Origin of the sequence: Streptomyces sp. NPDC059785 (assembly GCF_042732375.1) — a bacterium.
Taxonomy (GTDB): domain Bacteria; phylum Actinomycetota; class Actinomycetes; order Streptomycetales; family Streptomycetaceae; genus Streptomyces.
On sequence record NZ_JBHWHV010000053.1, the window covers coordinates 1 to 55,947 of the forward strand.

48 protein-coding genes and 3 pseudogenes (1 of these 51 only partly in view) are annotated in these 55,947 nt (G+C 72.7%); 18 read left to right on the forward strand and 33 right to left on the reverse strand.

The annotated features are described in order from the left end of the window. Positions 1–33: 33 nt before the first annotated feature. From ACFV6E_RS31960 to ACFV6E_RS31995, 8 genes are all read right to left on the reverse strand, one after another. On the reverse strand, positions 34–885 hold the full coding sequence (locus tag ACFV6E_RS31960; RefSeq protein ID WP_385466359.1) for a carbohydrate ABC transporter permease: 852 nt from the start codon (positions 883–885) through the stop codon (positions 34–36). Further along, positions 878–1,822 (reverse strand): carbohydrate ABC transporter permease, encoded by a 945-nt coding sequence (locus tag ACFV6E_RS31965; RefSeq protein ID WP_385466362.1) that lies wholly within the window; start codon positions 1,820–1,822, stop codon positions 878–880. Before ACFV6E_RS31965 ends, ACFV6E_RS31960 begins: the two co-directional genes overlap by 8 nt. Beyond that, positions 1,819–3,069, reverse strand: coding sequence for an ABC transporter substrate-binding protein (locus tag ACFV6E_RS31970; protein WP_385175312.1), 1,251 nt, complete (start codon positions 3,067–3,069; stop codon positions 1,819–1,821). Before ACFV6E_RS31970 ends, ACFV6E_RS31965 begins: the two co-directional genes overlap by 4 nt. 147 nt (positions 3,070–3,216) lie before the next feature. Beyond that, positions 3,217–4,788 (reverse strand): alpha-L-arabinofuranosidase B, encoded by a 1,572-nt coding sequence (locus ACFV6E_RS31975; RefSeq protein WP_385175315.1) that lies wholly within the window; start codon positions 4,786–4,788, stop codon positions 3,217–3,219. 378 nt (positions 4,789–5,166) lie between these two features. Continuing rightward, positions 5,167–5,988 (reverse strand): SAM-dependent methyltransferase, encoded by an 822-nt coding sequence (locus ACFV6E_RS31980; protein ID WP_385175318.1) that lies wholly within the window; start codon positions 5,986–5,988, stop codon positions 5,167–5,169. Positions 5,989–6,188: 200 nt separating this feature from the next. Further along, complete coding sequence (locus tag ACFV6E_RS31985) at positions 6,189–7,229, reverse strand: LacI family DNA-binding transcriptional regulator (protein WP_385175321.1); 1,041 nt, start codon at positions 7,227–7,229, stop codon at positions 6,189–6,191. Positions 7,230–7,343: 114 nt separating this feature from the next. Next, positions 7,344–9,074 carry a discoidin domain-containing protein gene (locus ACFV6E_RS31990; RefSeq protein ID WP_385175332.1) on the reverse strand — a complete coding sequence of 577 codons (1,731 nt, stop codon included), beginning with the start codon at positions 9,072–9,074 and terminating at the stop codon, positions 7,344–7,346. Positions 9,075–9,110: 36 nt separating this feature from the next. Beyond that, positions 9,111–10,205 (reverse strand): DUF1996 domain-containing protein, encoded by a 1,095-nt coding sequence (locus ACFV6E_RS31995; protein ID WP_385175324.1) that lies wholly within the window; start codon positions 10,203–10,205, stop codon positions 9,111–9,113. Between the two features lie 364 nt (positions 10,206–10,569). Between ACFV6E_RS31995 and ACFV6E_RS32000 the strand changes: the two genes are divergently transcribed. Next, complete coding sequence (locus ACFV6E_RS32000) at positions 10,570–13,110, forward strand: discoidin domain-containing protein (RefSeq protein WP_385175327.1); 2,541 nt, start codon at positions 10,570–10,572, stop codon at positions 13,108–13,110. A gap of 89 nt (positions 13,111–13,199) precedes the next feature. Here the strand turns inward: ACFV6E_RS32000 and ACFV6E_RS32005 are convergent, their stop codons facing one another. From ACFV6E_RS32005 to ACFV6E_RS32015, 3 genes are read right to left on the reverse strand one after another with little or no spacing between them, the layout of a single operon-like run. Continuing rightward, positions 13,200–14,555, reverse strand: a complete 1,356-nt coding sequence (locus tag ACFV6E_RS32005; protein WP_385175329.1) for a peptide ligase PGM1-related protein — start codon at positions 14,553–14,555, stop codon at positions 13,200–13,202. Further along, positions 14,552–15,679, reverse strand: a complete 1,128-nt coding sequence (locus ACFV6E_RS32010; protein ID WP_385466365.1) for a branched-chain amino acid transaminase — start codon at positions 15,677–15,679, stop codon at positions 14,552–14,554. The genes ACFV6E_RS32005 and ACFV6E_RS32010 overlap by 4 nt, the downstream gene beginning before the upstream one ends. Before the next feature lie 30 nt (positions 15,680–15,709). Next, positions 15,710–16,930, reverse strand: coding sequence for an acyl-CoA dehydrogenase family protein (locus ACFV6E_RS32015; protein WP_385174429.1), 1,221 nt, complete (start codon positions 16,928–16,930; stop codon positions 15,710–15,712). Between the two features lie 311 nt (positions 16,931–17,241). Here ACFV6E_RS32015 and ACFV6E_RS32020 point away from each other — a divergent pair, with 311 nt between their 5' ends. Next, on the forward strand, positions 17,242–18,471 hold the full coding sequence (locus tag ACFV6E_RS32020) for a serine hydrolase domain-containing protein (protein WP_385174432.1): 1,230 nt from the start codon (positions 17,242–17,244) through the stop codon (positions 18,469–18,471). 233 nt (positions 18,472–18,704) lie between these two features. After that, the gene (locus ACFV6E_RS32025) at positions 18,705–19,976 is read left to right on the forward strand and encodes an MFS transporter (protein WP_385466368.1); all 1,272 of its coding nucleotides are present in this window, start codon (positions 18,705–18,707) and stop codon (positions 19,974–19,976) included. A gap of 45 nt (positions 19,977–20,021) precedes the next feature. Here the strand turns inward: ACFV6E_RS32025 and ACFV6E_RS32030 are convergent, their stop codons facing one another. The 4 genes and pseudogenes from ACFV6E_RS32030 to ACFV6E_RS32045 all read right to left on the reverse strand — a co-directional run bounded on the left by ACFV6E_RS32030 (position 20,022) and on the right by ACFV6E_RS32045 (position 23,127). Then, complete coding sequence (locus ACFV6E_RS32030; RefSeq protein WP_385466371.1) at positions 20,022–20,777, reverse strand: phosphatase PAP2 family protein; 756 nt, start codon at positions 20,775–20,777, stop codon at positions 20,022–20,024. Continuing rightward, positions 20,768–20,980 (reverse strand): annotated as a pseudogene (locus tag ACFV6E_RS32035) (hypothetical protein); the annotation flags it as partial. The pseudogene ACFV6E_RS32035 and the gene ACFV6E_RS32030, both read right to left, overlap by 10 nt. 102 nt (positions 20,981–21,082) lie before the next feature. Continuing rightward, entirely contained in the window at positions 21,083–21,808 is a 726-nt protein-coding gene (locus tag ACFV6E_RS32040; RefSeq protein WP_385466374.1) for a response regulator, read from the reverse strand. Then, a complete protein-coding gene (locus tag ACFV6E_RS32045) occupies positions 21,805–23,127 on the reverse strand; it encodes a sensor histidine kinase (protein ID WP_385466377.1) in 1,323 nt (440 codons plus the stop codon). The genes ACFV6E_RS32040 and ACFV6E_RS32045 overlap by 4 nt, the downstream gene beginning before the upstream one ends. Before the next feature lie 242 nt (positions 23,128–23,369). Between ACFV6E_RS32045 and ACFV6E_RS32050 the strand changes: the two genes are divergently transcribed. The 5 genes and pseudogenes from ACFV6E_RS32050 to ACFV6E_RS32070 form a co-directional block, all read left to right on the forward strand. Continuing rightward, complete coding sequence (locus ACFV6E_RS32050) at positions 23,370–24,113, forward strand: ABC transporter ATP-binding protein (protein ID WP_385466380.1); 744 nt, start codon at positions 23,370–23,372, stop codon at positions 24,111–24,113. Then, positions 24,110–26,617, forward strand: coding sequence for an ABC transporter permease (locus tag ACFV6E_RS32055; RefSeq protein WP_385466383.1), 2,508 nt, complete (start codon positions 24,110–24,112; stop codon positions 26,615–26,617). Before ACFV6E_RS32050 ends, ACFV6E_RS32055 begins: the two co-directional genes overlap by 4 nt. Before the next feature lie 112 nt (positions 26,618–26,729). Continuing rightward, positions 26,730–27,278: a GNAT family N-acetyltransferase gene (locus tag ACFV6E_RS32060; RefSeq protein ID WP_385174450.1), complete on the forward strand. Its 549-nt coding sequence runs from the start codon at positions 26,730–26,732 to the stop codon at positions 27,276–27,278. Positions 27,279–27,575: 297 nt separating this feature from the next. Further along, the gene (locus tag ACFV6E_RS32065; protein ID WP_385466386.1) at positions 27,576–28,550 is read left to right on the forward strand and encodes an endonuclease/exonuclease/phosphatase family protein; all 975 of its coding nucleotides are present in this window, start codon (positions 27,576–27,578) and stop codon (positions 28,548–28,550) included. A 147-nt stretch (positions 28,551–28,697) separates the two neighbouring features. Continuing rightward, a pseudogene (locus tag ACFV6E_RS32070) lies at positions 28,698–29,139 on the forward strand (aldo/keto reductase); the annotation flags it as partial. A gap of 180 nt (positions 29,140–29,319) precedes the next feature. Here ACFV6E_RS32070 and ACFV6E_RS32075 read toward each other — a convergent pair. Next, entirely contained in the window at positions 29,320–29,613 is a 294-nt protein-coding gene (locus ACFV6E_RS32075) for a hypothetical protein (RefSeq protein ID WP_385466458.1), read from the reverse strand. Positions 29,614–29,817: 204 nt separating this feature from the next. On the opposite strand from ACFV6E_RS32075, the gene ACFV6E_RS32080 reads away from it, so the two are divergent. Further along, positions 29,818–30,300, forward strand: coding sequence for a DUF834 domain-containing protein (locus tag ACFV6E_RS32080; RefSeq protein ID WP_385466389.1), 483 nt, complete (start codon positions 29,818–29,820; stop codon positions 30,298–30,300). On the opposite strand, the pseudogene folP reads toward ACFV6E_RS32080, so the two are convergent. After that, positions 30,199–30,951, reverse strand: a pseudogene (folP, locus tag ACFV6E_RS32085) (dihydropteroate synthase); the annotation flags it as partial. The gene ACFV6E_RS32080 and the pseudogene folP overlap by 102 nt on opposite strands. Before the next feature lie 231 nt (positions 30,952–31,182). Between folP and ACFV6E_RS32090 the strand changes: the two are divergent. The 3 genes from ACFV6E_RS32090 (at position 31,183) to ACFV6E_RS32100 (ending at position 33,229) form a co-directional block, all read left to right on the forward strand. Further along, on the forward strand, positions 31,183–32,115 hold the full coding sequence (locus tag ACFV6E_RS32090; protein WP_385177038.1) for a LacI family DNA-binding transcriptional regulator: 933 nt from the start codon (positions 31,183–31,185) through the stop codon (positions 32,113–32,115). 80 nt (positions 32,116–32,195) lie between these two features. Next, on the forward strand, positions 32,196–32,369 hold the full coding sequence (locus tag ACFV6E_RS32095; RefSeq protein WP_385177036.1) for a hypothetical protein: 174 nt from the start codon (positions 32,196–32,198) through the stop codon (positions 32,367–32,369). A gap of 137 nt (positions 32,370–32,506) precedes the next feature. Beyond that, complete coding sequence (locus ACFV6E_RS32100) at positions 32,507–33,229, forward strand: DUF1275 family protein (RefSeq protein WP_385177034.1); 723 nt, start codon at positions 32,507–32,509, stop codon at positions 33,227–33,229. Here the strand turns inward: ACFV6E_RS32100 and ACFV6E_RS32105 are convergent. Then, positions 33,189–34,667, reverse strand: coding sequence for an MFS transporter (locus ACFV6E_RS32105; RefSeq protein ID WP_385466392.1), 1,479 nt, complete (start codon positions 34,665–34,667; stop codon positions 33,189–33,191). The genes ACFV6E_RS32100 and ACFV6E_RS32105 overlap by 41 nt on opposite strands. A gap of 139 nt (positions 34,668–34,806) precedes the next feature. Between ACFV6E_RS32105 and ACFV6E_RS32110 the strand changes: the two genes are divergently transcribed. Beyond that, the gene (locus ACFV6E_RS32110; protein WP_385177030.1) at positions 34,807–35,373 is read left to right on the forward strand and encodes a TetR/AcrR family transcriptional regulator; all 567 of its coding nucleotides are present in this window, start codon (positions 34,807–34,809) and stop codon (positions 35,371–35,373) included. Between the two features lie 65 nt (positions 35,374–35,438). Further along, complete coding sequence (locus ACFV6E_RS32115; protein ID WP_385466395.1) at positions 35,439–36,302, forward strand: family 16 glycosylhydrolase; 864 nt, start codon at positions 35,439–35,441, stop codon at positions 36,300–36,302. Here ACFV6E_RS32115 and ACFV6E_RS32120 read toward each other — a convergent pair. The 6 genes from ACFV6E_RS32120 to ACFV6E_RS32145 all read right to left on the reverse strand — a co-directional run bounded on the left by ACFV6E_RS32120 (position 36,278) and on the right by ACFV6E_RS32145 (position 42,553). Further along, positions 36,278–37,579, reverse strand: coding sequence for an MFS transporter (locus ACFV6E_RS32120; protein WP_385177027.1), 1,302 nt, complete (start codon positions 37,577–37,579; stop codon positions 36,278–36,280). The two genes, ACFV6E_RS32115 and ACFV6E_RS32120, sit on opposite strands and share 25 nt — an antisense overlap. After that, positions 37,576–38,409 (reverse strand): ABC transporter ATP-binding protein, encoded by an 834-nt coding sequence (locus ACFV6E_RS32125; RefSeq protein ID WP_385466398.1) that lies wholly within the window; start codon positions 38,407–38,409, stop codon positions 37,576–37,578. Before ACFV6E_RS32125 ends, ACFV6E_RS32120 begins: the two co-directional genes overlap by 4 nt. Next, entirely contained in the window at positions 38,406–39,458 is a 1,053-nt protein-coding gene (locus tag ACFV6E_RS32130) for a FecCD family ABC transporter permease (protein WP_385177024.1), read from the reverse strand. Before ACFV6E_RS32130 ends, ACFV6E_RS32125 begins: the two co-directional genes overlap by 4 nt. Continuing rightward, positions 39,455–40,498, reverse strand: coding sequence for a FecCD family ABC transporter permease (locus ACFV6E_RS32135; RefSeq protein ID WP_385466401.1), 1,044 nt, complete (start codon positions 40,496–40,498; stop codon positions 39,455–39,457). Before ACFV6E_RS32135 ends, ACFV6E_RS32130 begins: the two co-directional genes overlap by 4 nt. Continuing rightward, positions 40,495–41,538 (reverse strand): iron-siderophore ABC transporter substrate-binding protein, encoded by a 1,044-nt coding sequence (locus ACFV6E_RS32140; RefSeq protein ID WP_385466404.1) that lies wholly within the window; start codon positions 41,536–41,538, stop codon positions 40,495–40,497. Before ACFV6E_RS32140 ends, ACFV6E_RS32135 begins: the two co-directional genes overlap by 4 nt. A gap of 244 nt (positions 41,539–41,782) precedes the next feature. After that, entirely contained in the window at positions 41,783–42,553 is a 771-nt protein-coding gene (locus ACFV6E_RS32145) for an AraC family transcriptional regulator (RefSeq protein WP_385466407.1), read from the reverse strand. A gap of 91 nt (positions 42,554–42,644) precedes the next feature. Between ACFV6E_RS32145 and ACFV6E_RS32150 the strand changes: the two genes are divergently transcribed. Continuing rightward, the gene (locus tag ACFV6E_RS32150; protein ID WP_385175763.1) at positions 42,645–43,550 is read left to right on the forward strand and encodes a Rieske (2Fe-2S) protein; all 906 of its coding nucleotides are present in this window, start codon (positions 42,645–42,647) and stop codon (positions 43,548–43,550) included. Positions 43,551–43,580: 30 nt separating this feature from the next. On the opposite strand, the gene ACFV6E_RS32155 is transcribed toward ACFV6E_RS32150, so the two are convergent. After that, positions 43,581–44,330, reverse strand: a complete 750-nt coding sequence (locus ACFV6E_RS32155; RefSeq protein ID WP_385175761.1) for an SDR family oxidoreductase — start codon at positions 44,328–44,330, stop codon at positions 43,581–43,583. Positions 44,331–44,485: 155 nt separating this feature from the next. Between ACFV6E_RS32155 and ACFV6E_RS32160 the strand changes: the two genes are divergently transcribed. After that, complete coding sequence (locus ACFV6E_RS32160; RefSeq protein WP_385466410.1) at positions 44,486–45,121, forward strand: TetR/AcrR family transcriptional regulator C-terminal ligand-binding domain-containing protein; 636 nt, start codon at positions 44,486–44,488, stop codon at positions 45,119–45,121. Between the two features lie 21 nt (positions 45,122–45,142). Here the strand turns inward: ACFV6E_RS32160 and ACFV6E_RS32165 are convergent, their stop codons facing one another. Together ACFV6E_RS32165 and ACFV6E_RS32170 are read right to left on the reverse strand one after the other, a co-directional pair. Further along, positions 45,143–46,525 carry a lipocalin-like domain-containing protein gene (locus ACFV6E_RS32165; RefSeq protein ID WP_385175756.1) on the reverse strand — a complete coding sequence of 461 codons (1,383 nt, stop codon included), beginning with the start codon at positions 46,523–46,525 and terminating at the stop codon, positions 45,143–45,145. 176 nt (positions 46,526–46,701) lie between these two features. Next, positions 46,702–49,620, reverse strand: a complete 2,919-nt coding sequence (locus ACFV6E_RS32170; protein WP_385466413.1) for an XRE family transcriptional regulator — start codon at positions 49,618–49,620, stop codon at positions 46,702–46,704. Between the two features lie 271 nt (positions 49,621–49,891). On the opposite strand from ACFV6E_RS32170, the gene ACFV6E_RS32175 reads away from it, so the two are divergent. Further along, positions 49,892–50,488 (forward strand): RNA polymerase sigma factor, encoded by a 597-nt coding sequence (locus ACFV6E_RS32175; RefSeq protein WP_385466416.1) that lies wholly within the window; start codon positions 49,892–49,894, stop codon positions 50,486–50,488. A gap of 30 nt (positions 50,489–50,518) precedes the next feature. Here the strand turns inward: ACFV6E_RS32175 and ACFV6E_RS32180 are convergent, their stop codons facing one another. The 4 genes from ACFV6E_RS32180 to ACFV6E_RS32195 all read right to left on the reverse strand — a co-directional run bounded on the left by ACFV6E_RS32180 (position 50,519) and on the right by ACFV6E_RS32195 (position 53,254). After that, entirely contained in the window at positions 50,519–50,938 is a 420-nt protein-coding gene (locus ACFV6E_RS32180; RefSeq protein WP_385466419.1) for a lasso peptide biosynthesis B2 protein, read from the reverse strand. Further along, a complete protein-coding gene (locus tag ACFV6E_RS32185) occupies positions 50,935–51,198 on the reverse strand; it encodes a lasso peptide biosynthesis PqqD family chaperone (protein ID WP_385175744.1) in 264 nt (87 codons plus the stop codon). The genes ACFV6E_RS32180 and ACFV6E_RS32185 overlap by 4 nt, the downstream gene beginning before the upstream one ends. Continuing rightward, on the reverse strand, positions 51,176–53,014 hold the full coding sequence (locus ACFV6E_RS32190) for an asparagine synthase-related protein (RefSeq protein ID WP_385466422.1): 1,839 nt from the start codon (positions 53,012–53,014) through the stop codon (positions 51,176–51,178). The genes ACFV6E_RS32185 and ACFV6E_RS32190 overlap by 23 nt, the downstream gene beginning before the upstream one ends. A 99-nt stretch (positions 53,015–53,113) precedes the next feature. Then, a complete protein-coding gene (locus ACFV6E_RS32195) occupies positions 53,114–53,254 on the reverse strand; it encodes a lasso RiPP family leader peptide-containing protein (RefSeq protein WP_385175738.1) in 141 nt (46 codons plus the stop codon). Between the two features lie 207 nt (positions 53,255–53,461). On the opposite strand from ACFV6E_RS32195, the gene ACFV6E_RS32200 reads away from it, so the two are divergent. Then, positions 53,462–54,265 carry an alpha/beta fold hydrolase gene (locus ACFV6E_RS32200; RefSeq protein ID WP_385466425.1) on the forward strand — a complete coding sequence of 268 codons (804 nt, stop codon included), beginning with the start codon at positions 53,462–53,464 and terminating at the stop codon, positions 54,263–54,265. A gap of 22 nt (positions 54,266–54,287) precedes the next feature. Here the strand turns inward: ACFV6E_RS32200 and ACFV6E_RS32205 are convergent, their stop codons facing one another. After that, positions 54,288–55,313, reverse strand: a complete 1,026-nt coding sequence (locus ACFV6E_RS32205; protein ID WP_385466428.1) for a beta-propeller fold lactonase family protein — start codon at positions 55,311–55,313, stop codon at positions 54,288–54,290. Between the two features lie 262 nt (positions 55,314–55,575). Next, a protein-coding gene (locus ACFV6E_RS32210; protein WP_385466431.1) for a VOC family protein crosses the window boundary here: on the reverse strand, positions 55,576–55,947 show its 3' portion. Its footprint extends 39 nt past the window's final position; only the last 372 of its 411 coding nucleotides appear in the window; its start codon lies beyond the right edge, outside the window; the stop codon is at positions 55,576–55,578.

The window sequence follows — 55,947 nt, forward strand, 5'->3', positions numbered from 1 at the left end:
GCGGTCCTCGCTGCCGAGCCGGCTCCCGTTCGTTCACTCGATGCCGCTGCGCTCCACGCCCGCCACGATCCACCGCTGGAAGCAGAGGAAGACCACCAGCAGCGGCACGATCGACACGGCGGCCGCGATGAACAGTTCGTGCAGCCGGACCACTTGCGAGGTGGTGAAGGAGGACAGGGCGACCTGGACGGTCCAGGCGTTCTGGTCCTGCCCGATCACCAGCGGCCACAGGAACGAGTTCCACGCCCCGATGAAGACGATCGTGGAGACGGCGGCCAGGACGGGGCGGGCGTTCGGCACGACGACCAGCCAGTACGTGCGCCAGTAGCCGAGCCCGTCGACCTGGGCGGCGTCCTCCAGCTCCTTCGGGAAGCCCAGGAAGTACTGCCGGAAGATGAAGCAGGCGAAGGCCGAGAACAGGGTCGGCACGATCAGCCCGCGCAGGGTGGAGATCCAGCCCAGCGACGACACGAACACGAAGCTGGGCACGAAGGTGACGGCGGCCGGGACCATCAGGGTGCCGAGGATGGCGTAGAAGACCTTGTTGGCGTGCCGGTAGGGGATGCGCGCCAGGCCGTAGCCCGCGAGGGAGGCGAGGAGGACCGTGCCGAGGGTGGTGGCGACGGCGATGAGCGCGGAGTTGAGCAGGGAGCGGGCGAAGGGGACGGACGTGTCCGCGAAGAGTTCGCGGACGTTGCCCCACCGGACCTCGGCGGGGAAGAAGGTCCACTCGGGCGAGGTGATGTCCTGCTCGCTGGACAGGCCGTTGCGGACGAGGAGATAGAACGGGATCAGGAAGAGCAGGGCGAGCGCGATCAGCAGGACGAGCCGCACCGCCCGTCCGGCCCGCACCAGTGCGTCACCGCCGTCCCTGCCGCTATGCATCGGCGTCCGTCCTTCCCAGTCGCAGCCAGCGTGCCTGTCCGACCGTCACCACCGCGATGATCAGCGCGAGGACGACCGCGCCCGCGCTGCCGATCCCGAGGTTCTGCCCCTCCCCCAGGGCGGTGTAGTAGAGGTAGACCAGGGGCGGGCGGGCGTAGGGCGGGTAGCCGCGGGCGTTGGAGAGCAGGTTGTAGAACTCGTCGAAGGCCTGGAAGGCGTTGATGACGAGGAGCAGGATCACGGCGACCGAGGTGGCGCGCAGTTGGGGCAGCGTGATGTGGCGCAGCACCGGCCACCCGGGCCGGGCCCCGTCCACCGCGGCGGCCTCGTACAGCACGGGGTCGATGCGCTGGAGGCCGGCGAGGAAGAGCACCATGTAGAAGCCGGCCTGGAGCCAGAGCCGTACGGTGACGATCACCAGCCAGTACCAGGGCGGGTCGGTCGTCGCCAGCCAGGCCACCGGGTCGGCGCCGAACCAGTCGAGGACGGTGTTGGCGAGCCCGAACCGCACCCCGTTGAACATGGACATCTTCCAGATCAGCGCGGCCACGACGTAGCTGCACGCGGCCGGCAGGAAGAACACCGACCGGAAGAACGCCTGCGCCCGGCGCAGCCTGTTCACCATCAGCGCGAGCGCGAGGGAGAAGACGTAGGTCGTGGGCACGATGAACGCGGTGAACAGGGCGAAGGTGCCCAGACTGCTGAGGAACGCGTCGTCCGACAGCACCGCCGTGTAGTTGTCCAGGCCGACGAAGTCGGTGGGCGTGACGGTGTTGCGGGCGTCGAAGAAGCTGAGGCCGACGCTCCACAGCAGCGGGACGTACGTGAACAGCGCGATGCCGGCCGCGAAGGGGCCGACGAAGGCCCAGAACCACAGGGTCCTGCGCCGGGTGCGGCCGCGCGCTTGGCTGCGGCTCACATCGGGGGTGCCGGTCACGCGGCCTTCCGCACCCGGTCGAGCTCGGCCGACACCTTGCGTACGGCCTTCTTCAGCTCGCTCTCCGGGTTCGCACCGTCCTTGATGATCCGGTTCAGCGCGTCCTGGTACGTGGTCTGGTTGGCCGGGGTCCACAGCAGGGGCTGGGCGTAGCCGTGCTCGGTGGTGAAGCGGACCGCGTCGGCGGCGGCGCCCTTCTTCAGCTTCGCGGCCTTCTTCGCCAGGGAGACGCGGGCGGGGATGTGGAAGCCGTAGGAGAGGGCGAAGTCCTCCTGGTAGTCGGTGCGTTCGATCCACAGCCACTTCACGTAGTCCTTGGCCACGTCCTGGTGCGCGCTGCGGGCGCTCACGGCGGCACCGTAGGCGCCGACCGGCACGGAGGGCCGGCCCGAGCTGCCGTCCTTGGGGAAGGGCAGGACGCCGAAGTCGTCGCCGAGTTCCTTCTGCACCTGGGGCAGCGCCCACAGGCCCGACCACTGCATGGCGGTCAGGCCCTGGAGGAAGGCTGAGGGGTCCGACCAGTCGGCGGGGGCGCCGAGCAGGAGGGACTTGTCGGCGTAGAGCTGGTGGAGCTTGCCGAGGGTGCGGGCGGCGGCGGGATCGTCGAAGCCCACCTTGCCGTCGTCGGTGACGAGTCGCAGTCCGGCGGCGTACAGCGGGGTGCCGCCGAGGACGCCCGCGCCGCCGTCGTTGCCGAGGAAGAGGCCCTTGACCTTGCTGGTGGTCAGCTTCTTCGCGGCGTCCACGAGTGCGTCGAGCGTGGTCGGCGGTGTCACGCCCGCGTCCGACAGCAGGCTCTTGCGGTAGTAGAGCATCTGCATGTCGATGACCTGCGGGACGCCCCAGATCCTCCCGTCGTACGTCTTCGGTTCGAGGACCGCCGGGTTGAAGTCGTCCTTGACGTCCGCGAGCAGGTCGGTCAGGTCGACGACCTGCTTGCCCTGGATCTGGTCGAGGCTGGGGCTGCCCTCGAAGACGTCCGGCCCCGAGTCGGTGAGCAGGGCGGCGGCGGTCTGCCGGTCGTAGTCGCCGGGCCGCCACTGCACGCTGATGTCGGCCTTGCCGTAGGCGGCGGCGTACCGCTTGACGGCCTGTTCCGTGCCCGTCTCCCCGTACTGGTGATACCACTGCGACAGTCGGGGTCCCGACTTGCCTCCGCCGTCACCGCGTCCGGTGTTCGACCCGCATGCGGTGAGCAGTCCCGTCGCGGCGCCCGCGGTGAGCAGGGCTCTGCGGCTCATGGCCATGTGCAGCTCCTGACGCAATCCATCGACGTACGACCTGATGCCCGATGATTCAGCATGAGGCACGATTGCGAAAGCGACGTTGCGGCATGGCCGGCTTCCGAGAGGTGGCCGCGCCACCCGGTGGGCGGCGCGGCCGTGATGGGGATGTCAGGCCCAGGGGGTGGTCACGACCCAGCTCGTGTCGTCGGACCAGGAGGTGGCGCTGTCCCAGGCGTTGGAGCCGCCCTGACTGGCGACGTAGGCGCCGTAGTTGTAGTGGCGGACGAAATCACTGGGGTAGTTGGCGGAGCGCAGCGAGATGCCCTGGCCGTTGTGCCCGGTCTGGGGGCAGAAGGTGGCGTCCAGCCTGGACAGGGCGCTGCTGTCGATGGTGTCCACGCGCAGCCGGTAGTCGTAGTGGCGCAGGTACTGTCCCGGTCTGTCGGCGGACTCGAAGGACAGGCACGAGGCGTCGCCGAGGCCCGCGCGCACGATCCAGGTGGCCGCGGCCCGGTCGGCGGCCGCGCTGGACGAGGTGGTCGCGGCGATGACGGCGCCCGTGTCGGCGCTGTTGTGCCGCAGGTACTGGCCGGTGCAGCAGGAGGTGGTGGCCCGCAGGGAGATCCTGGACCCCACGGCGGGGCTGCCCGTGACGGCGGAGGTGGCGTATCCGGCCGCGTTGATGTTGGCCTGTACGGCGTTCTCGGTCGCGTCCGACGGGTAGCCGGACGTCATCACGCCCTCGTAGAAGGTGCCGGCGGAGCTGTTGCTGTTGTCGCCGCCGATGCCGAGGAGGATGGCGCCCTCCTTCTTCATCGGGTTGTAGCCCGAGGCGTTGGGGCGCGTGCCGTCGTAGTAGGTGGACAGGCCGCCCGACTGGGCGTTGCCGCCCCGGATCGCCCAGTGGTTGGGGCCGCCCTTGACGACGGCGGTGAGGAACCGGTGGCTGACGCTGGGGTCGTTGGCGTTGTAGCCGGTGTTGACACCGGAGAACAGGCCGTTCTCGAGGTCGGCCATGATCCAGGGGCCGTTGCCGGTGCCGTAGCCCCAGGTCTTGCTGTTGCCGAAGTAGATGGTCTCCATGGTGCCGTTGCCGTTGTCCCGGCTGTTGGTCTCGGCGTTGCCGTAGTCGAAGCAGCAGCCGCTGTTGTAGTGGGTGCCGTCGAGCAGGGCGTACATGCCTTCCGGCTGGTCGCCGGTGGCGATGCCGCTGGTGCTGTTGTCGCGGTATCCGGTGCCGGGCGCGACGAAGACGCCGTACGCCTTGTGGCCGCCCACGGTGACCGGCGCGGCGGAGGCCTCGGCGAGGTTGTCGTACCCGCCCGCGGCCGGGCCGTTGAAGCCGCCGGGCGGCGCCTGGGTGAGGTGGTTGCCGCGGCCGGACTGGTCGTAGATGACGGTGATCAGGCAGCTCGTGCCGGCGCAGAACGAGTCCTGCGAGGCGGCGTCGGCGTAGCCGCCCGCGCTGAGCACACCGATGTCCCGCGTCGTACCGTCGGAGGCGCGTTTGACCTGGTACAGGCGGCTGTTGTACGCGGAGTACAGGGCGCGGGTCGTGCTGTGCGCGGCCACACAGGGCGTACCGCCGGTGGCGTACAGGTCACAGGGCAGCGTGCCGGCGGCCACGGCGCTGCTTCCGGCGACGGTCTGGCCGCCGAGCACGGCCGTGACCAAGGCCAGGACACATGCCAGCACGGAAAGCGGACTGGCCCGTCTCACGCGGGCCTGGGTCACGGACATGGGTGGCCTCCTGGGGATGACTGGCCGGCGGCGTCCCACCGCCGGGGCACGGACGAACCGGAAAGAGGCGCGAGTATGCATCATGACCATGACAACCCAATGTCCGATTCATGGAACGGTGAAGTCTGCTGTGCGCGTCCAGGACCGCCAGGGCGCTCCGACGTCCGCGATGTCGAACGTCGGTCGCGATGACGGACGATTCCCGATGATAGGAAGTACCCGAAGGGTGTCAACACACGCCGCGTGTCCGATACTTCGACCACAGAAGCCGCAGGTCGGACGCGCGTCGGTGCGGAGGAACCGAGCGCTCTCGGCGTGCGGCGCCGGTCGGCCGCCGCGCGTCCCGCCGCCGGACGGACCGGCGGCGGAACGGCACGCTCACGGCTTGCGGGCCACGCCGCCGTAGAAGCCGGCCTCGGCGTCGGTGATCCCGGCCAGCGGCTGGTCCGGCTCCGGGTGCCAGCGGTGCGTCACGGCCAGTCCTGGCTCCAGCAGCTCCAGCCCGTCGAAGAACCGGGTGATCCGCTCCCCCGAGCGGAGCTGGATCGGGATACCCGCCCGGACGTACACGTCCTGCGTACGGGCCATGCCCTCCGGGTCGAAGTCCGTCGTGCCGTGGCTGAGCACGAGGAAACTCCCCGACGGCAGCGCGTCGACCAGTTCCCGCACTATCTCGTACGCGCCGTGCTCGTCGGGCACGAAGTGCATCAGGGCGCACAGGCTCAGCGCGATGGGCTGCTCGAAGTCGAGGGTCGACCGGGCCTCTTCGGAGCCCAGGACGGCCTTCGGCTCGCGCACGTCCGCCTGCACGTAGGCGACCCGGCCCTCGGGGGTACCGTGCAGCAGCGCCCGCGCGTGCGTCAGCACGATCGGGTCGTTGTCGGCGTAGACCACCCGGCTCTCCGGGGCCTGCGCCTGCGCGACCTGGTGCAGGTTCGGCTCGGTCGGCACGCCCGTGCCGATGTCGAGGAACTGCCGCACCCCGTGGTCGCGGGCCAGCACGCGCACGGCCCGGTGCATGAACATCCGGTTGGCGCGGGCGAAGGTGCGCGCGTCCGGGGTGTGTCCGAGCACCTGCTCGGCCGCCTCGGCGTCCACCGGGTAGTGGTCCTTGCCGCCGAGGTAGTAGTCGTACATGCGGGCCGGGTGCGGCTTGCTGGTGTCGATGGGCGCCGGTCCCGGAGCTGAATCAGCCAACATCGTCTTCTCCTTGCCTGTGCGTGACGGGCCGTCGCCCGGGAACTCGTGGCGGCGCACGGCAAGCTGGCCGGGCAACGGCTCACTCCACCGCCGTGACATCGCGCACACCGGCATCGTAGTGGGTGTAAAGACACACTCGGCACACGGCTACGTCCGCGGCGTCCCGGCTCAACCGCCGGACGGGATACGCCTGTTCCGCGTCACGCCGACTCGCGCACCACCAGTTCGGGCCGGAAGACGACCGAGGTCGCCTCCGTGCGTACGCCGTGGATGTGCTCGTCGAGCAGGCGGGCCATCTCCGCCGCCATCTCCTCGACCGGCTGGCGGACGGTGGTCAGCCGGGGCCGGCAGGCGACAGCGGCACTGGAGTCGTCGAAGCCGACGACCGCGACGTCCTCGGGCACCCGGCGCCCGCGCTCGCGCAGCACCTGGCAGACGCCCCGGGCCATCAGGTCGTTGGCCGCGAAGACGCCGTCCGTGCCGGGGTGGCGGTCCAGCAGCTCGGACATGGCCGCGATGCCGCTGTCGAGGGTGAAGCCGCCCTCGGCGACCGGAATGTGCGGGTGACCGTGCCGGGCGAGCGTGTCGCGGAACCCGGCCAGCCGCTCCCGGCTCGCCGCCACGTCCAGGGGGCCGCAGACCGTGGCGGGCCGGCGGCAGCCGCGCGCGAGCAGGTGCCCGGCGGCGAGGGCCGCTCCGTCCCGGTGGGCCAGATCCACGTGGCTGAGCGGGAGCGGGCGGGGCGGACGGGCGAAGAGCACCGCGGGGAGCCGGGCCTCGGCAAGGAGGGCGGGCAGCGGGTCCTCGGCGTGGGTGGAGATCACGAGGGCGCCGTCGGCGCGCCCCTGGCGCAGATAGGTCAGCACCTCCTCGCGGTCCTCGGCGGACTCGGCGAACATCAGCACCGGGTGCAGCGAGCGGGGGCGCAGATAGCCGACGACGCCGCCGACCACCCGGCCGAAGAAGGGGTCGGCGAACATCCGTGCCGCGAAGGCGTTCTGGCCCGCGTCCGTGGTGTCCCCGGCGCCGGACACCACCAGGGCGATGGTCTCGGCCCGCCGGGTCACCAGGGAACGGGCGGCCCGGTTGGGCGCGTATCCCGTCCGTTCGATGGCCCGGCGGACCGTGTCCTGTATCCCCGGATCGACGTTGCGGATGCCGTTGACGACCCGGGACACGGTGGCCCGCGAGACACCGGCCTCGCGGGCGACGTCCTCCAGCGTCGGGGCCCGTCTGCTCATGGCAGGCACCCTAACGGACCGGCGGATCACGCAATAGAGCGCTCTCCGGCGGCGAACCGGCCGCCACACCTCCGCCAGGAGCCGTCAGAAGCTCTCAGCAGCTCTCAGCAAGTTTCAGGCGTAGACGCCGAACTCGTACAGCGAGTAGCCCCAGCCGGTGCCACGCGCCGTGCCATTGACCCGTACGTAGCGGCCCGTCCCAGTGACGTCGAAGTCGTCGACGCCGCCATTGCCGTCGGACACGGTGTGCACGGTCTGCCAGTTCCGGCCGTCGTCGGAGGTCTGGACGGTGTACTCCTTCGCGTACGACGCCTCCCACAGGAGCTGGACGTGCCGGAACGTGGTACGGGTGCCCAGGTCGACCTGGAGCCACTGCGGGTCGCTCCAGTCGCCGGCCCAGCGGGTCGCCGGGCTCCCGTCGACCGCGTTGTCGGCGGTGCAGGGGCAGTCGCCGTAACTCGCCTGGTAGGACGAGGCGGTGGCCGGTTTCCCCTGGGCCAGATTGCTGCCCGGCGGTACGGGCGGGACGACTCTGACCGAGCGGGTCTCGACGCCGACGTTGCCCCGGCCGTCGGTCGCCTTGACGTACATCTTCCAGACGCCGGGGCGGTCGGGTGCGGTGACCTTGAGCCGGCCGCCGCCGAGGTCGGTGAAGGGCAGCGAGGCCAGGTTCTTGCTCTGGTCGAGGTACATGCTGTTGGCGAGGACCTCGTAGGAGATGCGGTCGCCGTCCGGATCGGCGGCCTGCGCCGACAGGACGAGATCGCGTCCGGCCTGCACCTTGGCCGCGTCGCCCTCCACGGTCGGAGCGGAGATGACGGGCGGTGTGTTGTCGTGCGCGGTGTCCCCGCCGTACGCCTTCTTCACGGCGTAGTACGACAGGCGCTTCTGGCCGGCGGGCAGCAGGTTGAACCAGATACCCCCGAAGTCGTACTCGGTGCCGTAGTGGAACATCGTGGCGCCGAGCGCGACGCCCTGGTGTCCGGTGACGCAGTTCCAGGCGCGGGTGTAGCCGTCGGCCTTGGCCCGGTCGGAGGGTTCGAGGGGTACGCCGTTGGCGTCGTCGGGGACCTCCCACTCGCCGGCCGGACCGGTCTCGGTGACGATGTAGGGCTTGGTGTAACCACCCTGCTGCCAGGCGGACTTGATGTCGCAGACCCCGTTGTAGGAGTTCACGGCGTACAGGTCGAGGTCGGGCGCGTTCTCCTTGTAGTAGGGCCAGGCGCCGACCCAGGCGTCCGTCGACGTGACCGGGTGGTTCGGGTCGACGGCGTGGATCTTCTTGGTGATGTCGTTGACGAGGGTGGTGTAGGCGTCGCGCTGCCGCTCCAGCTCGTCGCCGCTGTAGCAGTTCTGGAGCCCGAGCACCGACTCGTTCCCGACGTCCCACATCAGGACGCCGGGGTTGTCCTTGTAGGTCTGGACCCACTTGGGGAACTCGTCGAGCATCTGGTTCTTGTAGGCGGTGTCGGTCGAATAGTTGACGCAGCCGCCGCTGCCGGGGCCGCCGCCGGGCTGGAGCCAGAACCCCGCGACGACCTTGATGCCGTGGGCGGCCGCGGAGTCGAAGAGCGGTTTGCTGCTGGCGTCGGTGCCCCAGGTGCGGATCGTGTTGACGCCCATGGACCGAAGGTCCGGCAGGTACTTCTCGGCGTCCGCGACACTCGGACCCCATGTCAGCCCCTTGACCTGGTACGGCTGCCCGTCCACCGTCAGTTGCCAGGCACCCTGGCCCCCGGTGACCTTGACGACGCTGCCCGCGGCGTGGGCCTGGGCGGCGGGCAGGGCGGTGAGGGCGCCGACGGCCAGGACACCGGCGGTGAGGGGTGCCGCGGCGCGGCGCATGCGGGTGCTTGATCGTGGCCTCGTCACTGCGGCTCCTCAGGGCAGTTCGTAGTTCGCGTCGAGTGCGGCGCCCGCCTCGGGATGGGTCTCGTCGTAGCCGCGCGCGTCGCACTGCAACCCGCCGACGACGCAGTGGCCGACCAGCGCCTGGAGGGTGGGAGCGTCCCAGGCGTTGAAGAAGTCGTAGTGGAAGCTGTGGCCCGTGCCGCTGGACAGCCGCACCTTCGACATGTCGCCGTTGACGGGGAAGGCCATCTTGAACTCGATCATCGGCAGCGCCACCGGATGATCGGCCGGGCACATGTTGTCGTTGGTGCCGGGCTTCACCACGGGGTAGGCCATGTGGCTCTTGTGGTCCGGGGTGTCGAGGTACTTGCCGTCCCAGCAACTGGGCGCCTGGAAGCGGATGTTGAGCTGGACGTCGGGCCTGCTGGGACAGGTCGCCGGGAACTCGGTGTTGAAGAAGCTGTCGCCGCACTCCCAGCCCTCGACGAAGCCGGGGTGGTGCCGGAACTCGTCGGCGCTCTGCATCGGGCTGCCGACGACGAACCGCAGGCCCTTGGGGAAGGGCCGGACGCTGGTGTAGTCGGTGACGCCGGCCTTGTAGTAGATGACCTGCGGGCCGACGGGGCGGATCGGCTGATCGCCGTTGTAGAGGGTGGGCATCCAGTAGCCGGACAGGTCGCCCGGAGCCTTGCAGGCGGTACCGCCCGCCACCAGCGAGGACGTCGTGCTGTAGGCGTCGGTCGTCGTGTTGCCCATGAACGTGTGGTCGTGGGACTTGCCCGCCTGCTGCGGATAGACGATGGGGTCGTCCGGCCTGGTGCGGGTGACCGAGCAGTTCGCCTGGAACTCGTGGAAGTAGCGGTGGGGCGGGTTCTGGGTGGACGGTGTCGCGCCGGTGACGGGCGGATTCGCGGGGATGTAGCCGTCGCCGTCGGGGTCCTCCGGCGAGCTGTCGGTCGAGGCGGCCATCGCGTGGCCCGAGTGGGTGGCCGCGAACGCCCCGGCCGCGGCGGAGCCGGGGGCGGGCGGCCCCGCGCTGGTGGCGACGGAGCCGAGAACGGTCGAGGTCAGCAGGAGCGCGCCGGTGATCAGCGTGGCTGACAGGCCTTTCGATCTCCGTGACATGGAGACCTCCTCCTGGGGGGTGGGGGTGTGGGGGATGGCGCCCGGGAACACGGGAGAGCGCTCTCCCGCCGAGGAGTGTTGAGGGCATGTCATCAAGATGTCAAGGGATACGGCAGAAGCGGGCCCGGAAAGATTTCAAGTTCCGAAGGCTTGCCGAGACTCAGACCTCATTAGTTAAATCAAGACGTGAACTAAGCGCCGTCGCGGGGATCTTGGCCAGTCGTCCCGTCTGCCGACGGCGGCCTGTCGCGCACTCCTTTTGCAACGCACCGCTCTTCTCGCAACGCACCCGCTCTTCTCCCAGCACACCCGCTCCATCCCCAACGCACCCGTTCCCTTCTCCAACGCACCCGCAGGGACCTCCATGAGACTCAGATCCTTGGGCGTCACGCTCGCCGCGATGGCGGCGCTGCTCGCCCTACCCGTCCCCGGTTCGGCCGCCGCGGCCGAATCCCCGCTGTCCCAGGGCAGAACGGCGACGTCGTCCTCCGAGGAGAACGCCGGCACGGCGGCCGCCGGCGCCGTCGACGGCGACACCGGCACCCGCTGGTCGTCGGCCGCGAGCGACCCGCAGTGGCTCCAGGTCGACCTCGGCGCCACGGCCTCGATCACCAAGGTCGTCCTCGACTGGGAGGCCGCCTACGGCAAGGACTACAAGATCCAGGCCTCCGCCGACGGCAGCACCTGGACCGACCTCAAGTCCGTGACCGGGGGCGACGGCGGCACAGACACCCTCGACGTCTCGGGCCAGGGTCGCTACGTCAGGATGTACGGCATCCACCGCGGCACCCAGTACGGCTACTCCCTCTGGGAGTTCCAGGTCTTCGGCACCTCCGGCACCACCGCGCCCTCCTGCGACACGGCGAACGCCGCGAAGGGCAGGTCCGCCTCGGCCTCCTCCACGGAGAACGCGGGCACCCCCGCCTCCGCCGCCTTCGACGGGGACACCGGCACCCGCTGGTCGTCCGCCGCGAGCGACCCGCAGTGGGTGCAGGTCGACCTCGGCTCGGTCAAGGACCTGTGCAAGGTCGACCTGACCTGGGAGACCGCCTACGCCAAGGAGTTCACGATCCAGGCGTCCGCGGACGGCCAGAGCTGGACCACCCTCAAGAGCGTCACCGGCGCGAGCGGGGGCACGGCCTCCTACGACGTCAGCGGCTCCGGCCGGTACGTCCGCATCCACGGCACCGTCCGCGCCACGGGCTACGGCTACTCCCTGTGGGAGGTCGCCGTGCACACCGGCACCGGCGGCTCCACTCCCCCGGTCCAGGGCGGCGGCGACCTGGGCTCCAACGTCATCGTCGTCGACCCCTCCACGCCGAACCTCCAGCAGAAGTTCGACGACGTCTTCGCCAAGCAGGAGTCCAGCCAGTTCGGCACCGGCCGCTACCAGTTCCTGCTGAAGCCCGGCACCTACAACGGGATCAACGCCCAGCTCGGCTTCTACACCTCGGTCTCCGGGCTCGGCCTCAACCCCGACTCCACGCAGATCAACGGTGACATCACCGTCGACGCGGGATGGTTCAACGGCAACGCCACGCAGAACTTCTGGCGCTCGGCGGAGAACCTCGCCATCAAGCCCGTCAACGGCACCGACCGCTGGGCCGTGGCGCAGGCGGCACCCTTCCGCCGCATCCACGTACAGGGCGGCCTCAACCTCGCGCCCAACGGCTACGGCTGGGCCTCCGGCGGCTACATCGCCGACTCGAAGATCGACGGCACGGTGGGCCCGTACTCCCAGCAGCAGTGGTACACGCGCGACAGTTCGGTCGGCGGCTGGACCAACGGCGTGTGGAACATGACCTTCACCGGTGTCCAGGGCGCCCCGGCCACCAACTTCGACTCCGGCCCGTACACCACGCTCGACACGACGCCCGTCTCCCGCGAGAAGCCCTTCCTCTACCTGGACGGCAGCACCTACAACGTGTTCGTGCCCGCCAAGCGCACCAACGCGCGCGGCGTCTCCTGGCCCGCCAACGCGGGCACCTCGATCCCGCTGGACCAGTTCTACGTGGTCAAGCCGGGCGCCACCGCCGCCACCATCAACCAGGCGCTGTCCCAGGGACTCAACCTCCTGTTCACGCCCGGTGTCTACCACCTCGACCAGACCATCGACGTGACCCACGCCAACACGGTGGTGCTCGGTCTCGGCCTGGCCACGCTGGTACCGGACAACGGCATCGACGCCATGCACGTGGCCGATGTCGACGGCGTACGGCTGGCCGGCTTCCTCATCGACGCCGGGCGCGCCAACTCCGACACCCTGCTGCGCATCGGGCAGCCGGGCGCCGCCGCCGACCACTCGGCGAACCCGACCACCATGCAGGACGTGTTCGTCCGCATCGGCGGCGCGGGGCCGGGCCTCGCCACCAACTCCGTCGTCGTCAACAGCGACGACGTGGTCATCGACCACACCTGGATCTGGCGCGCCGACCACGGCGAAGGCGTCGGCTGGGACACCAACCGCGCCGACTACGGTCTGCGCGTCAACGGCGACGACGTCCTGGCCACCGGACTGTTCGTGGAGCACTTCAACAAGTACGACGTCCTGTGGAGCGGCGAGCGGGGCCGCACGATCTTCTTCCAGAACGAGAAGGCGTACGACGTCCCGAACGCGGCCGCCGTCACCCATGACGGCATCGTCGGATACGCGGCCTACAAGGTCGCCGACTCCGTGACCCAGCACGAGGCGTGGGGGCTCGGCAGCTACTGCAACTTCACCGCCGATTCCTCGATCGTCCAGGCGCACGGCTTCCAGGTCCCGGTCACCGCCGGGGTGAAGCTGCACGACATCCTGGTGATCTCCCTGGGTGGCAAGGGCCAGTACGCCCACGTCGTCAACAACACCGGCGCGCCGACCTCCGGGACGGACACGGTGCCGTCGAAGGTGACGTCGTTCCCGTGACCGACGGGACGGACCTCACCGTGCACGGCTGACACTTGCTGCCGGGGCCGTATCCCGCGGTCCCGGCAGCGGTGTCGGCGGCCGGGTGCTCAGTCGAGGCCGAGCGCGGCGGTCAGGGCCCGTTCCTGTTCGCGCACGCGGCCGTGATCGGCGCCGACGACCAGGTAGGTGCACGTGCCGTTGAGGGCGAAGGTGTCGTTCAGCAGCACGACGCCTTCGCCGTTCGTCGTGTCGTAGGCGAGTCCGGACGTACCGAGTCGTTCGACGGCGGCGGGGAAGCCGCCGGCCGGGGCGCGAGGGGCGGGCCGGGTGTTGCAGAGCCAGACCGGCGGTCGGTCGGCGTGCGCTCGGGTCAGCCGCCGGACCAGGACGTCGACGGTCGTGGTCGCGGTGCGGCGGACGTTGCTCTCGATCGCGTACGCGGTGCCGTCGGGCGTGACGCGGGCGTCGATCGAGAGCGGACCGTGGTAGCCGCGGCCCGCCAGGAAGTGCCCGAAGCGCGAGCCCATGTCCACCAGCGCGTCCTTCGCGGCGCGCACGGACCGTTCGTCCGGAGGGGCGAGATAGCCCTCGAAGCTCCCGTTCAGCGTCCGCATCTCCCCCACGTAGCCCACGCGCGCGCCGGACGGTTCGACCCACATCTGCACACTGGCGTCCAGCGCCGGAGCGACGCACTTCTCCACGATCCATCCGCTCGGCGGCGCGGGCAGCTCCCGCAGGTGCCGGGCGATGGTCCGCTCCCACGGCACGGGGTCGTCGCGGGAGAGGAACAGAACGCCGTAGCCGTTCGCGGCGCGGTCCGGTTTGACGACCACCGCAGCGCAGGATTTCCCCATCTTCCGCGCCGCATTCGCAAGTTGAACGGCGTCCGGGCAAGGCGCCCCCGCCGGGATCCGGAGACCCAGCCGCCCGGCGACCTCCCGGAAACCCGTCTTGGAGTTCAGCAGGTGGACCAGGCCGAGGAGGTCCTCGCTCACCCCGGACGGCCCGTAGCCGTGCAGCGGGACGCCGGTCTCGGCGCTGAACTCTGCCGTCGGCCGGTCCAGCGCGTACGGCAGGAGCTCGATCCCCGGCCGCTCGTCGGCGAGCCCGCGCACCCGGCCGAGCAGCCCGGCGTCGCGGACGGCGTCCGCCAGGGTGGTGTCGACACCGGCCGGCACGGTCAGCACGGCCAGCTCCGCCGGGTCGTGGCCCAGCAGGCCGCAGGCGTATCGCAGGAAGTCGGGCGGGATCTCCACCGGGGAGGCCAGGATGTCGCCCGGCCCGGCGAGCCATACCTTGCGCGGCGCCTGGGCGAGCGCCTGCCGTGCCAGGTAGGGCAGGGACACCTCGGACATGGTCGGGCTGATGCGGTTCGCGAAGATCAGCAGGGGTTTCTGGGTGCTCGGCGGAGGTGGGGGACCGGACGTCGCCCGGTCGGCAGGGTCGGCCGGGTCCGGTGTCATGCGTCCACCGGGCAGAGCCAGTCGCGCTCCTGGCCGCCGTTCTCGCCTGCGCGACTGCCACGCACGGCTGCCCGGCCGCCGCCTCCGCCTGCCCGACTGCCCTCCGCACCTGCCCGGCCGCCGCCGACGCCTGCCCGGCCGCCGTCCCCGCCTGCGCGACTGCCACGCACGGCTGCCCGGCCGCCGCCGACGCCTGCGCGACTGCCATGCCCGTCTGTCCGGTCGCCGCCGTCGTCCTCGCCGCGTACCGCCGCGGCGAAGCGGGCGGCCAGGTCCAGTGTCACCGGTCCCGGGCGGCCGGCACCGACCGGCCGGTGGTCGACCGAGGTGACCGGTACGACCTCCCCAGCCGTGCTGGTCAGGAACACCTCGTCCGCGGTGGAGAGACAGCCGCGCGTCAGGGAGCGTTCGGCGACCTGGTGACCGGCCTCGGCGGCCAGCGTGAGCACGGAGGCCCGGGTGATGCCGGGCAGCGGGCCGTCGGCCGTGGGCGGTGTGGTCACCCGACCGTCGGTGACGCAGAAGACGTTGGCCACGCAGGCGTCCGCCACCGTCCCGGCGGGGTTGAGGAGGATCGCCTCGTGGAACCCGGCGCGGACGGCGTCGCCGCGCGCGGCACAGGAGTTGAGGTAGTTGCCGCACGCCTTCGCCGCCGAGGGGGCCGCGCTCGCGTGGGGACGCGTCCAGGACGAGATCGTCACGCCGATCCCCGTCTCCAGCACGCCCTCGCCGTAGACGGCGTCCCAGGGCCAGGCGGCGATGAAGCACCGGGGCCGGTAGGCAGTGGGGTCGACGCCCATCTCGCCGGGTTCCATGTAGACGACGGGCCGGATGTAGCAGGATTCGAGCTCGTTCTCCCTGATGGTGTCCTTCACCGCCGCCTCCAGGACGTCGACCGGACAGGGCAGCGGGATGGCGTAGATGCGGGCGGAGTTCTCCAGCCGGCGCAGGTGGTCGGCGAGCCGGAAGACCGCCCTTCCGTGGCGGGGAGTGGCGTAGCAGCGGATTCCCTCGTAGACACCCCAGCCGTACTGGACCGTCGGTGAGAGGACGTGCACGACGGCGTCGTCCCAGTCGGCGAGCTTCCCGTCCAGCCAGATCCGTTTCACCGGAGTGATGCGCATGGGTTCCTCTTGTCGGCGGGCCGGTACGGTTCAGCAGCCCAGCGTTCTGGCGATCAGGAGTCGCTGCATCTCGCTGGTCCCCTCCCCGATCTCCAGCATCTTCGCGTCGGCGTAGTAGCGCGAGGCCGGCTCGTCCAGGCGGCAGCCGCGGCCGCCGAGGATCTGGACCGCGCGGTCGGCCGCGCGTACGCAGGTCACGCTCGCGAAGAGCTTCGCCTGCGACGCCAGCGACCCGTGCTCCGCCTCCGGTCCGGCGTCGTGCAGGCGAGCCGCCTCCCGTACCAGCGCGCGGGCGGCGGAGATCTCCGTGGCCAGGTCGGCGAGCTGGAACTGCACGCCCTGGAACGAGCTCAGCGGCCGTCCGAACTGCTGCCGTTCCTTGGCGTGGGCGAGGGCGCGGTCCAGGCAGGCCTGTGCGAGCCCGACCGACACGGCCGCGAAGGCGATCCGGCCCAGCGTCAGCCCTGCCATCACCTGGGCGAAACCCTCCCCGGCCGTCCCGAGCAGGTTCCCCTCGGGGATCCGGCAGTCGGTGAAGGCCAGGTCCCTGGTGTCCATCGAGCACCACCCGAGGGTGTGGATGCGGTCGAGGACGTCGTACCCGGGCGTGCCGCGCGGAACGATGAAGGTGCCGTGGCCGGGACTGCCGCCCTTCCGCCCGCCGCCGGCCTCCCGTCCGCTGCCGTCCTCCCGTCCGCTGCCGTCCTCCGGGCCGCCGCCGTCCATGCGTGCCAGCACCACGAGCCCGTCGCTCAGGTCCGTCCCGGTGTTCGTGATCAGGGTCTTACGGCCGTCCAGCACCCACTGCCCGCCCTCGAACCGGGCCCGCGTGCGCACGCCCCGCAGATCCGAGCCCGCGTCCGGCTCGGTGAGCGCCACGCCGGCCAGCGCCGCGCCGCCCGCCAGCGCCGGGAGCCACTGCTTCTTCTGGGTCTCGCTGCCGAACAAGCGGTACAGCTCGGACGCCAGGACGTGGACCTCGAGGGTGAGCGCCGAGGTGACGTCCACCGCGGCGATGTCCTCCAGCGCCATGGCGTAGGCGGAGGCGCTGGCTTCGAGCCCGCCGAACTCCTCCGGCACCCGCAGCCCCATCAGCCCCGACTCGGCGAACTCCGTGACGGCGGCGTACGGGAACTCCCGGGACCGGTACGGCTCGGTCACCACCGACGCGATCCGCTCGGCGCAGAACCGGCCGATCTCGGCCACTCGCGCGTCCGCGTCCGTGTCCGTCGCGCAAGGCAGCAGGCGCATGGATACAGTCCGGTCTTTCGGCATCGACGGCGTCCGATGGTGTCCCACGGAGTTACGGCCATTCCAACGCCGTACGGCACACCACCGCCACCGGTGACCCGCCGGACGGGGCACCGGGGCGGCGGTCCGCCGCTCCGCCTTGGGGGGGGTGTCCCCCGGTACCGTCCTGGAGCCAGCACGTCGGCATGTCGGGGGAAAGCCGGATGGGCCGGCCCGCTCCGCCTTGGTGGGATGGTCACCTGTCGCCCCCGCCGGGGCCGTCGAGGTCCCCGGTCGGGGCGTCCAAGCGTCCGGGACAGGAAGGGGCCACCATGCATGTGTCAGGCAGCGGCAGAGGCAGGCGTCGTCGAGGTCGGCTCGGGCTGACCGGCTCCGCCGGATTGGCCGCGGTCCTTCTCGCCGCCTCGACGGCGCCGGCCGCGCAGGGTGCGACGGCGACGGAGGCGGAGTCGGCAGCGGAGTCGGCAGCCGCACCGGCAGCGGTGGCGCGTCCGCAGCAGGCCGATTCGCTCCAGCAGCAGGTGGACGCGATCCACGACACCGGGGCCGTCGGTGTGTCCGCCGAAGTGACGGCCCCTGGCACACGGGACACGGCGCGCGCCGGGACGGCCGAGACCGGCACCAGGAGGCCGATGCCGCGCGACGGCAGGTTCAGGATCGGCAGCGCCACCAAGACCTTCACCGCCGCGGTCGTGCTCCAACTCGTCGGCGAGGGGCGGCTGTCCCTGGCGGACACCGTCGAGGACTGGCTGCCGGGCGTCGTCCGCGGCAACGGCAACGACGGCAGCCGGATCACCGTACGGCAGTTGCTCCAGCACACCAGCGGCGTCCCGGACGTCCTCTCGGAGATACCTTCGTTGAACAGCCCGGACGGCTATCAGGCCGAGCGGCTGCGCACCTACAGCCCCGAGCAGTTGGTGGAACTCGCGATGCGGCACCCGCCCGAGTTCGCCCCGGGCACCGACTGGTCGTACTCCAACACCAACTACGTCCTCGCCGCCATGATCGTGCACAAGGTCACCGGCCGGAGCTGGGCGCGGGAGGTGAACGACCGGATCATCCGCCCGCTGGAGCTGCGCGACACCAGCACGCCCGGCGCCTTCCCGTTCATCCGGGGCCCGCACGCCCACGGCTACACCGCGTTCGGCACCGGCACCAGCGTCGACGTCACGACACTCGACCCGAGCATGGCGGTCGGCTCCGGCGCGGTCATCAGCACCACGCACGACCTGACCCGGTTCTACTCGGCCCTGCTCGGCGGCCGCCTGCTGGCCCCGGCGCAACTCGACGAGCTGACGGCCACCGTGCCCGCGCCCGAACTGGGCGTACGGTACGGACTCGGCGTGGGCGAGATCCCGTTGACCTGCGGCGGTACCTACTTCGGCCACCGGGGCGAACTGCTCGGCTACCGCACCTGGGCCGGCGCCACCGCGGACGGGACCCGGACCGCCGTCGTGTACGTCACCAGCGACGGCGGCCCGCGCACCGAGGACGCCATGAGGGCTCTCGTGGACCGGGAACTATGCCGGAAACGCTCCTGACCAGCTTCCGAGTAGCTAGTGTGTGCGATACATGTGACTCACGAGGAGCGAAGACATGGTCGAGGTCGGTCGTCCGAGCACGCGTTGACGTCTGAGGCCGTGAGCGGCCTGTCATCGCGTGCTGCCTTTGACGCGCGGCACAGCGAGCCTTCCCATCCCGCTGCCTGACATCGCCGGTGCGCCTGTGGCGCACCGGCCGGCGGGTCTCGTCCTCGGTCCTTGGAAAGGTCCCTGTGTCGTCAGGTCTGTGGCGGAACGATGACTTCCGTCGGCTCTGGGCGGGGCAGACGGCCTCGCAACTGGGCGAACACTCGAGTCTCGTCGTACTGCCGCTCTTCGCCGTCCTGACACTCGACGCCGGTGCCGGGCAGCTGGGCGTCCTGCGCGCGGTGGGGCAGACGCCGATTCTGCTGCTGTCGCTCTTCGCGGGAGCCTGGGTGGACAGGTGGCGGACACGCACGCTGATGGTGCTGACGGACGCCGGGCGGGCCCTGGCGCTGGGCGCCGCCGCCGTCGCCGGTCTTCTGGGTGTGCTCGGTCTGCCGGCGCTGCTCGTGGTCGCCTTCGCCGTCGGGGCGCTGTCCGTGTTCTTCGACGTGGCGTACCAGGCGTCCTTGGTGCGGCTGGTGGACCGCGGCCAACTGGTGCGGGGCAACAGCGCGTTGGAGGGCAGCCGGTCCGCCGCGCAGATCGGCGGTCCCGCCCTCGGCGGTGCCCTGGTGTCCGTGCTGTCGGCGCCGGTCGCCGCCGCCTCCAGCGCGGCGTTCTTCGCGCTGTCGTTTTTGTCGATCCGGCGGATCCGACGAGAACGCGAGCGTGAAGCGGTCCCGGCACGCTCGGCACGCCCCCCGCGGATCTGGCGGCAGATCCACGAGGGCCTCCGCTTCGTCGCCGGTGACGTCCCGCTGCGGACCGTGTGCCTCGCGTCGGCCGCCTTCCAGTTCTCCTTCGCCGCGGTGATGACGGTCTATCTGCTGTTCCTGCCGCGGGACTTGCACCTGTCGGGCACGGCCGTGGGGCTGGCACTCGCGGCGACGGGGCCGGGCGCGCTCCTCGGGTCGCTGCTGGCCGCCCGTCTGCCCGGCCGGTTCGGACACGGTGCCGTGCTCGTGTCCGCCGCCGTGCTCGGCGACGGTGTGTTCCTGTTCGTGCCCGCGCTGCACGGCACCCCGGCGGTGACGATCCCCGCCCTCCTGGCGGTCAACTTCGTCTTCGGGACCTTCGGCCAGCTCGTGAACGTCACGGTCATGGCCGTCCGGCAGACCTCCACCCCGGACAAGCTGCAAGGCCGCGTGGCCGCGACGATCAACTTCGCCGGCCTGGGACTGACCCCGCTCGGCTCGCTGCTCGGCGGTTTCCTCGCGGAGGCGTGGGGGACGCGCACCAGCCTGCTGGTGGCGGCCGCGGGCATGCTGCTGTCACCGGCCCTGATGGCCCTGTCCCCGCTCGCCCGCCTGGGACGGACGCTCCCCGCCCCGCCGGGGACTCAGGCCCCGGCCGCGTGACGGGCCCCGTGCGGACGGCCGGCATCGAGCCGGTCGTCGCGGACCTCACCAGGTCCGGCCGCGCGGCCCGTGCGGGCGAGCCCCGTGTACACGAGCAGGGCCGCACACAGGAAGGCCGCCGCCGCGAAGACCAGCGACTGCGTGACGGAGTCGCCGCGTGCGCCGGCGGCGAGCGCACCGGCCGCCGACAGTGCCAGGGTGGCGACCGGCAGCGCGCGGGCCCGGTGTGGGTCCCGGTACGGCGGCGGGTGGCAGCAACCGGACCGCGAGGCCGTGACAGGCGCAGGCCAGCAGCATGGCCCCCAGTACGTCGCTGGGCCGGTGGCTGTAGACGGCCTGGACCGCGGCGGCGGTGACGGCGAGCCACAGCGTGCCGACCGCGGTGACGTAGGGGCGGGTACGGGGAGACGCGACGAGGGGCGCGGCGAGGGCCCGTCCGGCCGGGAGGGCCACGTGCCCGCTCGGGAAGCTCGGGTCGGTGAGCCGGACGGGCGCGTGCACCGGATCGGGGCGGGGCAGGAGCAGCTTGCTCAGCACCTCCGCGCCGCCGAGCGTCCCGATGACGACGCCGGCCGCCGCGCAGCCCTGCCGCCGGCACTGCCGCACCAGGGTGACGGCCACGATGACCGCGACGCCCGCGATCAGGGTGGGCGTGGCGGTGTCGTCCAGCGGCGGCAGGGCGGGCGAGTCGTAAGCCGTCCCCGACCAGTCGTAGATCCAGGCCGGTCCGGCGCCGTTCCCGTTGATCAGTGCGTTCTCCGCCCGCTGCCCGAACGGGGTGCAGACAGCGGTCAGGTACACCGCCAGGATCGCGAGCGGATACGGATACGAGGGCGGCTCTCCTGTTCGGCGAGCGCCTGGCGCTGCCGGCGCTGGGCGGCGATCGCCAGGGCCGGGAGCGGCGCGGCCGGGAGAAGGAGGACGGCCAGGCTCGGCAGGGACTGCGTGAACCCGTTCGGATGGACGACGAGCGCCTGCGTGCGGACGGCCGCGACCGTCGCGACAGCGTCCATCAGCGCGGCAAGGATGAAGTACTGCGGTTCCGTCAGGGACGGCTGTTGGCGTGTCATGCGCCGACCACATGTCGAGCACGGATACATGGGTGCCTACCCCCGCTCGGCGGCGGACCGCCCCGCGGCCTCGCGTTCCCCGGCGCTGACCAGTCCCGTCTCGTAGGCGACGATGACGGCCTGGACGCGGTCGCGGAGCTGGAGCTTGGCGAGGATGCGGGCGACGTGCGTCTTGACGGTCGTCTCGGCCAGGTGGAGGCGGCCGGCGAGTTCGGCGTTGCTGAGCCCTCGGGCCAGCAGACCGAGGACCTCCAGTTCGCGCGGGGTGAGCGGGGCGAGGTCGCGGTGGAGCGCGGCGGGCTCGCCGCCGCGCCGGGTGCCGTCCTGATGGTCGCCCCCGGCGAAGCGCTGCACCAGACGGCGGGTGATGCTGGGCGCGAGGAGGGCGTCGCCGGTACGGACCGTACGGACGGCCGCGGTCAGCTGCTCGGGGGTGACGTCCTTGAGGAGGAAGCCGCTGGCCCCGGCGGACAGTGCCGCGTAGACGTACTGGTCGAGGTCGAAGGTGGTCAGGATGATGACGCGGGGTTCGCCCGGGGCGCCGGTGAGGATGCGGCGGGTGGCCTCAAGGCCGTCCGTCTCGGGCATCCGCACGTCCATCAGGACCACGTCGGGGCGGGTGCGGCGGACCGCTTCGACGGCTTCGGTGCCGTTGGTCGCCTCGGCGACGACGTCGATGCCGTCGGCGCCGAGGATCATCCGGAATCCGGTGCGGACCAGGGTCTGGTCGTCGGCGAGCAGTACGCGCAGCGGCTCGGTCACGGTGTCTCCAAGGGGATCAGGGCCTCCACCCGGTAGCCGCCGGTCAGGCGCCGGCCGGTGGCCAGGGTTCCGTCGTAGACGGCCAGGCGCTCGCGCAGGCCGATCAGGCCCCGGCCGTTACCGGTGGCCGCGCCCGCGCCCGGCTGTCCGCCGGTGTCGTTGACCTCCACCCGCAGCCGTTCCGGACCGTATTCGACGGTCACGGCGGCGCTGGCGCCGGACGCGTGCTTCACGGTGTTGGTGAGGGCTTCCTGGACCACGCGGTAGGCGGCGAGTTCGAGTCCGGGCGGGAGCGGGCGGGGCGGGCCGGTCACGGTCAGCTCGACGGGCAGCCCGGCGTCCCGTACCCGCTTGACCAGTGTCTCCAACTGGTCGAGGCCGGGCTGCGGGGCCAGCTCGGCCGCCGTCACCGCCGGCCCCGTACCGCCGTCCGTGTCCGCACCCGCCGCCTCGCCCTCGTCGGCCATGGTCAGCAGCCCCATGACGTGGCGCAGTTCGGTCATGGCCGACCGGCCGCCCGCCTCGACGGCGAGCAGCGCCTCGCCGGCCTGCCGCGGCGAGGTCTCCATGATCTTCCGGGCCGCGCCCGCCTGGATGATCATCACGCTGACGTTGTGCGTGACGACGTCGTGCAGTTCACGGGCGATCCTGGCCCGTTCGTGCTCGACGGCCCGGCGCAGCGCCTCGGCCTGCTCGCGTTCCAGGGCGGCGAGCCGGGTCCGGCCCTCGTCGGTGCGGAGTTTCCAGGTCCGCAGGCCGACGGCGGCCACGGCCATCGGGATCAGGATCAGCAGGGCGATGTATTCGTTGGGGACGATCGGTGTCACCGAGTTCCCCGAGGTGCCGACCAGGACGACCGAGACCGGCAGCGCCGCCAGGGTCGCCACCCGGTACGGGCTGTACACGGCGGCGCTGTAGACGGCGATGACGAACGCGTAGAAGGTCAGCCGCATGACGCTGTGCGGGGTCGCCAGCGTCGCGGCCGTCACCACGCACAGCACGGCGAGCGGGTAGCGGCGGCGCAGCGCCAGGGCGCCCGAGGCCACGGCCGCGAGGGTCACCATGAAGGCCAGGCCGCCCGGCCCCGACGGGCGCGGTTCGACGGTCATGACGCCGGGCGCGATCTCCCGCACCACGACGTTGTCGGCGTTGTCGATGCCGTAGTAGACGGTGACGACGCCGAGGGTCAGTGCCACAAGGGCGTCGAACTGCCAGGCGCGCCGGGTGAGTCGCGGCGGCGGCCCGCTCGCCAGCCCGGCGTCGGGGACCGTCCGGCGGACGGCTTCCCGCAACCGCCCCCACGTCGTACGTACGTCCATCACCGGCTCATTGTCGCCGCCCGCGCGGACCCGTGGAGTCCGCCCCGGCGATCATTCCCGCCGCACCGGATACACCGTCCGCCTACATCCCAGGGATGACATGCCCGGGGTTCCTCCGAGCGCGATACCGGAATGGGTCCGGACGGGCGACGTGCGCGGGCCGGGTCCGCTCCTAGCGTTCACGCAGTCAACTGCCCGTATGCCGTCCAGGCAATCGACTTCCCTTGTGCAAGGAGCCCTTCATGACCGAGCCGGTGATCGAACTGCGAGAGGTGAGCCGCCGCTACGACGGCGGTCCGCCCGCCCTGCACGAGGCGTCGCTGACCGTGCGTCGCGGCGAGGCCGTCGCGATCCTCGGCCCCTCCGGCAGCGGCAAGTCGACGCTGCTCAACCTGATCGCGGGCCTTGACCGGCCCGACACCGGGACCGTCACCGTGGACAGGGTGCGGGTGGACCGGCTGGACGAGGCCGGATCGGCACGCTACCGGCGGTCGAAGATCGGCATGGTCTTCCAGTTCTTCAACCTGCTGGACGATCTGACCGTCAGCGACAACGTCACGCTGCCCGCGCGCCTCGCGGGAACGCCGCGCGGCGAGGCGGACCGCCGGGCGGCTGAACTCCTCGGACTGCTGGGCATCGACCGGCACGCACGCGCCTACCCTGGGCGGCTGTCCGGCGGCGAGCGGCAACGCGTCGCGGTGGCCCGCGCGTTGATGAACCGGCCGCCGCTGCTCCTGGCCGACGAGCCGACCGGGGCCCTGGACACGGCAGCGGGACAGGACGTCAGCGCCCTGCTCACCGACCTCAACGCCGAGGGGCAGACCATCGTCGTGGTCACGCACGACCTGGCCCTGGCCCGCTCCTGCACGCACCGTACGATCCGGATCGCGGACGGCCGGGTCACCGAGGAGGACGCGGGCCGCCCACGAAGCGCCGCCCCGCGCACCGTTGCCTCGGAAGGTTTCGCCTCGGAGGCCGTCCGATGAACGCGCTCGGCAAGGTGGTGCGTTCCGGGGTCGGACGACGCCGGGTGCAGACACTGGTGATCGGCCTCGCCACGATGATGGCGGTGGCCGCCTCCGTCCTCGGCGGCTCGCTCCTCGTCCTCTCCGGCGCGCCCTTCGGCGACGCCTTCGCCCGGCAGCACGGCGCGCATCTGTCCATGGAGTTCGACGCGGGCGAGGTGAGTGCCGGTCAGCTGGCGAGGACCGAGGACGCCGCAGGGGTGAGCGCCGCGGCCGGGCCGTTCCGTACGGCGACGGTGACCCCTCGGTCGGACGGGGCCGGACCCCAGTGGCCGATGACCGTGGCCGGCCGCGGCGGTCCCGGCCGGGACGTGGACGAGGTGGCCCTGCTCGACGGGCGGTGGCCCACCCGCTCCGGCGAGATCGTCCTGTCCGCCGACGCCGCGCTCATCCCGACCCTGGGCATGAAGGTCACCTTTCCCGAGCTGTCCGGCGGTCCGACCCTGACGGTGGTCGGGATCGCCCGCTCGGTCACACAGACCGCGGACGCCTGGGTGGTCCCCGCCCAGATGCCGGCGCTCACCGCGCCCGGCGGTGGCGGCTACCAGATGCTCTACCGCTTCGCCGGCGCCGGCACCGCCGCGCGGATCACCGCGGGCCGCAAGGCCGTGACCGCGTCGCTGCCGCCCGAGGCGGCCGTCGGCCGGCAGTCGTGGCTCACCGTCAAGCGGACCGCCGAACGTGACACCGCCCTCTACGTCCCGTTCCTCATCGCGTTCGGCTCCCTGGGTCTGGTCATGTCGGTGCTCATCGTCGGCAACGTCGTCGCGTCGGCCGTCGGCACGAGCACGCGCCGCATCGGCGTCCTCAAGGCCGTCGGCTTCACCCCGGCCCAGGTCGTACGGGCCTACGTGGGCCAGGCGCTGATCCCGGCCGCCGCGGGCACGGTCCTCGGGCTCCTCGCCGGCCACCTGCTCGCCGTCCCCGTACTGGCCGAGACCGGGGAGGTCTACGGCACCTCGTCCCTGGCCATCGCTCCCTCGGTCGACCTGTCGGTGACCGCCGGGGTGCTCGGTCTGGTGGCGGCGACCGCGTGGGCGAGCGCCTGGCGGGCGGGCCGGCTGCGTACGGTCGACGCGCTCGCCGTGGGGCGCGGCGCCGCGTCGGGGCGCGGCCGGTGGGCGGCCCGGCTGGCGGGCCGTCTGCCCTTGCCGCAGCCGGTCGCGCTGGGCCTGGTCCGGCCCTTCGCCCGGCCCGCCCGCGCGCTGGCCATGGGCACGGCGATCCTGTTCGGCGCCGTCGCCGTCACGTTCACCGTGGGCATGGGCGCCTCGCTCAACGAGGTGATGAAGGCCAAGGCACACGACGTCGCCGACGTCGTCGTACCGGCGCCGCTGCCGGACTTCGGCCCCGGAAGCCCTGGAGGTGCCGGAAATGCCGGAGGTGCCGGAAGCCCTGGAGGTGCCGGAGTCTCTGAAGGCACCGGACCCGAGAAGCAACCCGGATCGCAGCCCGGCGATCAGTCCGGGGAACAGTCCGGCGAACAGTCCGGCGAACAGTCGGGGTCGCAGGCCGCCACGCAGTCCGGCGCCGGCCCCGACCCTGACCCCGACGCCGTCGCCGCGGTCGTCGAGGCCGCCGCCGGGACCGGGAAGTACTACCGGGCCGCGACGGTACGGGCCACCGTGTCCGGTCTGACCGGCACCGTCGACGTGGTCGCCTTCACCGGCGACGCCTCCTGGGGCGGCTACACGATGGTCTCGGGCCGCTGGATCGGCCGGCCCGGCGAGGCCGTGGTCCCGACCCCGTTCCTGAGCGCCACCGGCACCCGCGTCGGCGACCGGATCACCCTCAACGGTCTGGCCGAGCCGGTCACGGTCCGGATCGTCGGCGAGGTCCTCGACCCCCGCAACAACGGCATGCAGCTCTTCACCGACGCCGCGACCCTCACGGCCGCGCGCCCCGACCTGACGGACACGAGCCATCACATCGCGGTCGCGGCAGGCACCGACGTCTCCGCCTACGTCGCCGCGCTCAACAAGGACCTGGCACCGCTCGGCATCACCGCCAGGACCGGCGGGCTCGGTGCGGGCGGCGACATGGTCGTCACGCTCAACGCGCTGTCCGCGATCCTCACGCTGATGCTCGTAGCCGTCGCCGCGCTCGGCGTGCTCAACGGCGTACTGCTCGACACCCGCGAGCGCGTCCGCGAGATCGGCGTCCACAAGGCGCTCGGCATGACTCCCCGGCAGACCGTCGCGATGGTCCTCACCTCGGTCGCCGTGACCGGACTCGTCGCGGGCGCGCTGGGCGTGCCGCTCGGCGTGACCCTGCACGGCTGGGTGCTGCCCGCGATGGGCGACAGCGTGGGGCTGCGTCTGCCGGACTCCGTCCTCGCCGTCTACCACGTGGCCGAGCTGCTCCCCCTCGCGCTCGGTGGCCTGCTCATCGCCACGCTGGGCGCGCTCCTGCCCGCCGGCTGGGCCGCCGGCAGCCGGACGGCGACGGCCTTGCGCACCGAGTAGCCGACCATGACGCCGCCACGACCTGACCGCCGCCGTCGCCGCCGCCGTCGCCCGATGCGAGTGATCCGTAAAAGACTTGCCGCTGGTCAGGCCGGTCGGATAGGAAGCTGGCATGCTGAAGGGCGACAAGGTCGGGCTGCGGGCCCGGCACGAGGACGACATCCCGGTTCTGCGGAGCGAGCTCTACGACGACGTGGTCAACGGCTCGCGGGCCGAGGGCCGGCCGTGGCGGCCGATGACGCCCGGTCAGGAGGATGCGCGGCTCAGGGTGGACGACACCGCGCAGGGGGTCGTCCCGTTCTCCGTGGTGGACCTGGGGAGCGGCACGCTGGTCGGCACCGCGACGCTGTGGGGCATCGACACGCACCACCGGTCCGCGCACATCGGGCTCGGGCTGCTGCCGTCCGCCCGCGGCAAGGGGTACGGCACCGACGTGGTCGCGGTGCTGTGCCACTACGGCTTCCTCGTACGCGGTCTGCACCGGCTCCAGATAGAGACGCTGGCGGACAACACCGCGATGCTGCGTTCCGCCGAGCGCAACGGGTTCGTACGCGAGGGCGTGCTGCGCTCCTCGGCCTGGGTGCTGGGCAAGTTCCTGGACGAGGCGGTACTCGGACTCCTCGCCCAGGACTGGAAGCCGCATCTGAAGGGCTGGGGCTGACCCCGCGTCCGACGGCCGGGGCGGGTCCGGCGGCCGGGGTGGTTCGCCGGGACTGCGCGCAGGGCCCCGGCGACATCACGGTCGTCCACCAGGACACACCGGAGCGGGCCTGCCGGAACTGATTCCGCTCAGGGCCCGTCTTGGCCAGAAGGCCGGCAGATCACCAGGTCAGCAGGCCGGGAGCTGACGGCGCGCGGATGGGGAGTCGTGGTGGAGGGAAAGGCGGCAGTGGACCGCTGGACGCGGTGGACGCGGTGGACGCGGTGGGCTTCCGGGCCCCGGGCTGCGGGTGGGAGCATGCGGCGGGACCCGTGGCAGCGCCGCCCGGCCTGGGCACGGCAGCGGGGGCGGGGGCGGGTGCCCGCCGTACTCTCCGTGCTCGCCGTGCTGACCGCCGGACTCCTGGCCTTCCACCGGGCGGTTCCCAACTCCGTCGGTCGTCCGGGCAGTCTGCTGGAGGCGTTCCTGCCGTGGCTCGGCCTGGTGGTCGTGGTACTGCTCGTCCTGGCGCTGCTGTGCCGTTCGGCGACCGCGCTCCTGGCGCTGCTGCTGCCGGTGGCGGCCTGGACGCACCTCTTCGGCGGGCTGCTCGTGCCGGAGGCCGGGCCCGGTCCGCACGACCTCGTCGTGGTGCAGCACAACGTCAGCGACGAGAACCCCGATCCTGCGGGCACGGCCCGCGTCCTGGCCGACGCCGGGCCCGACCTCATCGCCCTGGAGGAGCTGGTGCCCCCGGCCCTGGCGGTGTACGAGCGGATCCTCGCCCCGCGCTACCCCCACCACGCCGTCCGGGGCACCGTCGGACTCTGGTCGAAGCATCCGCTGACCGACGCCCGGCCGGTGGACATCAAGCCCCGCTCCATCACCGGGAGCTGGAACCGCGGGCTGCGCGCCGTGGTCCACACCCCGCACGGCGACATAGCGGCGTACGTCGCCCACCTGCCCTCGGTCCGCGTCGGGGCAGGCGGTCTGGCGTCCGCCCGGCGCGACGAGAGCGCCGGTCTGCTGGGCCGGGCCGTCGCCGCCGAGCGGCTGAGCCCGGTCGTCCTGCTCGGCGATCTCAACGGCACCGTGGACGACCGCGGCCTGGCTCCGCTGACCTCACGGCTGAACACGGCGGAGAGGGGCTTCGCCTTCAGTTTCCCCGCCGTCTTCCCCGTGGCCCGCATCGACCAGGTCATGGCCCGCGAGGCGACCGTCGGCCACATCCGCACGCTGCCCGCCACCGCCGGCGACCACCTGCCGGTCGTCGCCCGGGTCACCCTGGACTGACCGAGCGCGCCCCGCTGACCTGCTGATGAGCACGCCGGCCTGCCCTGCGGGCGGGTCCTGGAAATGCGTTGCCCTTGCCGGCCTTCACGTCTTGGGTGGCGTCAGCGGTGATGCGTGAGTCATTCGTGCCGCCGCCGGCGGGCGTCGGTGGCGAGGAAAGGGGGACGGCAGCCATGGAACAGCGGGAGCGTCGACACGGCCGACATCTACGGGCAGGGCGTGTCCGAGGAGATACTGGACCGCTGGCTGAAGTCGCGCGGCAACCGTGACGAACTCGTCGTCGCCACCAAGGTGTTCGGCTCGATGGGCGAGGGCGGCGGGAACGCGTCTGGCCTGAGCCGCAAGCACATCCTGACCGCCGTCGAGGGCAGCCTGCGCCGCCTCGGCACGGACTACATCGACCTCTACCAGACACATGTGGGACGCGGAGACGCCGATCGAGGAGACCCTGTCGACGCTGGACACCCTCGTACGCGACGGCAAGGTGCGCTATCTCGGCGCGAGCAGTGTGACGCCGTCGCAGTTGCAGAAGGCGCTCGACGTGGCCCGGTTCAACCGCTGGGAACCGTTCGTCTGTCTGGAGCCGCTCCACAACCTCCTGCAGCTGACGGACGATCCGGGCGCCTGCGGCCGGGAGCTGACGCCGGAGCAGGAGGCGCGCCTGACCTCGGCGAGCGAGCGTTCCTTGCCGCACCCGTACGACGTACTGGCACGGCCCGGGGAACGCTCGCGCCGGGCGACGGGGCCGGGCCTCGTCTCCCGCCCCGGGTCAGGCGTTCACGTGGCGGATCGTGGTCCTGTGCCTGGGGGCGGCGTGATGCCTGGCCCGGCCCGCTCCGGTGGCCTCTATGCGGCGCAGCCACACCGACGCCATGGCCAGCAGCCCAGCGAAGACGACCGTGAAGAGAGCGCACGCCCACATCTGGGTACTGCCGGGATGCTTCCATCCGGTCCAGGCGCTCGAAGCCGCCCACAGCAGGACGCCCGCCGCGTAGAAGGATCGGATCCGGCGAAGCTGCCGCTCGGCCCGCACGGACTTCTGGTGATCGGTGTTCGGTGCCATGCGCCTCCCAGTACCCGGAACCGCGCCATCCATGGATCGAATCGCCGCTCGATTTCTGTCGGCCGGCGTGGCCCGTACCGGTGCCCCGCCGACGGGGCCGAGCAGCCCGGCCCCGGGGCCGAACGGCCCCTGTGACCCGTCGGGGCCGCGGTGGAAGGGTGAGCCCGGAGGCGGTGAGCGGACGGACGGAAAGGACTGCCGACGGTGATCGCTGTTGTGGGGCACGCGGATCTCGCGCCCCGGACCCTGGCGCTGCTCGAGGACGAACTGCGCGCCCGGCTCGCCCGGTGGGCCCGCACCGGCCGGACCGGCCTGGTCCGGGTCGGCCAGGGACTGCCGGTGGCCTTCGGGCGGGCCGCGCAGCGGACCGGGCTGGCGCTGGTGGCCGTGGTGCCCACGCTGAACCAGGTGCCCGCGCTGCTGCGGGAGCGGGACCAGCAGGCGGCCGGTGAACTGCTGCTCCTGTCCCAGCAGGTACGGCTGCTCGAGTACGACCCCGCGGACCGGGACGCCTGCGTGCGCACCGACGAACGGCTGTTGCGGTCCTGCGCCCACGTCCTGGCGATCTGGGACGGCACCGCGTCCGACGGCCGGGACGCCACCGCCCACCTGGTGGCGTACGCGCGCAGCCACGGCGTGGACGTCGAGGTGGTGTGGCCGGACGGCGCGGAACGAGGCACCGGCTGACCGTGTCGGGCGGGGCGACGCGCCGACCAGGACGGGAAACCCGGTGGCCCGCAAGGTGCGCAGGTGCGCGAGGAGTTGCCAGTCATGGCCGGCGCGCTCGGCGAAGCCCAGGCCGGGGTCGAGGACGATGCGCCCGGGGTCCACCCCGGCAGCGGTGAGCGCGTCCACGCGGGCGAGGAGTTCGGTCACGACCTCGGCCACCACATCGCCGTAGCGGGCGTGCCGGTCCATGTCGCGGCTCGGCGCCCGCCAGTGCGTGGCGACGTACGGCACTCCCGCCGCGGCGACGGTGGCCGCCATGGCCGGGTCCGCCAGACCGCCGCTGACGTCGTTGACCAGGCAGGCCCCGGCCTCTACCGCGGCGCGGGCGACCTCGGCGTGCATGGTGTCCACCCTGACCGGCACTCCGGCACGGACGAGTTCCCGCACGACCGGCACCACCCGGGAACACTCCTCGGCCGTCGGTACGGGCTCGGCACCGGGGCGCGTCGACTCCCCGCCGACGTCGACGAGATCGGCGCCCTCCCCTGCCAGCCGCAGGCCGTGCTCGACGGCCCGCCGGGTGTCGGCGTACCGGCCGCCGTCGGAGAACGAGTCCGGGGTGACGTTGAGGATGCCCATCACCGGGCATCTGCCGGACCGCTCGAACATGCCACCCCTCCTCCTGTGCCGCAGGGCCACCGGCCCGCACTCCGGCCGCGCCGGATCGATCTGCCGAGCAAGGTACACGCTAAAACTAAATCGTTCTAGTAGCCGTTCCGGCGGTCGTTCCAGCAGGCGCTTCGAGCGCCTCGGGATGACCCGGGTGACTGGCTTCGTAGAATGGCGGCGCGCCGTCCCGCAGCGGGGCGCGGCGCGTACGACCGCATCGGAGCAGGGGTGATGGGCGCTTCAGGAAGAGTCACGCTGAACGACGTCGCGGCGGCGAGCGGCGTCTCCCGCGCCACCGTCAGCTTCGTCCTCAACGACGACCCCCGCCAGACGATCTCGGCCGCCACCCGCGACCGGGTCAAGCAGGCCGCCCGCGATCTGGGCTATGTGCCGCACGGGGTCGCCCGCGCGCTGCGCGAGGGCTCCTCCCGTGTCGTGGTGCTGAACATCGACGCGGGCCTGGAGGGCCACTACTCCCGCAGCTACATCGCCGGCCTCGACGCCGAGCTCGCCGCCCACGACCATGTGCTCCTGGTCCGGCACGGCCACCACACCCCGCAGTCCACCCAGCAGGTGCTCGACGCCATCGCCCCGCGCGCCGTCATCCGCTTCGGCGAGACCTACCTGACCGGCCGCGAGCTCGACGACATGGGCGGCGGCTGGCGCGACGGTCTCGCCGCCCATACGGCGATGCAGCTGCGTCACCTGGTGGAGCACGGCCACACGCACGTGGCGGTGGCGCTGCCGGACTCCGCGTCGCCGCTCGCCGCGACCCGCCTGAAGTTCACCGGGCAGGCGGCGCGGGATCTGGGCGTACCCGTCCCGGACTCGTTCGCCACCCCGCTGAATCCGGCCGCGTGCGCCGAGGCGGTCCGGACGTTCCTGGCCGACACCCCCCAGGTCACCGCGATCGCCGGTTTCAACGACGACGTCGCCCTCCGCGTCCTCGCGGCGCTGCGCGACCTCGGCCGCCGCGTACCGGAGGACATCGCCGTCATCGGCTTCGACGACAACGGGTACGGGGTCTACACCACACCGACGCTGACCAGTGTCTCCGTCGACGCCGAGGCCCATGGGCGGCTCAGCGCCCGGCTCGCCCTCGGCCTCGGCACCGGCCGGCTGCGCCCGCCGCCCGCACGGGTCGTCGTACGCGGCTCGGTCTGACCGGCCGGAGGGTAGCGGTCAGGACCGGCTCCGTCCTCTCCGAGGCGGAGGTCGAGGGCCGCCGGAGCGAGGTCCTCACCATGACCTACCGCCCGGACCACGGCCGGCTCTGGCGCAAGCGCGAGCTGTTCCTCAACGCCCACGGCACGCATCGGAAGGTCGTCGCCGACCGGGCCGTGAGCGACGCGCGGGACACCGGCGGCGACGCCCTCTTCGACGGCGTGCTGCGCACCCTGCGCACCGGCCCTGCGTAGCGCGAACCGGTCGGCGCGCGTTCCGCGCGTGCCGCACGCCGGTGATCGGGCCGGGCCGTCCGAAGATGTACGGACATGGCCTGCCCACGCCGTCCCGGCCCCTGCCGGCCGGCACGGAACAACGGAACGGAGGAGCCATGCCGGACCCGGCGGACGCCGCCCCGCACCCCTGGCCCGGACACCGCGCGGCCGTGCGGCGTCTGCTGATGCTCGCCGCCGGTGCGGCGAACGCCTTCGGCTTCCTGGCCCTGGGCTCCGTCTTCACCAGCGTGGTCACCGCCAACTCCGTCCTGCTCGGCCTGCGCCTGGGCGGCGGCTCCCTCGCCGCCGTCGGCCCCGTCGCCCTCGCCCTGCTCGGCTACGGTCTCGGAGCGGCGGCCGGCGGCCTGGTGTCGGCCGGACGCGGGCGCCTGCCGGCCGGCGGCATCCGCGCGGGACTGGCCCTGGAGACCGCCCTGTTGTGGCTGTCGGCGGGCGTCTGGCCGGCCTCGCACCAGGAGCCGGGCACCGGTCTGCGTACGCTGCTGCTCTTCGTGCTCGCCATCGCGCTGGGCTGCCAGAACGGGAGCGTGCGGGTCACCGCCGGCAGCGATGTCACCACCGGCTACCTGACCGGGCTGGTCACCTCCGCGATCACGGCGCTCGTGACCCGGGGTGCCTTCCGGGCGCGTGACGCGGCCGTGGTGCTCACCCTGGTCGCCGGGGCGCTCGCCGAAGGGGCGGCGCACCGCTGGCTGAGCTGGAGCACCCCGGTGCTGCCCGCCGTGCTGGTCACGGCGGCGCTCGGCGCGACCTGGTGGCGCACCGGCCGGCGGCCGGTCAGCTCACCGACTGCGACCGGGGTTCGGTCCGCGCGGTGACGGCGCCGCGGGCGGCGGTCACGGCGGCGGCGCAGAGCGCGATGGCACCGGCCACGACGAACGCGGTCGAGTAGCCCGACTCCGTCGGCGGCCGGCCGGGGGCCGTCGCCGACGATGCCACGATCACGGCGGCGAGTACGGAGCCGAGGGCGCCGCCGACGGTGCGCAGGATGGTGTTGATGCCGGTGGCCGCGCCGGTCTGCTCCTGGCTGACGGCGCCGACGACCAGGCCGCCGAGCGAGGCGAAGGCGAGGCCGTAGGCCAGGCCCAGGCAGGCGCACCACAGGAGTACCTCGGCGATGTGCTCGTGGAACAGGCCGAGGCCGCCCAGGGTGATCGCCGCGAGGACCGCGCCCGCCTGGAAGGCGGCCCGCGCGCCCAGGGAGCGCGCGATCCGTGCGGAGAGCGGGGCCGCGAGGAGCATGCAGACGGCGATCGGGGTCATCAGCAGTCCGGTCCTGGCCGGGGAGTAGCCGAAGCCGTATCCGAGGGCGGTGGGCGTCTGGACGAAGAGCGGCAGCAGTGTGACGGCGGCGAACATGCCCACGGCGACCACCAGGGTGGCGATGTTCGTGGGCAGCAGGCGCGGCCCGATCAGGAGCCGGAGGTCGACCAGGGGTGCCGCGACGCGCCGCTCGGCGAGCCCGAACGCGGCGGCGAAAACGGCCGCGGCGGCGAACAGCGCGATGATCCCCGGCGAGGTCCAGCCCCACGCGCGGCCCTGGCTGATGGCGAGCAGCAGGGCGGCCAGCGCGCCCGCGAGCAGGGTCGCGCCCATCAGGTCGACCCGGCCCGCGGGCACGGGCGAGGCGGCGGCGAAGGGCACGCGGGCCATCCCGGCCAGGGCCAGGAGCGCGATCACGGCGACGAGCCAGAAGAGCGCCGCGGGAGCGGTGACGTCGACGAGCGGTCCGGCGACGACCATGCCGAGGGCGCCGCCGACGCCGAACATGGCGCTGAGCCCCGCGACGACTCCGCCCAGCCGCTCGGCGGGCACGCTCTGGCGGGCCAGCCCGAAGGCGCAGGGGAAGACACCGCCGGACAGCCCCTGGAGCACCCGGCCCGCCACGACACCGGCGTAGGAGTCCCCCTGCGTGCTCACCGCGGCCACCAACGAGCCCGCCAGCAGCAGCGCGAGGCCGGTGACGATGACGCGACGGTGGCCGAACAGGTCACCGAGGCGGCCCGCCACCGGGGTCGCGACGGCGGAGGCGAGCATGAAGGCGGTCAGCAGCCAGGTCGCGCCGGTCGTGCTGACACCGAGGTCACGGGCGAACACCGCCAGCGCGGCGAGCACGATCGTCTGCGCGATCGCCACGCCGAAGGTCGCGAGCAGCAGCACCGCCGCGCCGCCCGCGGCGGGACGCCCCGAACCGCCCCTGCCTAACCTGCGCTTGACGAACAGTGCGGCGGCGGTCAGTCCGGCCAGAACCCACATCGGTCGCTCCTTCTCGATTTCGGCGTCGCCGCGTCGGACCGCCGACGGGCCACCCTTACGGCAGATAAGCAAGGTGACCCTAACTCATTCGAGACCGCTGGTCACTAATTGGGCCGGACCGCTTCGTAGACTGATGCCCGTGAACGCGAGAACACCCGGGCCGGGCAGGCCCGCGCGGCTGAGTCGTGAGCAGATCGTGGAGGCCGCGCTCGGCTGCGACCTGCGGACCGCGACCATGCGCGACATCGCGGAGCGGCTGGGCGTCTCCCACTCGGCGCTCTACCGCTGGGTCGGCAACCGCGACGAACTCCTCGACCTCGTCGGCGAGGTCGTCGTCGAGCGCATCCTCCCGGCGGCCGAGCCCACGCCCGAGACCTGGCGGCAGTGGCTCGCGGACCTCGCCTGGCGGATGCACGACCAGTTCCTCGCCGTGCCCGGTTACGCGGCCCACGTGGCGACGCCGCACCGCCACAACGCCCAGGCCTTCGGCCTGCTGCGGAGCCGCGTCATCGCGGCGTTCCGGCACGCGGGCGCCTCCGCCGAACTGGCCGAGCAGAGCTGGTACGTCTTCGGTCTCGGCGTCGTGCAGTGGCTGGGCGCCCAGCAGATGGGCCACGACCTCGGGCCCGGCGCGCCGCGCTTCGACCTCTTCCTCGACGTCCTCCTGCGCGGGCTGCCCGCCCGGGAGCCCGGGACGCGGCGGTGACGACAGCCCGGCCGCCCCGTCCCGAACCCGCTCACCCCGCCGTACGACCCTTCAGGAGCAGCGCGATGAACCGACGTACCCGCCTGGCTCTCGTGCTGGCGCTGGGCGGGCTGTTGTCCGGCTGCGCCTCCGCTCCGGCGGACCCGCGCGCTTCCCCGGCCGCCGCCGAAGAGCCCTTCTGGCAGGACGAGTTCGACGACGCGGCGGGCACCCGCCCCGCCGGGGAGTCCTGGAACACCGAGACCGGCAACCGGGACGCCGAGGGGTGGGGCAACAACGAGTTGCAGTACTACACGGACGACGCGGCCAACTCCGCGCTGGACGGCGCGGGTCACCTGCTGATCTCCGCGAAGCCGGCCCCGGAAGGCTCCGAGCTGCCGTGCTGGACCCAGGACTTCTGCCCCTGGACGTCGGCCCGTCTGACCACCGAGGGGAAGGTCTCATTGACCCGCGGCCGCGCGGAGATCCGCGCGAAGACACCCACCGGCACGGGACTGCTGCCGGCCATCTGGATGCTGGGCAACAACGGAGTCGAATGGCCCGGACAGGGCGAGATCGACATCTGCGAGGTGGTCGGCTCGGAACCGCGCACGGTGTACGGCACCGCGCACGGCCCGAGCTACTACAACGAGAACGGCATCGGCGCCTCCACCACCCTCCCGGCCGACGCGTCGCGGGCGTTCCACACCTACGCCGTCGACAAGCAGCGGCGCCGCATCACCTGGTCCGTGGACGGGAAGCCGTACTTCACCCTGACGCCGTCGAAGCTGCCCGACCCCGACGACTGGGTCTTCGAGCAGGACATGCACCTGCTGCTCAACGTCGCCGTCGGCGGCGACTGGCCCGGCCCGCCCGACGACTCGACGCCGTCCCCCGCGACGATGACCGTCGACTACGTGCGCTTCTACGGCGAGGGCTCCGGCACCTGAGCGGGCACGGTGTCCTGGCCCGCGCGGCGGCGGGCCTCGGCGTCGGCGTCGGTCCGGGCGTCGTAGGTGAGGAGTTTCGGCAGCGCGGCGGTGAGCAGGCCCACCGTGGCGACGCAGGCGAGGCCGCCCGTCCAGATCGCCGGGCGGGCGCCGGTCCAGCCGGCCATCGCCCCGGCGCGGACCTGTCCGAGCTGCGGGCCGATGCTGTAGGAGAGGACCTCGATCCCGGCGAGCCGGCCGCGCAGGCGGTCGGGGATGGTCTGGTTCCAGATGGTCGAGCGGCCCAGACCGCTCAGCATGTCCCCCGCGCCCGCCAGGCCCAGGCACAGCAGCACCAGCCAGATGCGCGAGGTCCAGCCGGCCGCCGTGATGGCCAGGCCCCAGCCCGCGGCGCCGCACACCACCAGCAGCCCGTGCCGCCGGGTCCGTGACACCCAGCCGCTGGTCAGGCTGACCACCAGCGAGCCGACGGAGCCCGCCGCGTACATCAGGCCGAGCGACCATTCGGCGTCGAGCTCGTCGGCGAGGAACGGGAAGATCGTGTTCGGGAAGGCGAAGAACATCGCCGCCAGGTCGACCGCGTAGGTGCCGAGGAGCACCGGCCGCGACCACGCGTACCGGGCGCCTTCGGCGATGCCGCGCCACGACGGTTTCGCGGCCGGGTCGACGGGCGGCACGGACGAGAGCCGGCGGCACATCAGGACCGACGCGGCGAAGGAGACCACCGTGGTGGCGTACGCGGGGACGTTGCCGGCGTACGCCACCACCAGGCCCGCCAGCGCGGGCCCGCCGATCGCGGCGGCGTTCCAGCGCAGTCCGTTGAGGGCCGCCGCCGCGGCGAGCTGGTCATGCGGGACGATGCGGGCCATCAGCGAGTCCATCGCGGGGCGTTGCAGTCCGGCGAGGGCCGCGACTCCGGCCGCGACGACGTACAGAGGCCACAGCATGGGGTGCGGCAGCAGGGCGTTCAGGAGCAGGACGACCGCGAGGAGTCCGAGGCCCGCCTCGGTCAGCACGATCACCTTGCGCCGGTCGACGGCGTCCGCGAGCGCCCCGCCGTACAGGCCGAAGACGACCAGCGGGACCAGTTCGACGGCGCCCATCGCGCCCACCGCGAGCGGTGAGCCGGTCAGGTCCTTGATCTGGAGCGGCAGCGCGATGAGTGCCATGACGCTGCCGAGGTAGGTGACCAGGCCCTGCACCCACAGGAGGCGGAAATCGCGTGAGGAGCGCCAGGGCGCGAGGTCGGGCAGCAGTGCCGTGAGCTTGGGACTCATGAGGCGGGGGCCTCCTGACGCTCGGCCGCGGCCGTCGAGTGATGACGGCCGATGGGCAGCACGAGCGGTTTGCCGGAGAGCGGGTCCTCGATGACGCGGCTGTCCATGCCGTACACGGCGCGGACGGTGTCCTCGGTCATCACCTCGCCGGGTGTTCCGGCGGCGTGCAGCCGACCGGAGGCGAGGGCGACGAGCCGGTCCGCGTAGCGCGCGGCCAGGTTCAGGTCGTGCAGGACCATCACGATCGTGGTGCCGCGGGTCCGGTTGAGGTCGGTGAGCAGGTCCAGTACCTCGATCTGGTGGCTGATGTCGAGGAACGTGGTCGGTTCGTCGAGCAGCAGCAGGTCGGTCTGCTGGGCCAGGGCCATGGCGATCCACACGCGCTGGCGCTGGCCGCCGGAGAGTTCGTCGACGGCCCGGTCCACCAGGTCGGTGGTGTGGGTGGCCGCCAGGGCGGCGGTGACCGCGGCGTCGTCCTCGGCCGTCCAGCGGGAGAAGGCCCGCTGGTGGGGGTGGCGTCCCCGGCCGACCAGGTCGAGGACCGTGATGCCTTCGGGCGTGACCGGCGACTGCGGCAACAGGCCGAGCGTGCGGGCGAGTTCCTTGGCGGGGGCGCGGTGCACCTCCTTGCCGTCGAGGACGACCCTGCCGGTGCGCGGGGTGAGCAGCCGGGACATCGAGCGCAGCAGGGTTGATTTGCCGCAGGCGTTGGCGCCGACGATCACCGTGATCTTTCCGGCCGCGAGGGTCAGGTCCAGGCCCTCGATGACGGCGCGGTCGCCGTAGCCGAGCGTGAGGTCCTCGGTGGCGAGGGTGTGGGACGCGGTCACAGTGAGCCTCCGGCCCGGTTGGTGCGGACGATCAGGTAGACGAGGTAGGGGGCGCCGAGGACGCCGGTGACGACGCCCACCGGGTAGCGGGTGTCGAAGGCGTACTGGCCGGTGAAGTCGGCGACCAGGACGAGCAGGGCGCCGACCAGCCCGGCGGGGACCAGCAGGGACCCGCCGGTGCCGACGAGACGGGCGGCGATCGGGCCGGAGAGGAAGGCGACGAAGGCGATGGGTCCTGCGGCGGCCGTGGCGAACGCGATCAGGCCGACGGCGGCGACGATGACCGTGACGCGGGTGCGTTCGACGCGGACGCCGAGGGCCGACGCCGTGTCGTCGCCCAGCCGCAGCGCGCTCAGGTCGCGGGCCTTGGACAGCAGCACCGGGCTGAGCACGAGCGCGGCGACGACGGTGGGCACGGTGTCGTCCCAGGTGGTGCCGTTGAGACTGCCGGTGAGCCAGCGGGTCGCCTCCTGGAGGTCCCATTCGGCGGCCTGGGAAAGCACGTAGGAGGTGACGCTGTCGAGCAGGGCGGCGATGCCGATGCCGATCAGGATGAGCCGGGTGCCGGCCACCCCGTCGCGGAACGCCAGGGTGTAGACGAGCAGCGCCACCCCGAGCGCGGCGGCGATGGCCAGGACGGACACCTCGGTCTCGCTGAGCGAGAAGGTGACGATGGCGACGGCCGCGGCCGCGCTCGCCCCGCTGCTGATGCCGATGACGTCGGGGCTGGCGAGCGGGTTGCGCAGCATCGTCTGGAAGGTGACACCGGCGATGCCGAAGCTGAACCCGGCGGCCAGTGCGAGCACCGCGCGCGGCAGCCGCAGCCGGCCCACGGTGAAGGAGGCGCCCGGCACCTGCTCACCCATGACCACCCGCCACACGTCGCGGGCCGGGTAGAAGGTGTGCCCGGCCATGAGCGTGGTGACGAACGCGGCGACGACGAGGACGAGCAGCGTCGCTACGATCAGCCGCCGCCGGCGGGCGCCGCGCACCCTCGCCCGGGTGACGCTCCGCAGTGCGGACGGGGCGGCAACGGCAGGGACGCTCACAGGGATCTGACCTTCTGTCGGCGGACGATGTGGATGAAGAAGGGGGCGCCGACCAGCGCGGTCACGATGCCCACCTCGATCTCGGACGGCCGTGCCACGACCCGGCCCGCCACGTCCGCGGCCGTCAGCAGGATGGCGCCGCTCAGCGCGGAGAACAGCAGCAGCCAGCGGTGGTCCACACCGACGAGGAGGCGGCAGGCGTGCGGTACGACGAGCCCGACGAAGGCGATCGGTCCGGCGACCGCGGTGGACGCCCCGCACAGGACGACCGCGCCGAGCGCGGCGGCGGCCCGTACCAGCGCCACCCGCTCGCCGAGTCCCGCGGCCAGTTCGTCGCCCAGGGCGAGGGAGTTGAGGGCGCGGGCGCAGGCGAGGCAGATGACGCAGCCGACGCCGAGGAACGGCGCCACGGTGCCGAGCTGTGCGTAGGAGGCGCCTCCGACGCCGCCGATCTGCCACAGCCGGAAGGTGTCGGAGATGTCGTTGCGCGGCAGGACGACGGCGCTGACCAGCGAGGCGATGGCGGCCGAGGTGGCGGCTCCGGCGAGGGCCAGCTTCAGCGGGGTGGCGCCGCCGCGGCCCAGCGAGCCGACGGCGTACACGAATGCGGCGGTCAGGGCCGCTCCCAGCATCGCCACCCAGATGTAGCCGGACACCGACGCGAGGCCGAAGTAGGCCATGGCGGTGACGACGGCGAGGGAGGCGCCCATGTTCACGCCGAGGATGCCGGGGTCGGCGAGCGGGTTGCGGGTGACTCCCTGCATGACCGCGCCGGCCAGTCCGAGGGCGGCACCGACGGCGACGGCGAGGAGCGTGCGCGGTACGCGCTTGGTGACCGCCGCCTCCTCCAGGGTGTGGTCCGCGCCGCCGAGCGCCGACCACACGTCGGACCAGGCGACGTCGCGGGAGCCGAACGCCAGGGAGGCGGCCATGGCCACGAGCAGGGCAGCGGCGACCACGAGGAGCCAGGTCACGCGCGTCCGCGCCGGACGCCGTACCAGTACGGCGTCCGGCGCGGGCGGGGCTTGGGTCACGCTCACTTGACGTTGTCCGCGGCCTTGGCGAGCGCTGCCACGTAGTCGTCCAGGACGTACGGGATGGACAGCGGGGTGGGGTTGGCGGCGGTGGCCAGCGGGGTGCTGCCGGGCAGCAGGTAGATCGAGCCGCGCTTGACGGCGGACAGCTTCGAGGTGAGCGGGTCGCTCTTGAGCGCCTTCAGCAGCTCGCCCTTGTCGTCGCCGTAACCGGTGATGATGTCGACGTCGTTGAAGTCGTCGATGTGCTCGGCGCTCTTGGTGAGCACGAACTTTGTCGTCGACTCCGACGGCCCAAAGACGCTGGCCGGGATCTTCATGCCGAGGTCGGTGAAGAACTGCGTGCGGGTGTCGTGGGTGGTGTAGAAGCCGACCTCGCTGACGTCCTTGGACGACACGTGCGTCATGAACATCGCCGACTTCCCCTTGAGCTGGGGGTACTTGGCGACGGTCTTGTCGATCTGTCCCTCGAGGTCGCCGATCAGCTCGTCGCCCTTGTCGGCCAGGCCGATGGCCTTGCTGTTCTGGCGGATGATGTCGCGCCACGGGGTCGCCCAGGCGGCCTCGGGGTAGGCCACGACGGGCGCGATCTCGCTGAGCGTCTCGTAGTCCTGCTTCGTCAGTCCCGAGTAGGCGGCCAGGATGACGTCGGGGCGGGTGTCGGCGACGGCCTCGAAGTCGATGCCGTCGGTCTCGTCGAACAGGACCGGCGTCTTGGCGCCGAGTTCCTTGAGCCGGGCCTCGGTCCAGGGCAGCACACCGTCGCCGTCGTCGTCGCCGAAGTTGGCCTTGGCCATGCCGACGGGGACGACGCCGAGGGCGAGCGGCACCTCCTCGTTGGCCCAGTTCACAGTGGCGACGCGCTGGGGCTTGGCGGGGATCTCGGTGGTGCCGAGCGCATGCTTGATCGTCACGGGGAACTGGCCGTCGGCACCGGCCGCGGCGGCACTGCTGTCGTCCTTGTCGCCGGACTCGCCGCCACATGCGGTGAGTCCGAACAGGAGGGCCGCCGCGAGGGCGAGCGCGCGAAGGCGTGGGGTTCTCATAGACCCGGGTTCCACTTTCGGTCGAGGGCGCCGGCTCACACGTCCAACGCACGTCCGGGCCACGGACGGCGGGGCGCGGAGCGGGACACCGCACGTGCAACAGCAAGTTAGGTAAGCCTTGCCTGTGCACACCATATGGAGCCGGGGCGGCGGCATCAATCGAGCCTTTTCGACAGCCCTTGTAGCGATCGGGACACGCGGACGGATGTACGGGCCCGCAGACCGGGCCAGGAAAGACCCCTGGTCAGTGGGCGCGGAACCTGCCCGGCGTCATCCCCGTGGTCCGCCGGAACGCCGCCCCGAACGCACTCGCCGAGCGGTAGCCCACCGCGTCGGCCACGACGTCGACCTCGAAACCGCGCGCGAGCAGCCGCACGGCGTGCTGGGCGCGGACCGAGGCGACCCAGCGGACGTAACTGCTACCGGTCTCGGCCCGGAAGGCGCGCGTGAGCGTGCGCGGACTGCACCCGAGGGCGGAGGCCCAGCCCGTCAGCGTCCGCCGGCCGGCGGGATCGGCCCGCACCGCGTCCACGATCGGGCGCAGCAGCGCGGAGGTCGGCAGCTGCACCAGCAGCGCCCGCGGCGACGGGCGCAGCACGTCGAGCACCATCGTCTCGGTCACCGTCCGCGAACGCGGCGACAGGTCCGCCTCCTCCAGTCGCTCCAGCAGCAGTTTCAGCAGCGGGGTGATCTCCACGCCCACCGGCTCGTCGGGCAGCGCCGACAGGGTGCCGTGGCGGAAGAAGTGCGCGCGGTAGGAGGTGCCCGCGACCGCGGAGGCGGAGTGCAGCCGCCCGGCCGGCATCCACAGCCCGAGCGTGGGGGTGATGCACCACACCCGGGAGCCCACCACCGCCGTGGACGTGCCGCGCTCGTTCCAGAGCAGTTCGTGCCACGGGTGCGAGTGGTCGTTCCACGCCGTGTCGGCGGCGACGACCTCCTCGTAGCCCTTGATCACGAACGGCACGTCCACCGCGCCCGCGGCGACCGCCGGCAGATTCCTGGTGACACGCATGCGCTCAGGCTACTGATCGCCCAGGTGATTGCCCTCTCCCGGCCCGGGGAACCCGGGCCCGGTGCTCCCAGCCGACGAAAGGGCGGACTCCATGGCCGAGGTTGACGCACGCAGCGCGCGGAGCGACGACGCGCCCCTTCCGGGCGGCCCCTGGCCGGCCGAGCTGATGAGCCGGCTGGAACGCAGTTCCGCCCTGGACACCGTGACGAGCCCGCTGCAGAAGGCCGTGCGCGCCCTGCCGCTGGGACGGGCGCGGGAGGTGCTGCGGGGCCGCCCCGTGGGGCACTCCCTGCACCCCGCGCTGGTGGAACTGCCGCTGGGCGCCTGGCTCTCCGCCTCGGTGCTCGACGCCTTCCCCGGCACCCGGCGCGGCGCCACCGTGCTCGTCGGCGTCGGCACGGCCGCCGCGCTCCCCGCGGCGCTGGCCGGCTGGGTGGACTGGGCCGAGCTGCACGAGCAGCAGATGCGGACCGGGGTGGTGCACGCCGCCGCGAACGCGGCGGCCGTGGCGCTGTGCGGCGCCTCCTGGCTGGCCCGGGTCCGCGGCCGCGGCGGGCGCCTGCTGCTGCTGGCGGGCGTGACCGTGGCGGGGGCGGGCGGACTGCTCGGCGGTCACCTCGCCCACCGGCAGGCGGCCGGCACCAACCAGGCCGAGGCCGTCCCGCACCTGCTGAGCCCCGAGCCGTACGACCTCGGGCCCGTGGACGAGCTGCCGGTGGGTCAGCTCGTACGGCGCACGGCGGACGACGTGCCGCTGGTGGTGCTGCGCGACACCGACGGCTCGGTGCACGTCCTCGCCGACCGGTGCAGCCATCTGTCGGGACCGCTGCACGAGGGCGAGGTCTCGGACGGCTGCGTGGTGTGCCCCTGGCACAGCACCGCCTTCCGCCTCTCGGACGGCGCCGTGATGTCGGGCCCGGGAACCGCTCCCCAGCCGCGCTTCTCGACCCGGGTCGAGAACGGCCGCCTGCTGGCCTGGCTGCCGGGGGCCGGCTGAGCGAGGCGCCCGGAGGAAGGCCCCCGGCCGTCAGGCCGCGCCCCCGTTGGCGAACACGACCTGGCCGTTCATCCAGCGGCCCTCGGGTCCGGCCAGGAAGGCCACGGCGTGCGCGATGTCCTCAGGGGTGCCGAGCCGCTCCAGCGGGGACGCGGCGGCGATCCGCTCGACCAGCTCGGGGCTCTTGCCGTCCAGGAAGAGCGGCGTCGCGGTCGGCCCGGGGGCCACGGCGTTGACGGTGATGTCCCGGCCGCGCAGCTCGCGGGCGAGGATGAGGGTCATCGCCTCGACCGCCCCCTTGCTCGCCGCGTAGGCCGCGTACGTCGGCTGCTGGAGCCGGGTGACGGAGGTGGAGAAGTTGATCAGCGCGCCGCCGGGGCGCAGCCGCCTGGCGGCGAGCTGGGAAACGACGAACGTGCCGCGCACGTTGACCCGGTGCATCCGGTCGAAGTCGGCCAGGTCCATCTCGGCCAGCGGCGCGAGCAGCATGATCCCGGCGGTGTTGACCACCACGTCCACCCCGCCGAAGCGCTCCTCGGCGATGTCGAAGAGGGCCGTCGTCGCCGTCTCGTCCGCGATGTCGCCACCCGCGGCGACGGCCGTGCCGCCGGCCTCCTCGACGGCCTTGACCACTTGCTGGGCGCGCTCGGCGCTGCCGGAGTAGTGCACGACGACCGCCATGCCCTGTGCGGCCAGGGCCCGCGCGACCGCGCCGCCGATCCCGCCCGAGGCGCCGGTCACGAGGGCGACACGGGTGGCGGGCTGCTGGATGTCGGTCATGGCTGTTCTCCCTCTCGTCTTTGTGGACGATGAGTACACTAACAGCATGTAGACCAACAGTCCATATCTATATGGCTGGCCAGTCCATATAATTGGCCCCTCGTGGATCGAGGCCGCGCCGGGCAGGCCGGTCGTGCCGGACGAGGAGGAGAGGCATGGGGGCTACGGAGGGAACTGACGCCGAGGGGTCCGGCGCGCTCAAGCCGGGCCGCGGGCGCCGCCGGGCGGAGGACGTCCGCCACGCGACGCTGACCGCGGCGGCCGACCTGCTGCTCGCCGAGGGGGTCCACGCCCTGACCTTCTCGAAGGTCGCCGCCCGCGCCGGGGTCAGCAAGATGACCCTCTACAAGTGGTGGCCCTCCCCCGGAGCCCTGGCCTTCGATGCCTACTTCGACACCTTCGAAGAGACCCTCGCCTTCCCCGACACGGGGGACATCAGGCGCGACCTGACGACGCAGCTGCACGCGTTCGTCGACCTCCTGAACCGCAACGGCCCCGCCATCTCCGGGATCGTCGGCGCCGCCCAGGGCGACCCCGACCTGGCCGAGGCGCTCTCCACGCACTACGTCGAAGAACGGCGCAGGCTCGCCGTCGAACGCCTCACGCGCGCGCGGGAGGCCGGCCAGATCCGTGCGGAGGTCGACCTGGAGACGATCGTCGACCAGCTCTGGGGGGCCGCGTACCACCGGCTGCTGATGCCCGCGCAGCCGCTGACCACTCAGTTCGCGGACCGGCTCGTCGCCAACCTCTTCCTGGGCGTCGCCCCGGACCCGGCGCAGGGCACCGGCTGACCCGACCCCGCCGGCGATCCGTCACTGGAGGCTGCGCGTAGGACTCGTCGTCGGGGACGGCGTGGTCGGGGACGGCCTGCTGGAAGCGGTGCTCCCGGACGGTGCGGCGCCCAGTCCGAACTGGGCCGCTTCGAGGGTTCCCGTGCCGTTGCCCGAGGTGCGGGTGCCGGCCAGGTTGAGCCGGAGGGTGTTCTTCGTGGCGTAGCGGGTGTACCAGATCTCGTCGATGCCCAGGTCGGCCATCGCCTTCTGCTGGGTCCGGGTGGGCTCGGTGACGTACTGCCTGCTGACGATGAGCTGGTCGGTGTCGGTGAAGGTGAAGGCGGCCCGGTCGCCGCCGTTCCGGTAGGTCCAGCGGACCCTGCTGTAGTACTCCTTGGGGTAGGCCGACTCGGGGTACCGCTCCGGATCGGACTCCGTGGCCGTCACCGTCTTGGTCGAGTAGGCGCCGACCATGCGCTTGCCGCTCTTGGTGTCGTCGACGAGGAAGACGGGCACGGTCGCGGAGCCGAACTCCTTGCGCAGGTGGAGGTCGGCGCCGATCGTCGCGTACCGGCCGACGTTGCCGCGGCCCCAGCGCCAGTGCGCGACACCGTACGGGAAGGGCTTGTTGCCCCAGTTGTGGTCGTGGTAGCCGCGCCCGGTGAAGGAGCGCTTCTTGCCGTTCACCGTGATCGTGCCGGTGGCCGTGCCGGACGGCACCGCGCACAGCCAGCCGAAGTAGTGCTGGGTGTCGCCGAGGAAGACGATGCCGGTGCCCGGCCGGAAGGGCCGCACCTGACTGGTCAGCGTCAGGTCGACTCCGACATCGCCCGACTGGCCTTTCATCCGGTACGTCTTGAGGTCGCCGGAGAGGGTGAAGGGGCCGAGGCGCACGTCGCAGCGGTCCTTCGAGCTGGAGAAGTCGTCCCAGGCGAACTCGCGGGCGCCGCCGTGACCGGTGCCGTCCGGATCGGTCACGGTGACGCTCGACCTGGGTTTGCGTCCGGCCTGTCCTGGCGCGGGCACGAAGCCGTCGTCCAGGCGGGTGCTCAGGGTGAAGGAGACGACCGTGCCGTCCTCGCCGGTGAAGTCGGAGTACCACCACTCGAAGACGTCGGGGTTCTCGTTGTGGGCGGCGGTGCGGTAGCCGTCCTCCCAGGTCTGGATGGAGTCACGCCTGAGGCCCACCCGGGCGAAGTCGGCGTCGGTGTGCCCGTAGCCGTTGGCCGTGAGCTCGCTCTGGGTCGGCGACGTGGTCGTGGCGGGCGCCGGGGACGCCCCCTCCTTCTCGTCACCGCCGCCGCACGCCGTCAGGGCCGCGCCCGGCAGCGCCACGAGCATGCCCGCGGTCGCGGTGCCCCGCAGGAACGTGCGCCGCGACGGTGCCGCGGCGCCTTGGTGCAGAGTTTCGCCTTCGTCCATGACCGGGTCCTCCCGTGCACTCGACGAGGTGTCCATCGTGTCCGTCGACGGCTCAGGAGGCCGTCGCCTGCCTTGGCTGCACACTGTTCACCAATCGCCATCGGTATATCAGTCGGTACGGCGCTTTGGGCTTGCTGCGGTGGGAATGGCGGGTTATGCCCCTACGGCGAAAGCGCTCATTTCGGCGCGTCGTTCCCCGTCCGGCGCGGGCAGGGCGGGGCGTAGCCGAGGCGGGGGAAGTGGCGGGTCCACTGGGCACGGCTGATGGTGGCGCGGACGCGGTCGCAGGCCTCGGCGAGCGCCCGGCGGATGTCCGTGTACCAGACCTGGACCAGGCGGTGGGCGGTCACGGTGAGCACGGTGCCGTCCGTGCCAAGGGGGCGCACCTCCTTGACCGACCCGCCGGGGTTGGTGAGGAAGGCAAGCGGATCGGGGTGCGCGGCGTCGGTCACGTCCCAGGCGTTCACCGCGCCGTCCACGCCGACGGTCACCGCCACCCGGCCGTGGGTGACGAGGGCCACGTTGGCGACGATGTCGGCGTGCCTCCCCAGCACGCCCAGCCGCCGGTAACGGGGCAGCCGGCCGAGGTCCCACAACCTGCCCGTACGGTCGTCGCTGCCGCTCAGCAGGGTGCGGCCGTCGGGGCTGTAGGCGAGGGCGTCGACGAAGTGCCGGTGTCCGCGCAGCACGGCGACGGTGGTGACGTGGTGCGGGCGGGTCACGTCCCAGATGCGGATCGTCCGGTCGTCCGAGCCCGAGGCCAGGGTTCTTCCGTCGGGGCTGAAGGCCACGGGCTTGACGTTGGCGGCGTGCCCGGGCAGCACGGCGAGGGCGCGGGGGTGCGCCGGTTCGGTCGTGTCCCACAGGCGCACCGTGTCGTCGTAACTGGCGGTGGCGGCCATCCGCCCGTCCCGGCGGACGGCGACGGAGTACACGGCTTCGGAGTGTCCGGTCGGCCGCTGCGCCACGAGCCTGGGGTGCCGGGGGTCGGCCACGTCCCACAGCCGGAGCCTGCGCTCGGTGTCCGCGCCGATCAGTGTGGTGCCGCGCTGGGTGAACTCGATGAAGTTCAGGCCGACTCCGTCGCCGCCGATGGTGCCGAGCCGCCGGGGACGCCGCGGATCGGCCATGTTCCACAGGTCGATCCTGGAGCCGTCGGCCATGGCCAGGGTGCGGCCGTCGGCGGTCACGGCCGGTGTGTGCCCGACCGGTCGCGGGCCCGCCGGTGCGACGGACAGGGCGCTGAGCAGGGCGTCGCGCGTCCGCTGCTGCGGGGCCAGGTGGTAGGCGGCCAGGGCGATCTGGGCGGCCAGGGACGGATCGCGCGGGCTGAGCCGTACCGACTCGTCGGCGGCGCGCAGGACGACGGCCTCGTTGCGCTGCCGCGTGACGGTGTGCTGGGCCCGTACGGCGAAACCGGCGGCGGCCACGGCGCACACCAGGAGGACGACCAGGGCACCGACCAGCCGGCGCAGTCTGCGCAGCCGGCGGCGGCCGCGCCGCTGCTGTTCCGCCGCCGCCGACTCGCCCGCGTCGAGGAAGGCGCGTTCCCTGGCGGTGAGCGCCTGCCGGGGCAGGTCCTTCACGGCGGCGAGGCGCACCCCGCGGTACAGACTGTCGGGGTCGTGGTCCAGGGACTCCCACGCGGTGGTGGCCTCGGTGAGCGCGCGGTGCAGCCGTTCCTGGTCGCGGTCCTGGTCGAGCCAGTCGCCGAGCCGGGTCCAGCAGCGGATCAGCGCCTCGTGGGCGATCTCGACGTGGTCGCCGTCGACGGTCAACAGCCGGGCGCGGGTGGCCTGTTCGAGGACGTACGCGGTGTCGGGGCCGTCGTCGAGTTCCTGGCGCGGCACCCGGCGCTTGGTGTCCTCGGTGCCCTCGCCCAGGGCGACGAGCCGCAGGAACAGCCGTCGCGCGGCCTGCTGCCGGTCGTCGCTCAGGGCGCGGTGGAAGGCCTCGGCGGTCTGGGTGAGCGCGCCCTCGAAGCCGCCCGCCGCCCGGTATCCGGCGAGGGTGAGGGCGTTGCCGCGCCGCCGGCTCCAGGTCTCCAGCAGGGCGTGGGACAGCAGGGGCAGCGCACCCGGGCGGCCGTGGGCGTCGGCCGTGAGGGTCGTCAGCAGGGCGCTCTCGACGGTCAGCCTGGCGCGGGCGGCGGGCCGGACGATCGCCGCCCGCAGTTCTTCGGAGGTCATCGGGCCCACAGGGTGGTGCGCGTGGGCGAGGACGTCGACCAGGGCGGGCAGCCTCGTGCAGTGGGTGTAGAAGTCGGACCGTACGGCGATGGCGACCCGGGTCCGGCTGTCGGGGGCCTGTGCCGCATGTACGAGCGAGGCGACGAACCGCTCCCGCTCCCGCGCGTCGCGGCACACGGTGAACACCTCCTCGAACTGGTCGACCACGACGAGGAGTTCGTCCGCCTCCGGGTCCGTCGCGGCGTCGGTCGCGGCGTCGGTCGCGGCGTCGGTCGCAGCGTCGGTCGCGGGCCGTCCGGCGAGGATCTGCCGCACCATCCGGTGCAGGGCGCGCGGCTCGGCCGCGAGTTCGCCGCGCACCGGGCCGGGTGCCACGCCGGCCCGGGCCGCCAGCCTGAGGGCGCATTCCTCCAGCGGATGCGGACCGGGGGTGAAAACCAGCGGGGAAACACCGGAAAACGCAGAAAGGACGCCCGCGTTCAGCACCGACGACTTACCGGAACCCGAAGCCCCGAACAGGACAAGGAGCCTTTTCTCCTTCAGGTGTTCGACCAGGGTGCCGGTGAGCTTCTCGCGGCCGAAGAAGAAATCGGCGTCGGATCTCCCGAATGCGGCCAGTCCCGCGTAGGGCGGCCGGGCTCCGTCCCCGTGCCGGTCCTCCGCGGCCGCCGCCGCGGGAGCGCTCGCGGCGGCGCACGCGGCGGCCGTCCGGCGCCAGATCGCCTCCCATTCGCCCTCGTCACCGCCGCAGGACCGGACGTAGGCGAGGGTCACGGCCAGGGTGGGAAGTTGACGTCCGCCCGCGGCCGAGGAGAGCGCCGCGATCGAATAGTGCGCACGCTGTGCGAGCTGGCGGTAGGTGGGACTTCCGGCCCGCTGCCGCAATTCCCGCAATCGCGCGGCCATTTCGGGCAATGGCCCGCCCTCCGCGTCCAGCGGCCGCTCTCCCCGTGGCATCCGTGGGCCCCCTCCCCCAGCGTGCTGCGAATTGTTCACCATGCGTTTGTTCACTGCCAGTCCGTCGAACGTGAACAACGCAGGCGGGGCTAGAAAAAGGGAAGCACCGGCGCCGCACGACGCATACGACGGCCGCCGTCGTGCCCCGGCGACCGGCGGACCGCGCCGTACGCCGTACTCCTTTCGTTCTTTCCGCGACCTCCCTGGAGGTGGACTTCCCGTGCACCATGACGCGTTCGACGCCACGGCGATGCAGACGGAGCCGGTGTGCCCGCCCGGCGGTGTCCCCCCGCAGGCCGGCACCGGCCACCGTCCGGACCCCGGACAGGACTTCGACGAAATCTTCAGCGCCCTGCTGCCCAGGCTGTACCGCCGTTCGGCGCAGCTCACGGGCCGTACGTCCCACTCCGCCGAGGACGCCGTCCACGACGCCTACCTCAAACTGGCCGCACGTCCGCAGCGGTTCCTGAGCCATCCGGACCCGTACGCCTACGCGTTCAGCGCCCTGCTCAGCGTCATTCGCGACCGGCTGCGGCGCGAGCGCCGGCTGGTGCCGACCGGTGACAGCGAGGCCCCCGCCGCGGGCGCCTGGGACGGGGGCGTGGAGCGGCGTACCGCCCGGATGGATCTCGTACACCTGCTGGCCTCGCTGACGCCGCGGCAGGCGAGTTCGGTGATCCTGGTCGACATCGACGACTACACCCTCGACCAGGCCGCGGCCATCATGGGGGTGCATCCCGGCACGGTCGCGCGCACCCGCGCCCGCGCCCTGTCCCTGCTCCGCCGACGTGCGCGGCGCGATGACGCGCAGCCGTGAGCGGCCGGGCTGCGGGGCACCGCCCGTGTGTCACGTGGGGTCGGCCGGGGGGACGCTCAGCAGCGTGCGGTAGGTGGCGGTGTCGTCGGGTTCGCCGACGCGGCGCCCCTCGGCCTCGACCCAGGCGTGGGCGGCGAACGGCGAGGTCCGCACGCCGGTGCACCACGTGGGCCAGGTGCCGCCGAGCCGGCACAACAGGGCGGTGGCCAGGGAGCGTTGGAGGCAGTAGCGCCCGGAGCACAGGACGCTGACCGCGGTGACGTCCTGCCGGGCGCGCAGCGCGGTGGCGTGGTCGGCGGGCGCGGCTCCGCGGCGTACGGCGCACAGGACGGTCCGCAGGCGCCGGGGCGGCAGGTGCGCCAGCAGCCGGGCCGCCCCGACGGCGGCGCCGGCGGCGGCGCGGCGCCGTGCCGGGGGACGGCGGCCGGTGCTGTCCAGGGTCTGGCTCACGGGGTGCCCGCAAGGAGCCGGGCGCGCGTGAGCCGGTCCAGGAACGCCGCTACGTCGGCCGCGGCGCGTGCGGGGTCGACGGGGCGGGTGGCGGCCAGGCGGTCGGCGATCCGGTCGGGGGTCGCGCCGTCGAGAAGTGCCTGGACGACGGCCGCGCCGGTGGCGTTGAGCTGCCAGTAGCGTCCGTCGCGTTCGTCGAGCAGGACCATGCCGTCGTCGGTGGGGCAGCAGGTCACGTCATCGCGCAGCCGTCGTGTCACGGGGGTGCTCCTCTTCGAGGGGGTCGGGGGCGGGACGGGCGGCGAGGTCGCGCAGCCATTCCTCGGCTCCCAGGGTGTTCTCCAGCGCGGGGGCGCCGCCGCCGTTCAGGCCGGGGCTGAGCAGCGCCCGCCGCAGCGCGCCCTCGTCCGCGACACCGGCGGCGACCAGGTGCGAGGACTCGGCCCAGTCGGCGAGCCCGCGCTGATGGGTCTTCAGGCCGCGGTGCCAGTCCGGGCCGCAGTGGTCCTTCGTCGTGCGGTCCAGCAGGTGGGCGGGGACCAGGCCGCGCAGCGCGGCGGCCAGCAGCGGCTTGTAGGACCAGGGGTGTCCCGCGTGGTGCGGGAGCACGGCGGCGCAGGCGGTCAGGACGGCGTCGTCGCAGAACGGGCTGTCGGTCGGAAGCCCGTCGGCCGAGGTCGCGTCGTGCACGAGGGCGGCGATCCGTCCGGCCTCGCGCATCTGGTGGAGCCAGGCATGGCGGCCGGGATCGGCGGACAGCGGTTCGGCCTGTCCGGCGGCGCGGCCGAGCAGCGCGGCGAGCCGTTCGGCGGCCTCGTCGCTCGCCCAGGGCGGCAGGGCGGGCATCGGCCCCCACGGTCCGGGCGCGGCCGTCTTTCCCGGATGCGCCCGGCCGAGCCATGCCGGGTAGGAGCGGCCGTCCAGCAGCATCCGGCCGGTCGCGGCCGGGGACCAGCGGTCGCGAGCGGCGAAGCCGAGGGCGTGCCGCAGCGCGGTGCGGGGCTCGCGGCGCAGCAGGGCGTGGACGTACGAGGGCGGCGGGACGACCGCGTGATCCCCGCCGTGTCCGGACAGCCGCAGCACCGCGCCCTCGGCGAGCAGTGCGCGGGCCAGGTGCCGCTGGCGGGCGCGGTCGCGCAGCATGACCGCCGGTTCGTCCAGGGGTGCGCGGCGCCGGTCGAGCCCGGTGAAGCAGGCGGGCAGTTCCGCGGAGGCGAACACCAGGGACGTGGTCCCGGGCAGGCGCTCGACCGCGTACCGGGCGTAGTGGCGGTCCTGGTTGCCTGGCGTGTCCCAGTCCATGGTCGCGGTGACGAGTCGGGCTCCGGCCTCGGCGGCCAGGAAGCACAGGGCGGTCGAGTCCATGCCGCCGGACAGGTCCGCGGCCAGCACTCGCCCGGACCGGACGCGCAGCGCCACCGCGTCGCGCAGGGCCCGCCGCAGGTGCGTGGCGCCCTCGGCCGGCGGGAGTTCGGCGGCGGGCGGCCGCCACCAGGCGGCGGTGCGGGTCCGGCCGCCGGGATCCGTACGCAGCGCGTGTCCGGGCGGGACGGTGTGCACCCCTGTCCACATGGCGGCACCGGCCAGCGGGTGCGGCAGGTGCGGGACGGCGAGCCGGGCCGCGAGCTGTGCCGGGTCGGGGACGGCGGCGGTGAGGCGGGCCAGGGTGTGTGCCCGGTCGGCGTACACCGTCGTGTCTCCGGCTGTCGTCCAGTACAGCCGCCGGCCCCCGAAGGCGCTCCCCCGTGCGTAGCCGTGTCCGTCCAGAACCGCGACGACGTGGAAGCTGCCGTGGACCGGGCGCAGCACGCGTTCCAGGTCCGTGGCGTCGCGGACACCCCTCATACGGGCCGAGAGATCCGGGGCCGTCGTGGACGAAGTTCCGATCACCGCGCACCGGCGGTCGCCCGCCGTCACGACCGCCATCTCGTCCGGCCGCCAACGGCCCAGCAGCCACGGCCGCCCGGACGGGTGGGGGACCATGTCGGCGCCTCCCGCCGCCCGCAACCGGGCCGCCGGTCCCGCCGCCCCCGCACGGTCCGGCAGCACCACGAACCAGGACGTCGCCGTATTCACGCGGTCCCCCCTCCTCCCCCGGGCCGTGCGGCGTCCGCCCGGCCCCGGGCATGCCGGTCAGCACCCGAGGGGCGCGGACCGGCATGCCGTCACGGACTTTCAGGTGCCGACGCGGTATCCGCCGATGCCCTCGGGCCAGGTGCCGATGGCGCCCTGGGTGAGGTCGGTGAACTCCCCGGCCTCGTCCAGCAGCGGGGTCTCGTACACGTCGGCGGGTTCGATGTTCAGGGTCTCGTTCACTGCGGTCGCCTTCCACTCACGGGCGAGACGGCCTGTCCGCCTCGTCAGATACACGAACGGCCCGCCGCTCACGCATGACTGCGTCACCCGGACGAGTGAAGGAGGGGAGGAAAGCCGCAGATGACCGCCCTGCGCGACCTCACCCGACGTCCGCGTTCGCCCGCCGCCTACCGTTGGCCCAGCACTGCCGACCTGGTGAGGAGACACATGACCTGGGCCGAACGCACCGTGGAGCGCGACGGTGTCCGACTCGTCTGCCGCGACCGGGGCGGGGAAGGACCGCCCGTCGTCCTGCTGCACGGGCTGGCCGGTCACGCGGGTGAGTGGGACGCCGTCGCCGAAGTCCTAGGCGCCCGGTACCGGCTCGTCGCCGTCGACCAGCGCGGCCACGGAGCGAGTGAACGCCGTCCGCACGACACGAGCCGTGCCGCCCACGTCGCCGATGTCGTCGCCGTCGTCGAACGGCTCGGGCTGCGACGGCCGGTCCTGATGGGCCAGTCGCTGGGCGGCCACACCGCCATGCTCACCGCCGCCGCCCGTCCGGACCTGGTACGCGCGCTCGTGCTCGTCGAAGCGGGCCCCGGCGGCTCGAGCCCGCAGGTGCAGCAGGACATAGGCCGCTGGCTCGGCTCCTGGCCGGTGCCCTTCCCCTCGCGCGACGCCGCCGGCACGTTCTTCGGGGGCGGCCCGGTCGGCGCGGGCTGGGCCGCCGGGCTGGAGGAACGCGACGGCGGATGGTGGCCGCGCTTCGACCGCGATGTCATGGTCGCCTCGCTCGCCGAGAACGCCCGCCGGTCCTGGTGGGACGAATGGGCGGCCGTCACCTGCCCCGCCCTGGCCGTCCTGGGCCAGGACGGGATCATCCCGGCCCAGGAGATCGACGGCATGTTCCGGCGGCGCCCCGGCCTCACGGCCGTGAGCGTCCCGCGGGCAGGACACGACCTGCACCTGGAGCACCCCGCCACCCTGGCACGGACGGTCGGCGACTTCCTGGCCGCCGTCGTCGCCTGAGCGGACGGCAGGGCCACGGCGCCTACCTGGGCGTGATCGCGATGCCCTCGGGCTGGTGGCCGGTGGGGAGGTTGACCCGGACCTTCGCCGTCGCCGTGTCGACCACGGAGACGGTGTCGGAGGCTTCGTTGGTGACCCACGCGCGGCCGCCGCCGGGGCTGACCGCCACGCCCTGCGGGGTCTTGCCCACGGGGACGCGGTAGAGCACGCGGCCGTTGGCCGTGTCGATGATCAGCAACGCGTTGGCCGAGGAGTCCGCCGCGTAGAGACGCTTTCCGTCGGGGCTCACGGCAAGACCCAGCGGAGCCTTTCCGACCGGCCAGGTGGCGGTCACTTTATCGGTGGCCGTGTCGATGACGGAGATGCTGCCGGCCCCCGTATTGGCCACATACACATATTCTCCGCCGACGGTACTGGTGATACCGCTCGGAAAGTCCCCCACCGGGATTCTGGTTTCCACCCGATTCTCCTTGGAGAGTACGGTGACATCATTACTACCGCTGTCGGTGATGTATGCGGTCCCGTCCGGAATGGTGGTGATGCTGTGCGGGAGTTCGCCGACGCGAGTGGTCGCGACGACCTTCCGGCCGGCGGTGTCGATGACCGAGACGGTGTCGCTCCCCCAGTTGGCGGCGAGCACTCGTTTCCCGTCCCGGCTGGGGTAGGCCGCGAAGGGCCGCGTCCCGACCGGCACCGTCGCCACCACCTTGTGACCGCTGGTCTCGATGAAGGAGACGGTGTTGGACTGGCCGTTCGCCACGTAGACCTGGGAGCCGTCCGGGGCCGCACCCACGCCCGTGGGACCCTTGCCGACCTGCGTCGTCGTCAAGGGCTTCGCCAGTTGGACGTCGTAGGAGGAGACGCTCGCGGACCCGCTGTTGGCGACGTACGCGATCAGCCGCACCGGATACTCCTGGACCGGAGTGGGCTCCGGCCCAGACACCGCGGACGGTGCGGACTGCACGGAGGACGGCACCGCGGCCGAGGTGCAGACCACGACGGCGGCGGCCAGCCCCAGCCGGACACGGAGACCCGTACGGCGGCGCACGGAATGCTGCCCCTCAGACCGGGCGGACGTGTCACCGGCGGGCCGACGGGCGCCTGGGAAAGAGAACGGCACGTATAACTCCTCTGCGGCTGAAGGGGCGAAAGCTCGTGCGCGGAACGCGACTGGCCAAACGTCCTGAGAGGGTTTTTGTGCACGGCCGGGCGAGGAAGTCGTTTTTTCGGATGCGGGCAATCGGACCAAAGGCGGTCACTTGCCTTCGTCGACAATTCGACATTTACCGCGAGGCGACTTATCCCCGCCCTTATCCGTCCTCGCCTCGAGGGTGTTCCGCTCCGGGGGACAGACAGAACTCGTTGCCTTCCGGGTCGGCCAGTACGACGTTGTCCGCGCGCCGGGCCCGCACCGTCGCGCCGAGCGCGGTCAGGCGCTCGGTCTCCGCCTCCGGGTCCGCGGCGAGCAGGTCGACGTGCACGCGGTTCTTCACGCGCTTGGCCTCCGGCACGAGCTGGAACCACAGCCGGGGTCCGCCGCCGGCCGGCTCCACGAGCACGGTGGGGTCGTCCTCGGCATTGGTGATCCCCAGCGCGCGCAGCCGGGCGAGCTCCGCGTCGTCGTAGGGCGCGACGGCATAGCCGTCCAGCGCCGCGGCCCAGAAGCGGGCGGTGGCCGCGGG

What these genes read in the sequence shown, in the direction of transcription:
- ACFV6E_RS31960 (WP_385466359.1), bottom strand. Translation starts at nt 885, where the DNA reads ATGCATAGCGGCAGGGACGGCGGTGACGCACTGGTGCGGGCCGGACGG.
- ACFV6E_RS31970 (WP_385175312.1), bottom strand. Translation starts at nt 3,069, where the DNA reads ATGGCCATGAGCCGCAGAGCCCTGCTCACCGCGGGCGCCGCGACGGGA.
- ACFV6E_RS31975 (WP_385175315.1), bottom strand. Translation starts at nt 4,788, where the DNA reads ATGTCCGTGACCCAGGCCCGCGTGAGACGGGCCAGTCCGCTTTCCGTG.
- ACFV6E_RS31980 (WP_385175318.1), bottom strand. Translation starts at nt 5,988, where the DNA reads ATGTTGGCTGATTCAGCTCCGGGACCGGCGCCCATCGACACCAGCAAG.
- ACFV6E_RS31985 (WP_385175321.1), bottom strand. Translation starts at nt 7,229, where the DNA reads ATGAGCAGACGGGCCCCGACGCTGGAGGACGTCGCCCGCGAGGCCGGT.
- ACFV6E_RS31990 (WP_385175332.1), bottom strand. Translation starts at nt 9,074, where the DNA reads ATGCGCCGCGCCGCGGCACCCCTCACCGCCGGTGTCCTGGCCGTCGGC.
- ACFV6E_RS31995 (WP_385175324.1), bottom strand. Translation starts at nt 10,205, where the DNA reads ATGTCACGGAGATCGAAAGGCCTGTCAGCCACGCTGATCACCGGCGCG.
- ACFV6E_RS32000 (WP_385175327.1), top strand. Translation starts at nt 10,570, where the DNA reads ATGAGACTCAGATCCTTGGGCGTCACGCTCGCCGCGATGGCGGCGCTG.
- ACFV6E_RS32005 (WP_385175329.1), bottom strand. Translation starts at nt 14,555, where the DNA reads ATGACACCGGACCCGGCCGACCCTGCCGACCGGGCGACGTCCGGTCCC.
- ACFV6E_RS32010 (WP_385466365.1), bottom strand. Translation starts at nt 15,679, where the DNA reads ATGCGCATCACTCCGGTGAAACGGATCTGGCTGGACGGGAAGCTCGCC.
- ACFV6E_RS32015 (WP_385174429.1), bottom strand. Translation starts at nt 16,930, where the DNA reads ATGCGCCTGCTGCCTTGCGCGACGGACACGGACGCGGACGCGCGAGTG.
- ACFV6E_RS32020 (WP_385174432.1), top strand. Translation starts at nt 17,242, where the DNA reads ATGCATGTGTCAGGCAGCGGCAGAGGCAGGCGTCGTCGAGGTCGGCTC.
- ACFV6E_RS32045 (WP_385466377.1), bottom strand. Translation starts at nt 23,127, where the DNA reads ATGGACGTACGTACGACGTGGGGGCGGTTGCGGGAAGCCGTCCGCCGG.
- ACFV6E_RS32050 (WP_385466380.1), top strand. Translation starts at nt 23,370, where the DNA reads ATGACCGAGCCGGTGATCGAACTGCGAGAGGTGAGCCGCCGCTACGAC.
- ACFV6E_RS32055 (WP_385466383.1), top strand. Translation starts at nt 24,110, where the DNA reads ATGAACGCGCTCGGCAAGGTGGTGCGTTCCGGGGTCGGACGACGCCGG.
- ACFV6E_RS32060 (WP_385174450.1), top strand. Translation starts at nt 26,730, where the DNA reads ATGCTGAAGGGCGACAAGGTCGGGCTGCGGGCCCGGCACGAGGACGAC.
- ACFV6E_RS32065 (WP_385466386.1), top strand. Translation starts at nt 27,576, where the DNA reads ATGCGGCGGGACCCGTGGCAGCGCCGCCCGGCCTGGGCACGGCAGCGG.
- ACFV6E_RS32075 (WP_385466458.1), bottom strand. Translation starts at nt 29,613, where the DNA reads ATGGCACCGAACACCGATCACCAGAAGTCCGTGCGGGCCGAGCGGCAG.
- ACFV6E_RS32090 (WP_385177038.1), top strand. Translation starts at nt 31,183, where the DNA reads ATGGGCGCTTCAGGAAGAGTCACGCTGAACGACGTCGCGGCGGCGAGC.
- ACFV6E_RS32095 (WP_385177036.1), top strand. Translation starts at nt 32,196, where the DNA reads ATGACCTACCGCCCGGACCACGGCCGGCTCTGGCGCAAGCGCGAGCTG.
- ACFV6E_RS32100 (WP_385177034.1), top strand. Translation starts at nt 32,507, where the DNA reads ATGCCGGACCCGGCGGACGCCGCCCCGCACCCCTGGCCCGGACACCGC.
- ACFV6E_RS32105 (WP_385466392.1), bottom strand. Translation starts at nt 34,667, where the DNA reads ATGTGGGTTCTGGCCGGACTGACCGCCGCCGCACTGTTCGTCAAGCGC.
- ACFV6E_RS32115 (WP_385466395.1), top strand. Translation starts at nt 35,439, where the DNA reads ATGAACCGACGTACCCGCCTGGCTCTCGTGCTGGCGCTGGGCGGGCTG.
- ACFV6E_RS32120 (WP_385177027.1), bottom strand. Translation starts at nt 37,579, where the DNA reads ATGAGTCCCAAGCTCACGGCACTGCTGCCCGACCTCGCGCCCTGGCGC.
- ACFV6E_RS32140 (WP_385466404.1), bottom strand. Translation starts at nt 41,538, where the DNA reads ATGAGAACCCCACGCCTTCGCGCGCTCGCCCTCGCGGCGGCCCTCCTG.
- ACFV6E_RS32145 (WP_385466407.1), bottom strand. Translation starts at nt 42,553, where the DNA reads ATGCGTGTCACCAGGAATCTGCCGGCGGTCGCCGCGGGCGCGGTGGAC.
- ACFV6E_RS32150 (WP_385175763.1), top strand. Translation starts at nt 42,645, where the DNA reads ATGGCCGAGGTTGACGCACGCAGCGCGCGGAGCGACGACGCGCCCCTT.
- ACFV6E_RS32155 (WP_385175761.1), bottom strand. Translation starts at nt 44,330, where the DNA reads ATGACCGACATCCAGCAGCCCGCCACCCGTGTCGCCCTCGTGACCGGC.
- ACFV6E_RS32160 (WP_385466410.1), top strand. Translation starts at nt 44,486, where the DNA reads ATGGGGGCTACGGAGGGAACTGACGCCGAGGGGTCCGGCGCGCTCAAG.
- ACFV6E_RS32165 (WP_385175756.1), bottom strand. Translation starts at nt 46,525, where the DNA reads ATGGACGAAGGCGAAACTCTGCACCAAGGCGCCGCGGCACCGTCGCGG.
- ACFV6E_RS32170 (WP_385466413.1), bottom strand. Translation starts at nt 49,620, where the DNA reads ATGGCCGCGCGATTGCGGGAATTGCGGCAGCGGGCCGGAAGTCCCACC.
- ACFV6E_RS32200 (WP_385466425.1), top strand. Translation starts at nt 53,462, where the DNA reads ATGACCTGGGCCGAACGCACCGTGGAGCGCGACGGTGTCCGACTCGTC.